This window comes from Nonomuraea sp. NPDC003201, from assembly GCF_053590415.1.
Genome location: NZ_JBSFTC010000043.1, coordinates 1 through 55,195, shown reverse-complemented (window position 1 = coordinate 55,195; position 55,195 = coordinate 1). Strand labels below are relative to the sequence as shown.

General features: G+C 71.6%; 57 protein-coding genes and 2 pseudogenes. 29 read left to right on the top strand and 30 right to left on the bottom strand.

Annotated elements, in window-relative coordinates; all coding sequences use genetic code 11:
- Nucleotides 1–113: 113 nt before the first annotated feature.
- From ACWDX9_RS18615 to ACWDX9_RS18590, 6 genes are read right to left on the bottom strand one after another with little or no spacing between them, the layout of a single operon-like run.
- The gene (locus ACWDX9_RS18615) at nt 114–713 is read right to left on the bottom strand and encodes an SIMPL domain-containing protein (protein WP_449955226.1); all 600 of its coding nucleotides are present in this window, start codon (nt 711–713) and stop codon (nt 114–116) included.
- 47 nt (nt 714–760) lie between these two features.
- Nucleotides 761–2,176 carry an alpha/beta fold hydrolase gene (locus ACWDX9_RS18610; RefSeq protein ID WP_449955223.1) on the bottom strand — a complete coding sequence of 472 codons (1,416 nt, stop codon included), beginning with the start codon at nt 2,174–2,176 and terminating at the stop codon, nt 761–763.
- A gap of 29 nt (nt 2,177–2,205) precedes the next feature.
- Nucleotides 2,206–2,766, bottom strand: coding sequence for a PspA-associated protein PspAB (gene pspAB, locus ACWDX9_RS18605; RefSeq protein ID WP_449955220.1), 561 nt, complete (start codon nt 2,764–2,766; stop codon nt 2,206–2,208).
- Nucleotides 2,767–2,774: 8 nt separating this feature from the next.
- On the bottom strand, nt 2,775–3,674 hold the full coding sequence (gene htpX / locus ACWDX9_RS18600; protein WP_449955216.1) for a zinc metalloprotease HtpX: 900 nt from the start codon (nt 3,672–3,674) through the stop codon (nt 2,775–2,777).
- Nucleotides 3,675–3,677: 3 nt separating this feature from the next.
- A complete protein-coding gene (pspAA, locus tag ACWDX9_RS18595; RefSeq protein WP_185072836.1) occupies nt 3,678–3,956 on the bottom strand; it encodes a PspA-associated protein PspAA in 279 nt (92 codons plus the stop codon).
- Entirely contained in the window at nt 3,953–4,771 is an 819-nt protein-coding gene (locus tag ACWDX9_RS18590) for a PspA/IM30 family protein (protein WP_363963402.1), read from the bottom strand. Before ACWDX9_RS18590 ends, pspAA begins: the two co-directional genes overlap by 4 nt.
- 125 nt (nt 4,772–4,896) lie before the next feature.
- Here ACWDX9_RS18590 and ACWDX9_RS18585 point away from each other — a divergent pair, with 125 nt between their 5' ends.
- Nucleotides 4,897–5,505: a DUF3043 domain-containing protein gene (locus ACWDX9_RS18585; RefSeq protein ID WP_364255836.1), complete on the top strand. Its 609-nt coding sequence runs from the start codon at nt 4,897–4,899 to the stop codon at nt 5,503–5,505.
- Between the two features lie 28 nt (nt 5,506–5,533).
- On the opposite strand, the gene ACWDX9_RS18580 is transcribed toward ACWDX9_RS18585, so the two are convergent.
- On the bottom strand, nt 5,534–6,520 hold the full coding sequence (locus ACWDX9_RS18580) for a hypothetical protein (protein WP_449955214.1): 987 nt from the start codon (nt 6,518–6,520) through the stop codon (nt 5,534–5,536).
- A 57-nt stretch (nt 6,521–6,577) separates the two neighbouring features.
- On the opposite strand from ACWDX9_RS18580, the gene ACWDX9_RS18575 reads away from it, so the two are divergent.
- Nucleotides 6,578–7,576, top strand: coding sequence for an aldo/keto reductase family protein (locus ACWDX9_RS18575; protein WP_449955212.1), 999 nt, complete (start codon nt 6,578–6,580; stop codon nt 7,574–7,576).
- A 69-nt stretch (nt 7,577–7,645) separates the two neighbouring features.
- Here the strand turns inward: ACWDX9_RS18575 and ACWDX9_RS18570 are convergent, their stop codons facing one another.
- A complete protein-coding gene (locus tag ACWDX9_RS18570; RefSeq protein WP_185072832.1) occupies nt 7,646–7,852 on the bottom strand; it encodes a hypothetical protein in 207 nt (68 codons plus the stop codon).
- An 82-nt stretch (nt 7,853–7,934) separates the two neighbouring features.
- Between ACWDX9_RS18570 and ACWDX9_RS18565 the strand changes: the two genes are divergently transcribed.
- Both ACWDX9_RS18565 and ACWDX9_RS18560 read left to right on the top strand, forming a co-directional pair.
- Complete coding sequence (locus ACWDX9_RS18565) at nt 7,935–8,579, top strand: SCO2322 family protein (RefSeq protein ID WP_449955209.1); 645 nt, start codon at nt 7,935–7,937, stop codon at nt 8,577–8,579.
- Between the two features lie 50 nt (nt 8,580–8,629).
- On the top strand, nt 8,630–9,661 hold the full coding sequence (locus tag ACWDX9_RS18560; RefSeq protein ID WP_449955206.1) for a bifunctional adenosylcobinamide kinase/adenosylcobinamide-phosphate guanylyltransferase: 1,032 nt from the start codon (nt 8,630–8,632) through the stop codon (nt 9,659–9,661).
- A 3-nt stretch (nt 9,662–9,664) separates the two neighbouring features.
- Here the strand turns inward: ACWDX9_RS18560 and ACWDX9_RS18555 are convergent, their stop codons facing one another.
- A complete protein-coding gene (locus ACWDX9_RS18555; protein ID WP_449955203.1) occupies nt 9,665–10,465 on the bottom strand; it encodes an ABC transporter ATP-binding protein in 801 nt (266 codons plus the stop codon).
- A gap of 33 nt (nt 10,466–10,498) precedes the next feature.
- Here ACWDX9_RS18555 and ACWDX9_RS18550 point away from each other — a divergent pair, with 33 nt between their 5' ends.
- Entirely contained in the window at nt 10,499–11,236 is a 738-nt protein-coding gene (locus ACWDX9_RS18550) for an adenosylcobinamide-GDP ribazoletransferase (protein ID WP_449955200.1), read from the top strand.
- Nucleotides 11,237–11,248: 12 nt separating this feature from the next.
- On the opposite strand, the gene ACWDX9_RS18545 is transcribed toward ACWDX9_RS18550, so the two are convergent.
- Genes ACWDX9_RS18545 through ACWDX9_RS18535 form a run of 3 tightly spaced genes read right to left on the bottom strand, consistent with a single transcriptional unit; the run spans nt 11,249 to nt 13,448 of the window.
- Nucleotides 11,249–12,145, bottom strand: a complete 897-nt coding sequence (locus ACWDX9_RS18545) for a CPBP family intramembrane glutamic endopeptidase (RefSeq protein WP_449955197.1) — start codon at nt 12,143–12,145, stop codon at nt 11,249–11,251.
- The gene (locus ACWDX9_RS18540) at nt 12,142–13,104 is read right to left on the bottom strand and encodes a hypothetical protein (RefSeq protein ID WP_449955194.1); all 963 of its coding nucleotides are present in this window, start codon (nt 13,102–13,104) and stop codon (nt 12,142–12,144) included. Before ACWDX9_RS18540 ends, ACWDX9_RS18545 begins: the two co-directional genes overlap by 4 nt.
- Nucleotides 13,101–13,448 (bottom strand): GntR family transcriptional regulator, encoded by a 348-nt coding sequence (locus tag ACWDX9_RS18535; RefSeq protein ID WP_185072825.1) that lies wholly within the window; start codon nt 13,446–13,448, stop codon nt 13,101–13,103. Before ACWDX9_RS18535 ends, ACWDX9_RS18540 begins: the two co-directional genes overlap by 4 nt.
- A gap of 97 nt (nt 13,449–13,545) precedes the next feature.
- Between ACWDX9_RS18535 and ACWDX9_RS18530 the strand changes: the two genes are divergently transcribed.
- The 15 genes from ACWDX9_RS18530 to ACWDX9_RS18460 all read left to right on the top strand — a co-directional run bounded on the left by ACWDX9_RS18530 (nt 13,546) and on the right by ACWDX9_RS18460 (nt 29,481).
- Nucleotides 13,546–15,015 (top strand): leucyl aminopeptidase, encoded by a 1,470-nt coding sequence (locus ACWDX9_RS18530; RefSeq protein WP_397365893.1) that lies wholly within the window; start codon nt 13,546–13,548, stop codon nt 15,013–15,015.
- A gap of 51 nt (nt 15,016–15,066) precedes the next feature.
- Nucleotides 15,067–16,431 (top strand): dihydrolipoyl dehydrogenase, encoded by a 1,365-nt coding sequence (gene lpdA, locus ACWDX9_RS18525; RefSeq protein ID WP_449955191.1) that lies wholly within the window; start codon nt 15,067–15,069, stop codon nt 16,429–16,431.
- A gap of 39 nt (nt 16,432–16,470) precedes the next feature.
- Nucleotides 16,471–17,928: a 2-oxoglutarate dehydrogenase, E2 component, dihydrolipoamide succinyltransferase gene (gene sucB / locus ACWDX9_RS18520; protein ID WP_449955188.1), complete on the top strand. Its 1,458-nt coding sequence runs from the start codon at nt 16,471–16,473 to the stop codon at nt 17,926–17,928.
- A 136-nt stretch (nt 17,929–18,064) separates the two neighbouring features.
- On the top strand, nt 18,065–18,958 hold the full coding sequence (locus ACWDX9_RS18515) for a TIGR01777 family oxidoreductase (RefSeq protein ID WP_449955185.1): 894 nt from the start codon (nt 18,065–18,067) through the stop codon (nt 18,956–18,958).
- A gap of 37 nt (nt 18,959–18,995) precedes the next feature.
- Nucleotides 18,996–19,733 (top strand): Type 1 glutamine amidotransferase-like domain-containing protein, encoded by a 738-nt coding sequence (locus tag ACWDX9_RS18510; protein ID WP_449955182.1) that lies wholly within the window; start codon nt 18,996–18,998, stop codon nt 19,731–19,733.
- Nucleotides 19,734–19,770: 37 nt separating this feature from the next.
- A complete protein-coding gene (lipB, locus tag ACWDX9_RS18505) occupies nt 19,771–20,463 on the top strand; it encodes a lipoyl(octanoyl) transferase LipB (RefSeq protein ID WP_449955180.1) in 693 nt (230 codons plus the stop codon).
- Between the two features lie 22 nt (nt 20,464–20,485).
- A complete protein-coding gene (locus ACWDX9_RS18500) occupies nt 20,486–21,466 on the top strand; it encodes a hypothetical protein (RefSeq protein WP_449955177.1) in 981 nt (326 codons plus the stop codon).
- Between the two features lie 43 nt (nt 21,467–21,509).
- Complete coding sequence (gene lipA / locus ACWDX9_RS18495) at nt 21,510–22,439, top strand: lipoyl synthase (RefSeq protein ID WP_350728831.1); 930 nt, start codon at nt 21,510–21,512, stop codon at nt 22,437–22,439.
- 90 nt (nt 22,440–22,529) lie between these two features.
- On the top strand, nt 22,530–23,135 hold the full coding sequence (locus tag ACWDX9_RS18490) for an alpha-ketoglutarate-dependent dioxygenase AlkB (RefSeq protein WP_449955174.1): 606 nt from the start codon (nt 22,530–22,532) through the stop codon (nt 23,133–23,135).
- A gap of 103 nt (nt 23,136–23,238) precedes the next feature.
- Nucleotides 23,239–24,195, top strand: coding sequence for an AraC-like ligand-binding domain-containing protein (locus ACWDX9_RS18485; RefSeq protein ID WP_449955171.1), 957 nt, complete (start codon nt 23,239–23,241; stop codon nt 24,193–24,195).
- 78 nt (nt 24,196–24,273) lie between these two features.
- On the top strand, nt 24,274–24,669 hold the full coding sequence (locus tag ACWDX9_RS18480; RefSeq protein ID WP_449955168.1) for a VOC family protein: 396 nt from the start codon (nt 24,274–24,276) through the stop codon (nt 24,667–24,669).
- On the top strand, nt 24,645–25,460 hold the full coding sequence (locus tag ACWDX9_RS18475) for an alpha/beta fold hydrolase (protein WP_449955165.1): 816 nt from the start codon (nt 24,645–24,647) through the stop codon (nt 25,458–25,460). The genes ACWDX9_RS18480 and ACWDX9_RS18475 overlap by 25 nt, the downstream gene beginning before the upstream one ends.
- A 133-nt stretch (nt 25,461–25,593) precedes the next feature.
- Nucleotides 25,594–27,972, top strand: a complete 2,379-nt coding sequence (locus ACWDX9_RS18470) for a glycoside hydrolase family 3 protein (protein ID WP_449955163.1) — start codon at nt 25,594–25,596, stop codon at nt 27,970–27,972.
- Nucleotides 27,973–28,036: 64 nt separating this feature from the next.
- A complete protein-coding gene (locus ACWDX9_RS18465; protein WP_350728818.1) occupies nt 28,037–28,717 on the top strand; it encodes a DUF4191 domain-containing protein in 681 nt (226 codons plus the stop codon).
- Entirely contained in the window at nt 28,717–29,481 is a 765-nt protein-coding gene (locus tag ACWDX9_RS18460; protein WP_449955160.1) for a class I SAM-dependent methyltransferase, read from the top strand. The genes ACWDX9_RS18465 and ACWDX9_RS18460 overlap by 1 nt, the downstream gene beginning before the upstream one ends.
- Here the strand turns inward: ACWDX9_RS18460 and ACWDX9_RS18455 are convergent.
- The 3 genes from ACWDX9_RS18455 to ACWDX9_RS18445 are packed head-to-tail and all read right to left on the bottom strand — an operon-like array spanning nt 29,462 to nt 31,533.
- The gene (locus tag ACWDX9_RS18455; RefSeq protein ID WP_449955157.1) at nt 29,462–30,400 is read right to left on the bottom strand and encodes a hypothetical protein; all 939 of its coding nucleotides are present in this window, start codon (nt 30,398–30,400) and stop codon (nt 29,462–29,464) included. The two genes, ACWDX9_RS18460 and ACWDX9_RS18455, sit on opposite strands and share 20 nt — an antisense overlap.
- Nucleotides 30,378–31,013, bottom strand: coding sequence for a TetR/AcrR family transcriptional regulator (locus ACWDX9_RS18450; protein WP_449955154.1), 636 nt, complete (start codon nt 31,011–31,013; stop codon nt 30,378–30,380). The genes ACWDX9_RS18455 and ACWDX9_RS18450 overlap by 23 nt, the downstream gene beginning before the upstream one ends.
- Nucleotides 31,014–31,071: 58 nt before the next feature.
- Nucleotides 31,072–31,533: an RDD family protein gene (locus ACWDX9_RS18445; RefSeq protein WP_449955151.1), complete on the bottom strand. Its 462-nt coding sequence runs from the start codon at nt 31,531–31,533 to the stop codon at nt 31,072–31,074.
- 77 nt (nt 31,534–31,610) lie between these two features.
- On the opposite strand from ACWDX9_RS18445, the gene ACWDX9_RS18440 reads away from it, so the two are divergent.
- Both ACWDX9_RS18440 and glnA (ACWDX9_RS18435) read left to right on the top strand, forming a co-directional pair.
- Nucleotides 31,611–32,699: a hypothetical protein gene (locus ACWDX9_RS18440; protein ID WP_449955148.1), complete on the top strand. Its 1,089-nt coding sequence runs from the start codon at nt 31,611–31,613 to the stop codon at nt 32,697–32,699.
- A gap of 93 nt (nt 32,700–32,792) precedes the next feature.
- Nucleotides 32,793–34,217, top strand: coding sequence for a type I glutamate--ammonia ligase (gene glnA, locus ACWDX9_RS18435; RefSeq protein WP_350728806.1), 1,425 nt, complete (start codon nt 32,793–32,795; stop codon nt 34,215–34,217).
- A gap of 57 nt (nt 34,218–34,274) precedes the next feature.
- Here glnA (ACWDX9_RS18435) and ACWDX9_RS18430 read toward each other — a convergent pair whose 3' ends face one another.
- From ACWDX9_RS18430 to ACWDX9_RS18390, 9 genes and pseudogenes are all read right to left on the bottom strand, one after another.
- Complete coding sequence (locus ACWDX9_RS18430; RefSeq protein ID WP_449955145.1) at nt 34,275–34,973, bottom strand: B3/B4 domain-containing protein; 699 nt, start codon at nt 34,971–34,973, stop codon at nt 34,275–34,277.
- A gap of 54 nt (nt 34,974–35,027) precedes the next feature.
- Nucleotides 35,028–35,648: pseudogene (locus ACWDX9_RS18425) on the bottom strand (MFS transporter); the annotation flags it as partial.
- Nucleotides 35,649–35,749: 101 nt separating this feature from the next.
- Nucleotides 35,750–36,941: pseudogene (locus tag ACWDX9_RS18420) on the bottom strand (RNA-guided endonuclease InsQ/TnpB family protein); the annotation flags it as partial.
- Between the two features lie 156 nt (nt 36,942–37,097).
- Nucleotides 37,098–37,619 carry a GNAT family N-acetyltransferase gene (locus tag ACWDX9_RS18415; RefSeq protein ID WP_449955142.1) on the bottom strand — a complete coding sequence of 174 codons (522 nt, stop codon included), beginning with the start codon at nt 37,617–37,619 and terminating at the stop codon, nt 37,098–37,100.
- Between the two features lie 88 nt (nt 37,620–37,707).
- Nucleotides 37,708–38,472 carry an amino acid ABC transporter ATP-binding protein gene (locus ACWDX9_RS18410; RefSeq protein WP_449955139.1) on the bottom strand — a complete coding sequence of 255 codons (765 nt, stop codon included), beginning with the start codon at nt 38,470–38,472 and terminating at the stop codon, nt 37,708–37,710.
- Complete coding sequence (locus ACWDX9_RS18405; RefSeq protein WP_449955136.1) at nt 38,469–39,380, bottom strand: amino acid ABC transporter permease; 912 nt, start codon at nt 39,378–39,380, stop codon at nt 38,469–38,471. The genes ACWDX9_RS18410 and ACWDX9_RS18405 overlap by 4 nt, the downstream gene beginning before the upstream one ends.
- A complete protein-coding gene (locus ACWDX9_RS18400) occupies nt 39,377–40,303 on the bottom strand; it encodes an ABC transporter substrate-binding protein (protein WP_449955133.1) in 927 nt (308 codons plus the stop codon). The genes ACWDX9_RS18405 and ACWDX9_RS18400 overlap by 4 nt, the downstream gene beginning before the upstream one ends.
- On the bottom strand, nt 40,296–41,096 hold the full coding sequence (locus tag ACWDX9_RS18395) for a deaminated glutathione amidase (RefSeq protein ID WP_357729342.1): 801 nt from the start codon (nt 41,094–41,096) through the stop codon (nt 40,296–40,298). The genes ACWDX9_RS18400 and ACWDX9_RS18395 overlap by 8 nt, the downstream gene beginning before the upstream one ends.
- On the bottom strand, nt 41,093–41,980 hold the full coding sequence (locus ACWDX9_RS18390; RefSeq protein ID WP_449955130.1) for a hypothetical protein: 888 nt from the start codon (nt 41,978–41,980) through the stop codon (nt 41,093–41,095). The genes ACWDX9_RS18395 and ACWDX9_RS18390 overlap by 4 nt, the downstream gene beginning before the upstream one ends.
- A gap of 151 nt (nt 41,981–42,131) precedes the next feature.
- Between ACWDX9_RS18390 and ACWDX9_RS18385 the strand changes: the two genes are divergently transcribed.
- Nucleotides 42,132–43,481: an aminotransferase-like domain-containing protein gene (locus ACWDX9_RS18385; protein WP_449955127.1), complete on the top strand. Its 1,350-nt coding sequence runs from the start codon at nt 42,132–42,134 to the stop codon at nt 43,479–43,481.
- Here ACWDX9_RS18385 and ACWDX9_RS18380 read toward each other — a convergent pair.
- On the bottom strand, nt 43,465–44,484 hold the full coding sequence (locus ACWDX9_RS18380; protein WP_449955125.1) for a hypothetical protein: 1,020 nt from the start codon (nt 44,482–44,484) through the stop codon (nt 43,465–43,467). The genes ACWDX9_RS18385 and ACWDX9_RS18380 overlap by 17 nt on opposite strands.
- Before the next feature lie 47 nt (nt 44,485–44,531).
- Nucleotides 44,532–47,477 carry a bifunctional [glutamine synthetase] adenylyltransferase/[glutamine synthetase]-adenylyl-L-tyrosine phosphorylase gene (locus ACWDX9_RS18375; protein ID WP_449955122.1) on the bottom strand — a complete coding sequence of 982 codons (2,946 nt, stop codon included), beginning with the start codon at nt 47,475–47,477 and terminating at the stop codon, nt 44,532–44,534.
- Nucleotides 47,478–47,518: 41 nt separating this feature from the next.
- Between ACWDX9_RS18375 and ACWDX9_RS18370 the strand changes: the two genes are divergently transcribed.
- The gene (locus ACWDX9_RS18370; protein ID WP_449955119.1) at nt 47,519–48,094 is read left to right on the top strand and encodes an HXXEE domain-containing protein; all 576 of its coding nucleotides are present in this window, start codon (nt 47,519–47,521) and stop codon (nt 48,092–48,094) included.
- Here the strand turns inward: ACWDX9_RS18370 and ACWDX9_RS18365 are convergent.
- Complete coding sequence (locus tag ACWDX9_RS18365; protein WP_449955115.1) at nt 48,072–48,755, bottom strand: type 1 glutamine amidotransferase; 684 nt, start codon at nt 48,753–48,755, stop codon at nt 48,072–48,074. The two genes, ACWDX9_RS18370 and ACWDX9_RS18365, sit on opposite strands and share 23 nt — an antisense overlap.
- Before the next feature lie 84 nt (nt 48,756–48,839).
- Between ACWDX9_RS18365 and ACWDX9_RS18360 the strand changes: the two genes are divergently transcribed.
- Complete coding sequence (locus tag ACWDX9_RS18360) at nt 48,840–49,700, top strand: alpha/beta hydrolase (protein WP_449955112.1); 861 nt, start codon at nt 48,840–48,842, stop codon at nt 49,698–49,700.
- Nucleotides 49,701–49,778: 78 nt separating this feature from the next.
- Here ACWDX9_RS18360 and ACWDX9_RS18355 read toward each other — a convergent pair whose 3' ends face one another.
- Nucleotides 49,779–50,492 (bottom strand): PaaI family thioesterase, encoded by a 714-nt coding sequence (locus ACWDX9_RS18355; protein WP_449955109.1) that lies wholly within the window; start codon nt 50,490–50,492, stop codon nt 49,779–49,781.
- Nucleotides 50,493–50,920: 428 nt separating this feature from the next.
- Between ACWDX9_RS18355 and ACWDX9_RS18350 the strand changes: the two genes are divergently transcribed.
- Together ACWDX9_RS18350 and ACWDX9_RS18345 are read left to right on the top strand one after the other, a co-directional pair.
- Complete coding sequence (locus ACWDX9_RS18350) at nt 50,921–51,466, top strand: AAA family ATPase (RefSeq protein WP_449955106.1); 546 nt, start codon at nt 50,921–50,923, stop codon at nt 51,464–51,466.
- 71 nt (nt 51,467–51,537) lie between these two features.
- Nucleotides 51,538–51,888: a YciI family protein gene (locus tag ACWDX9_RS18345; RefSeq protein WP_449955103.1), complete on the top strand. Its 351-nt coding sequence runs from the start codon at nt 51,538–51,540 to the stop codon at nt 51,886–51,888.
- On the opposite strand, the gene glnA (ACWDX9_RS18340) is transcribed toward ACWDX9_RS18345, so the two are convergent.
- Entirely contained in the window at nt 51,885–53,246 is a 1,362-nt protein-coding gene (gene glnA / locus ACWDX9_RS18340) for a type I glutamate--ammonia ligase (RefSeq protein ID WP_350728779.1), read from the bottom strand. The genes ACWDX9_RS18345 and glnA (ACWDX9_RS18340) overlap by 4 nt on opposite strands.
- Nucleotides 53,247–53,399: 153 nt before the next feature.
- Here glnA (ACWDX9_RS18340) and ACWDX9_RS18335 point away from each other — a divergent pair, with 153 nt between their 5' ends.
- Both ACWDX9_RS18335 and ACWDX9_RS18330 read left to right on the top strand, forming a co-directional pair.
- Nucleotides 53,400–53,945 (top strand): EF-hand domain-containing protein, encoded by a 546-nt coding sequence (locus tag ACWDX9_RS18335; RefSeq protein ID WP_449955101.1) that lies wholly within the window; start codon nt 53,400–53,402, stop codon nt 53,943–53,945.
- A 32-nt stretch (nt 53,946–53,977) separates the two neighbouring features.
- On the top strand, nt 53,978–54,976 hold the full coding sequence (locus tag ACWDX9_RS18330) for a terpene synthase family protein (RefSeq protein ID WP_449955098.1): 999 nt from the start codon (nt 53,978–53,980) through the stop codon (nt 54,974–54,976).
- Here ACWDX9_RS18330 and ACWDX9_RS18325 read toward each other — a convergent pair.
- The coding region (locus ACWDX9_RS18325; protein ID WP_449955095.1) for an ArsR/SmtB family transcription factor at nt 54,967–55,195 on the bottom strand (229 nt) is incomplete at its 5' end. The genes ACWDX9_RS18330 and ACWDX9_RS18325 overlap by 10 nt on opposite strands.

Below are 55,195 nucleotides of genomic sequence, written 5' to 3'. Positions count from 1 at the left end.
TGTCTCGGCGCCCCCCCCCACCTACCTCCCTGCCCCTAACACTGTGCTTACCCGCCGCTCCCCCGATCGGGCCCCCCACGTCTCATCCACCGCGCCGGCCTCAGGCACCCCGGTCACGCGAAGTCGTAGCCGAGCCGGACGGTCACGGTGAGGGACTGGCGGCCGGGACTGATGGAGGCGCTGGTCTCGGCCACCGCGGCCATGGTGACGGGCTGGGGGCCGCCGCCCCTGACGTCCTCGCTCACCGAGACCACCCGGCCCAGCGGGCGCCCGGCCAGCTCGGCGTAGTGGGCGGCCTTGGCGGCGGCGTCGCGGAAGGCCCGGGTACGCGCCTCCCTCAGGACGCCCGACGGGTCCGACACCTCGAACGCCAGGCCGTTCAGCCGGGCCTCCTCCCCCACCCCGGCGACCGTGTCGATGACGTGGTCGGCCCTGGACAGGTCGCGGACGATCACCTCCACCCCCTGGACCGCCCGGTAGGCGGCCACCTTCGGGTAGACCTCGTACTCCGGGCCCAGCGACAGCTCCACCGTGCGCACGTCCTGCGCGGCGATGCCCTCCCGGGCCAGGGCCTCGGCCAGCCGGGCGGCGGCGGCCCGGACGGCGGTGAAGGAATCCGCGGCGGAGGCCCGGCGGACCTCGACGCCCGCGTGCAGCCGGAGGATGTCGGGTGCGGCCAGGACGGCGCCCTCGCCGACGACGGTGATGTCCACGCCTACTCCCTCGAACGGGTCCCGCATCGATCCTAGAACGCTCGGCGTCATCCCGCCCGGCCGATGCCCGGCGCGTCCAGGACGGCCTCCGCGATCGCCCCGGGGTTCTCGAGCTGGATCTGGTGCCCGCATTCCGGCAGGCGTACGAGCGTGGCGGACAGGGCCCCGGCCAGCCGCCCGTGGCCCAGATCCCGCCCGCCGGCGCTGATCACGGTGACCGGCACGCCGGGGAACTGCGTCTCCTCCCGCACCCGCAGCAGGTCGGCGACCATGTCGCGGCGGGCCAGCCACTCCCCCACCGCCGCGGCGAGCACCTTGCCCGTGCGGTAGACGCCGTACGGGTCGGGCACGCCGACGAGCAGCCGGTGGGCGGCGGGCCCGGCGAGACGGGCCACGGCGGTCGCGCCCCATGTGCCGCCCAGGGCGGGCAGCCACTGGCCGGCGGTCCTGGCCGGCGCGGACGGCTTGCGCTCCGTGACCGGGGCCGGATCCACCAGGACGAGCTTGGCCACGCGCAGCGGGTGCAGCCTGGCGAACGCCTCCGCGTGCCAGCAGGCCACGCCGTGGGCGACGACGGTCACCTGCTCGGGATGGGACGGGGCCAGCGCTGCCAGGCGGGCCACCTCGGTGTACAGGGTGGGCGGGGCGGTCGCGTGCGGGCTGAGGCCGAGGCCGCAGCGGTCGAAGCGGATGACGTGACGGGTTCCGGCCAGCAGCCCGGCCACCGCGCCCCAGTGGAACCAGGCGCCCCCGAGCTCGGCGGTGATCAGCACGACGGGCCCGGCGCCCTGCTCGACCACGTGCGGCCCGGCGTACCCGCCGTCGTGATCGACCGCCTCCGCCGTGATCGGCGGGACGGGCGGGTCGTCGGTGATGAGCAGGTGGACGGCCACGTACACCAGCCAGACCGCGAACAGCGTGAGCTGCGCCCGGTGGGCGAGCCCCACCCCGTGCCGGTCGGCGAGCGCGGCGGCGGTGAGCAGCGTGGCCGCCAGCCCCAGCCACGTGAACAGCCACGACACCCACGACCGCCAGCGCGCGCTGAGCAGCACCATCGCGGCCAGCAGGGCGGCCGTGCCCAGCGCCCCGGCCAGTTGGTGCACGTGGTGCGCGGACGACACGACCCGCCGCCCGCAGTACGGGTCGCTCAGCGTGGCGCAGTCCAGCGGGAACAGCCCGGCCGCGAACGTGAACACCCCGAACGCCGCCAGCGCCAGCCAGGCCTGCCACTCGCGCGCCACTCGCGGCACGAGCGCCACACCTGCCGCGCAGGCCAGCCCCGCCAGCGCGTCGCTGGTGCGGAACAGCCGCGTCCACGGCTGGTCGCGGGCGGCCAGCTCGCTGACGTACCCGTCGGTCCTGTCGACCTCCGGCGTGGTGAACTGGCCGGTGATCCACGCACTGCCCAGCACGGCCGCCACGATGAACGCGGAAGCCGCGAGGACGTACAACCTTCGCTCCACGTGATCATTAGATCACCCAGAGTGTCGAGTCAGAGGCCGGGCGCGCCCCAGACCGGGAACCATCGGCTGAGATCCTTCTCCAGCGGCAACTCGCCCTCGAGAGCGCCCCTGACCTGCAGTTCGAGCGCGTTGTCCCGCCTCTGGGCGGCGAGCGGGGCGAACGGGTAGAAGGTCCCGCGTTTGTAGAGGTACACGAGGGCCAGCCGGCGGCCGTCGCCTTCGGACCGGAACGACACCAGCGAGCACAGCAGCGACGGCCCGAACCCGGCCGACTCCAGCGACGAGTTGACGGCGTGCAACTCGGTGACCAGGTCGCCGAGCGCGTCGGGCTCGCGGCGCACCAGGAGCCAGGTGTAGCCGTAGGAGTCGCGCGACTCCTCGACGCGCTCGCCGAGCAGCTCCTTGACGTCGCGTTCCAGCGTGGCGAACGCGCCGCCCTCCGCGGCCCTGAAGGCCACCGAGCCGAGGCCCGTGGGCACCAGCCCGGTCGCGGCCTGCAGCGTCACGGCCGCCGACGGCAGCGCGAACAGCGCGTCGAGGTTGGGCTTGACCGGCTTCGACCGGCCGAGCAGGGCGTCCAGCCAGCCCATGCCGAGGTTCAGCCCCTTCCGAGCTGCCGGGAGATGTCCGACAGCTGTGCCAGCCGCCGTTCGAGCGGCGGGTGGGTGGAGAACAGGTTCGCCAGCGTCTGGCCCGGGGCCGCCGCCGGGGCGAAGTAGAAGGCGTTGAACGGCGCCGCCTCGCGCAGGTCCTGGGTCGGGATCCTGGCCATGTCGCCGGTGATCTTGACCAGCGCGCTCGCCAGGGCCGAAGGGCGCTGGGTGAGCAGAGCCCCGGCGCGGTCGGCCGCCAGCTCGCGGTAGCGCGACAGGGCCCGGGTGAGCAGGAAGCTGATCGCGTACACGATGACGGAGACGAGCAGGATGATCAGCCCGACGGGCAGCCCGCCCTGGTTGCCGTTGCGACGGCCGCCCAGCCCCGCGTAGAGGGCGAACCTGGTCATGAGCCCCGCCACGATACCCAGGAACGAGGCGATCGTCATGACGGCGACGTCGCGGTGGGCGACGTGCGACAACTCGTGCGAGAGAACCCCTTCGAGCTCCTGGGGCTCCAGGCGGCGCAGAATGCCGGTCGTCACGCAGACGACAGCCTTCTTCTGGTTGCGGCCGGTGGCGAACGCGTTGGGGACGTCGGAATCCGCGATCGCCACCCGCGGCTTGGGCATGTCCGCGAGCGCGCAGAGCCGGTCGATCATGCCGTGCAGCTCGGGAGCCTCCTGTGGCGAGACCTCCCGCCCGTGCATCGCGAACAGCGCGATGCGGTCGGACAGGAAGTACTGCACGAACAGCAGGCCCCCGGCTATCACCAGCACGCTCAGCGCCCGTACGCCCAGGGCGATCAGGACGCCGATGAACACGACATAGAGCAACCCGAGCAGGAACATCGTCACGACCATGCGGGTGGTCAGCCCGCGGTCGGACGCGAACCGCGTACTCACGGCTCAGCCCGGGATGAGGCCCTGGTCGCCCAGCATCTCCCGGACCTCCTCGATCGAGGCGTCCGCGGGGGGAAGGATCAGCTCTGACGGCTCAAGGCTGTCGTCGGGAAGCGCCTTGCCCACCTGGCGCACCTTGTCGAGCAACGCGTGCAGCTTCGTACGGAAGATCGGCTCGTCGCCGACCTCGATGGCCGCCTCGAGCTCGGTGTCGAGCTCGTTGAGCACCGCGATGTCGTCGGCGGAGATCTGTACCTGGCCTTCGCCCATGATCCTGACAATCATGCCGGCTCCCCAGGCTGACGGAGCTGCTGGGTCCCGCCGTGCTGCTGCGGCTGCGCCTGGGGCTGGGCCTGCTGCTGCGGCTGGCCCTGCTCGATGGCGCTCTTGGGCGCGGGGCCCTGGCCCAGCTCGGCCTTCATCCTGGCCAGCTCCAGCTCGACGTCCATGCCGCCGCCCATGCGGTCGAGCTCGGCCTGGATGTCGTCGCCGCGGCTGCCGGTGTAGTCGTCGAGCGCGCCACTGGCCAGCAGCTCGTCGATCGCGCCGGCGCGGGCCTGCATCTGCGCCGTCTTGTCCTCGGCGCGCTGGATCGCCAGGCCGACGTCGCCCATCTCCTCGGAGATGCCGGAGAAGGCCTCGTTGATCCGGGTCTGCGCCTCGGCGGCGGTGTAGGTGGCCTTGATCGTCTCCTTCTTCGTACGGAAGGCGTCGACCTTGGCCTGCAGCCGCTGGGAAGCCGTGGTGAGCTTCTCCTCCTCGGCCTGCAGGTTGTCGTGCTGCAGCTTCAGGTCGGCCATCTGCGTCTGCAGATTGGAGCGACGCTGCAGCGCCTCGCGGGCGAGGTCCTCGCGCCCGACGGACAGCGCCTTGCGGCCCTGCTCCTCAAGGCGCTGGGCCTGCTTCTCGAGGCCGGTTACCTGGAGCTCGACCCGCTTACGCGACGTGGCGACGTCGGCCACACCCCGGCGCACCTTCTGCAGCAGCTCGAGCTGCCGCTGATAGGAGTAGTCAAGGGTCTCGCGCGGATCCTCCATCTTGTCCAAGGCCTTGTTGGCCTTGGACTTGAAGATCATCGAAAGTCTCTTCATCACGCTCATGCGCGTCGGCCGTCCCCTTCTAGGTCGTGCTGGTGTTCACCCAATGCAGCGCAGCCGCCTTGGGATTACCCTACGCATAACGCACGAGGGCGTCACTAAGTTGCAGTCCAGGTAGGGTTGACGTCGTGTTGCGACGCCGTTCCCAAACCTCCGTGGACGACACCCCCGTCCCCGATGACGATCCTAAGCCCCAGGGTAAAGGTCGTCCCACTCCCAAGCGCCGTGATCAGGAGAGCAAACGGCGCCAGCCGGTCCATGCACCGAAAGACCGCAAAGAGGCCTATCGGCAGATGCGGACCAAGCAGGCCGCCGAGCGAGACCGGGCCCGCCAGGGCATGCTCGCAGGTGACGAGCGGTATTTTCCTGCTCGTGACAAGGGCGCAGCGCGCAAGTTCGCGCGTGAGTGGGTCGATTCCCGGCGGCTGCCGAGCCAGTATTTCCTGCCGTTCTCGCTACTGATCCTGCTGGCGACGTGGATCCCGTGGCCCATGTCGATCCGCACCGCGGTGCTGGGATACACGGTCACCATCGGCTGGCCGATCATGATGATCGGCGTGCTGTTCACCTCCGTCTACGTGGCGTGGAAGGTGAAGCGCCTGGTGGCGGAGAAGCTGCCCCAGGAGAGCACCCGGGGCGTGGGCTTCTACGCGGCCATGCGGGCGCTGCAGATCCGCAAGCTGCGCTTCCCGCCGCCCGCGGTGCTGCCGGGCGGCAAGCCGGTGCCCAAGAAGTAGCCGCCCCCGGTTTCCGGGGACGGCTCGCTCACGGAGCGCCGGACCAGCGGAGCAGGCCGCCCTTGACCGTGGCCCGCGCCCCGAACATGGGGCGGCCCTTCTCCAGCGCGTCCGCCATGTCACGCAGCATCGCGTGGTACGAGGGCCAGATCGGTTCCGGCCGCACCATCGACGCCACCACGTGACCGGTGTCCGCGTCGACCTCGATCAGGGTGCCGACGCGGATCAGCCGGCCGATCGGGTCGCCCCTGCCGACCCGCGAGGCGCAGCTCTCCCGCCACTGGTCGCGGATCTCGCGCACGCCGAGCACCTGCTCCTCGCCGAAGCTGAAGCGGGCTCCGGGCGGGCCGGACATGCCGTTGTGGCGCAGCAGCGAGGCCCTCAGGTCGTCGGGGAACTCCAGGCCCGTCTGGGCCTCGGCGAGCGCGACGGTGCCGGCCCTGCCGGGTGCGCCCAGCGAGGCGTACGTCCGGGGCGCGTGCTCCCGCAGCCACCGCTCGATGCGCCGCCACTGCCGGTTCACCGCCGCCCGCACGCGGGGGCTGATCGGGCGTACGGCCGCCTGACCGCTCAACATGCACGCGGCCGGGATGCCCGGAGGCGGCGTCGAGGCCGTGGCGGTCGGCGTGAGCGCGACGGGCGCCGGTGTCGGTGTCGGTGTCGGTGTCGGCATGACGGGCGCCGATGTGGGCGTGACGGGCGTCGGTGCGGGCGTGGGCGCCGGGCTCTGTCCGTCGGCGTCCATCGTCACGCCCATGACCGACTGCTCAGCCTGGGAGACGGCCCACCGCACCTCGGACGCCGCCTGCGGCCCCGTGGGGATGAGGGCGGCGCCCAGTGCCAGCGCCACCACCCCCGCGATGGCGACCCACGCCAGGCCCATCCGCGTGCGCGCGACCGCCTGCGGGGCCGGGGGCGCGGGCGGCTTGACGGGCATCCGGGCGCGGCGGCGCAGCCGTACCCCGATCGCGGTCAGGATGGCCGCCGTCAGCGCCAGCCGTACGAGCTTCAGCACGTCGCGCACCCTATCCCGAAACCAATCACCCCATGGACCGGGATTAAGGTCGGACCTATGGAATTCCGACACCTCGGTCGTAGCGGTCTCAAAGTCAGCGAGATCAGCTACGGAAACTGGCTCACCCACGGCTCCCAGGTCGAGGAGGACGCCGCCAAGCAGTGCGTGCAGGCGGCTCTCGACGAGGGCATCACCACGTTCGACACCGCGGACGTCTACGCGGCGACGAAGGCCGAGGAGGTGCTCGGCCGCGCGCTGAAGGGCGTGCGAAGGGAGTCGCTGGAGATCTTCACCAAGGTCTACTGGCCGACCGGCCCCGGCCAGAACGACCGCGGCCTGTCACGCAAGCACATCACCGAGTCCATCAACGGCTCGCTGCGCCGCCTGCAGACCGACTACGTCGACCTGTACCAGGCGCACCGGTTCGACTACGAGACGCCGCTGGAGGAGACGCTCAAGACGTTCGACGACCTCGTACGCCAGGGCAAGGTCCTCTACATCGGCGTCAGCGAGTGGAGCGCCGACCAGATCGCCCAGGCGCTGAAGATCGCCGACGAGATGGGCTTCGACCGGATCGTCTCGAACCAGCCCCAGTACTCGATGCTGTGGCGGATCATCGAGAGCGAGATCGTGCCGCTGAGCGAGAAGGAGGGCATCGGCCAGATCGTCTGGTCGCCCATCGGCCAGGGCGTCCTCACGGGCAAGTACCTGCCCGGGCAGCAGCCGCCGGAGGGCTCCCGGGCCACCGACGGCAGCGGCAGCGCCATGATCGCCCGGTTCATGAACGACGACGTGCTGACCCGCGTCCAGGAGCTCAAGCCGATCGCCGCCGACCTCGGGCTGAGCATGGCGCAGCTGGCCGTCGCGTGGGTGCTGCAGAACCCGAACGTCTCCAGCGCCATCGTCGGGGCCAGCCGCCCCGAGCAGGTGCGTGACAACGTCAAGGCCGCGGGCGTGAAGCTGGACGCCGACGTGCTCAAGCGCATCGACGACGTGCTGGACCCGGTCGTGGAGCGCGACCCGGCCAAGACGCAGAGCCCGCGCACCCGCCCGTAACCCCATCCCACCCGAGAAACAGCCCCTTGAGCCACAATGGCGCTCAAGGGGCTTTTCATTTACCGCAGATCACTCCTGGCGCAATGACAAACCCGTGTACTCCACGCGGTCCTCTTCGAGCAAGGCCACCTGCTCAACTCCCGATTCGAGCAGGTCACGCCAGTTCTCGCCAAGCCAGGACTCCGCGTCCGCCTGGCTCGGAAAAACTTCTCGCGGCAAAGGGCGATCCGTTACCTCACCACCATTTGCATTTTCATAACGCCACCGCCATGTCATGCCATACGCTCCTTTTCCGCGGGTTCGCCGGCGCACCCTCCGCAGGCACTGGAACCCTACTCCCGAGCTTGGAGGTCAATCGATGCTGCGCGCGTATCGTGTTGCGGCCGGGGTCGCCCTCGGGGCGGCCGCCTTCCTCTCGCTCCCCTCCTCCGCTCTCGCCGACCCCGCGGTCCCGCGGACGTGGAGCGCGTGGCAGAGCGACGGGACGGCCTGGCTGGCCGTGACGGCCGACGCCGCCCCGCCGGACGGCTCCGTCATCGGATGGCGCTTCTCCGTGGCCCCGGACGGGGCCAGGGGCGAGTCGCCCGGCGGGGACCTGCCGTCGTTCCAGGCGGTGTGCGGCCGGGACGCGTCCGGGTCCGGACACAAGCGCGTGGTGGTCGCGGTGGACTTCGGCGACGGGGAGGCCGACGCCTACCCCGGCGAGCGGACTCCCGGGCAGAGCGCGCCGAAGTGCGTCGTGGCCGCCGAGGACGCCACCGCCGCCCAGCTCCTCGCCTCCACCGCCAAGGTCCGGGTGAACGCCCAGGGAGCCGTCGTGGCGGTCGCGGACTATCCGTTCAGGGAGAGGGGCGGCACCGACCTGGCTGCCGCCGCCGCGTCCGCCGCCCCGTCCGGGAGCGGCCTGCCGATCACGCTGATCGCGGCCGGTGCGGGCGGGATCGCCCTGCTGGCGGGCGGCGCCGTGGCGGCCACCCGCCGCCGCTCCAGGACCCGCGTCTGACCTGGAACGTTCCATCCGCCCGGCCGGCCCAGGACGCTACGCTCGGCGCGGTGAAAATCCTTGTCTCCGGTACGGCGGGCGGCGCGGGATGGCCGGAACCCGGCTGCCGGTGCACCTCGTGCGCCGGGCTCCCGTCCGGCCACCGACGCCCGTTCGAGCTGGTCGTGGACGGCGTGGCCCGCTTCCCCTTCGACGATCCGCCGAGCGGCTACCGGGCCTGCGCGGGCGGGCTGGGGCTGGCCGACCCCGACGGCTCCCGGCTGCTCTGCCTCCCACGGGACCGGCCGGTGCCGGTGGACGGGCCCGCCAGGTACGACGTGGTGCTGATCGACCTGCTCGACCGGCCCGAGCGGCTCGGGGAGCTGCGGCGGGCGGGGCTGGCGGACGACCGGACCGCGGTGGTGGCCGTCGGGCTGGACCACCGGATCCGCTCGGAGGAGGAGCTGGCCAGGCGCCTGCGGCTGTGGGGCGCGTCGGCCGTTCCCGACGGGACGGTGCTGGAGACCGGCCTGGTGCTCCCCGGGACGGCCATCGGGATGCGACCCGGCGACGGTGGCGTGACGGCGCCGTGGCGGACGTTGCTGCTGGGCGGGTCGCGGTCGGGGAAGTCGGCCGAGGCCGAGCTGCGGCTGGCGGCCGAGCCGTACGTCACCTATGTGGCCACCGGCCCGAGCGGCGCGGGGGACGGCGAGTGGGCGGCCCGCGTGCGGGCGCACCGGGAGCGGCGGCCCGCGCACTGGGCCACGGTCGAGACCGCCGACCTCGTCTCGGCCATCGGGCAGGCCACCGCGCCGCTGCTGATCGACGGGCTCGGGACGTGGCTGACGGCGGTGTTCGACGAGCACGGGGCCTGGGAGGGCGACCGCGCGCCCGTCCGCGAACGCTGCGACGAGCTCGTGGCGGCCTGGCGGCAGACGCCCGTGCGCCTCGTGGCGGTCTCCGACGAGGTGGGGATGGGTGTGGTGCCCGCCACGCCCAGCGGGCGGGCCTTCCGGGACGCGCTCGGCCGTCTCAACGAACGCCTCGCCGCCGAGTCCGAGTACGTGGCCCTGGTGGTGGCGGGGCGCCTGCTGGAGCTGTGACCGCTACGGGCGGACGGCGCGGGCGTACCAGCGTCCGTCGAGCCGGTCCACGTGGAGGGGGCGGCCGAAGCACTCCGAGAGGTTGTCCGGGGTGAGCACCTCCTCCACCGGCCCCGCGGCCAGCACCCGGGCGTCGCGCATGAGCATCGCGTGGGAGGTCGTCGCCGGCACCTCCTCCAGGTGGTGCGTCACCGTCACGGTGGTCAGGACGGGCCGGGTCGTGGCCAGGTCCTCGACGGCGGTGATGAGGTCCTCCCTGGCCGGCAGGTCGAGCCCCGCGAACGGCTCGTCGAGCAGCAGCACCGCCGGGTCCCCCATGAGCGCCCTGGCCACCCTGATCCTGGCCCGCTCCCCCTGCGAGCACACGCGGAACGGCCGGTCCGCCAGGTCCTTGCACCCCAGGTCGGCCAGCAGCCGGTGGGCCCGGTCGCGCTCGCCTTCGCCGTACTTGTCCCACAGAGGAACGCTCGTCCCCGTGTGCCCGGTGAGCACCACGGTGTGCGCGGTCGCGCCCTCCTCCTCCATCAGCTCCTCGTCGATCAGCCGCTGGCTGGCCGCGACCAGGCCGATGTGGCGGCGCAGCTCCCGCACGTCCACCCGGCCGAGCTTGTGGCCGAGCACCTTGACCGCGCCCTCGCTGGGATGCCGGACGGCGCCCGCCAGGGAGAGCAGCGTCGTCTTGCCCGCGCCGTTGGGGCCGAGGATCACCCAGTGATCGCCGTAGTCCACCTGCCAATCGACGCCGTCCAGCAGCGCCTTGCCGACAACTCGGACACCTACGCCTTCGAGTTCAACCACGTGCATCCCGCCACACTAGTGGGCCTACGATCGTCCGATATGCGCCTTCCGCATGGCCTGTCATTGGCGATCGGCACTCTCAGCGTCTTCCCGGTACGGGTCGAGCGGGTGGACCGGGAGGTCGCGGGGCGGGCGATGACGCTGGCCCCGGTGGTCGGGCTCGCGCTCGGGCTGGTCGCCGGGCTGCCGTTGTTCCTGCCCGGGCCGCCGCTGCTGGGGGCGGCGCTGGCGGTCGGGCTGCTGGCCGTGCTGAGCCGGGGGCTGCACCTGGACGGGCTCGCCGACCTGGCGGACGGGCTGGGCAGCGGCAAGCCGGCCGCTCAGGCACTCGACATCATGAAAAAGTCGGACATCGGGCCGTTCGGCGTGATGACGCTGGTGCTGACGCTGCTCGTCCAGGTCGCCGCCGCGGCCGGGGCCGGGTACGCGGCGCTGGTGACGGCCTGCGTGGCCGGGCGGCTGGCGCTGACCTGGGCCTGCCGGGAGGGTGTCCCCGCCGCCAGACCCGACGGGCTCGGCGCGATGGTCGCGGGCACGGTACGCCGCCCCGCCTCCTTGCTCGTCACCCTGGCCGCCCTCCTCGGCACCGCCGCCGTCTGCCTGGGCCTGGCCGGGGAGCCCGTGTTGCCGCTCGGCCTGGTCGCCGGGCTCGGCGCCGCCCTGCTGCTGCTCGGGCACGCGCGGCGGCGCCTCGGCGGGATCACCGGTGACGTGCTGGGGGCGCTGGTCGAGACGGCCACGGCCACCACGTTGGCGGTGTGCGCGATCCTCGGCTGAGCGCCCCCGAGATCAGGCGGGTGAGGAGACCGGCTGCGGCACGCGTACCGGATAGAAGCGGAGCAGGGCCGCGCCGACGATCGCCATGAGGGCCCAGCCCACCAGGCCGGTCAGGCCGACCAGGACCTCGTTGGGCGGCGCGGCGGCGTCGCCGAGCAGCAGGACGGACTGGGCGACGGCGTTCAGCGAGCCGTGGGCCACGACGGCCGGCCACACGCTGCCCGTGCGCAGCCGCAGCCACCCGATCAGCACCCCGAACAGGACGCAGAACCCCACGAAGAACAGCGCCGCCCAGGAGCTGAGCCGCGCGTAGTTGTAGCCCAGGAGGGTGAGGGGGGCGTGCCAGAGGCCCCAGATGACGCCGGTGTAGACCAGCCCGAGGAGCATGCCGTTGGTGGAGACGAGCCGGGGCAGCAGCCAGCCCCGCCAGCCCCACTCCTCCCCCAGCGCGGGGATCGCGTTCAGCACGGGCCCGGCGACCACAGCGATCACGATCTGGAGCACGACCGCCGTGGTGAGGCTCTCGGGCACGCCCACGCCCTGGGCCCGCAGCGCCGCCCTGAACAGGCTGAACTGGTCGAGATCCAGCGAGAACAGCCCGACGGCGGCGCTCAGGACCGCCGCCAGGAGCAGCAGCAGCGGCACCCCGAGCCAGGCGGTCAGGATGAGGACGCCGGTGCGCCCCTTGCGCTCGCCCAGCGTGAGCCCGGTCTGCCTGGCCCACTCGCGGAACGGCGTGCGCGTGACCGCCCAGACGCCGAGCACCCCCACCGACGGGGTGAACATCATCAGCGTGGCCAGCGGCCGCAGCAGTGGCGAGCCGATCCCGCCGGCGAACCAGAGGGGCAGCGCCGCCGCCCACGACAGCCCGAAGGCCAGGACGATGAAGATGAGGAGAGGTCGTTTCATTGTTCCACTCGCTCTGCGATGAGGGCGTTGATGAGGGATGCGCCGCGTTCGGCGTCGTCGATGCTGATCGCGAGCCGGCCGCCGGAGCGGTAGCGGATGACCAGGCACTCGCCGCCACGCAGCATGATGGTCGAACTGCCGGGCAGCCCGCGGATGCCCCAGCCCCCGACCTGGGCCGGATGGCGCGTCTCCGACCAGGCCGACTCGATTCGCGACAGAGGGATCCTGCGCGCCGGCCAGCCGAGCGGCCCGAACCGGACGGCCACCCGGCCGTCGCCGACCTGCACGGACACGGACGAGGTCAGCACTCCGGCCGCCAGCACGAGGACGAGCCCGGGCAGGACCGACGTCGCCTGCCCGCCGGGCACCAGACCGGTGACGTAGAGCAGGCCCAGCACCAGGACGGCGGCCAGGGCGGCGACCGGGAGCAGCGCCAGCCACCGGTTGGCGGCGTGGCCGACCCACACGGTGCGCCGGCCGGACCTGAGCCGCAGGAGGGGCGGGGTCCGGTGGGCGGAATCCTGGTCGGCCGTGCCCCTGCGCAGATAACCCACGAGGACGGCGACGCCGGTCCCGGCCGCGATGACCGCGAGGACGTGCCAGCCGGGCAGCCGGGCCGCGGCCCAGTCGGGCGCGTCGAGGTTGGCGAGCACGGTCGTGACGTTGACGCCGAGCGCGAGCGCGCCCAGCCCGAACAGCCCGCCCCACCACACCGTCCGGCTCGGCCTGCTGGCCGTGGCCCGCTCGGCCGCGGCCAGCGCGACCAGCCAGAGCACCGCCCAGAGCAGGAACGTGACCACGATGTACGTGGTCAAGGACATCGAGCGGGAGGCCAGGCCGCCCAGGCCCCAGCGGGTGGCCAGGGGGTCGGGCAGCCGGTCGCGCAGCGCCAGCGGCAGCCCGATCTGCGCGGCGAGGACGAACAGCCCCCATATGACGGCGGTGATTCGGGGATTCACGGCAGGTCCTCCAGTATGGCAATGAGGTCGTCGCGGCCGTAGCCGTACTTGCGGGCCTCGTCCAGCAGCTCGCGCGCCCGCTGCGCGAGCAGGGCGCGACCGTCGGCGCGCCCCGCGACGCTGACCCCCCGGCCCCGCCTGAACTCCAGCAGCCCCTCGTCCCGCAGGTCGCGCAGCGCGCGCAGCACGGTGTTGGGGTTGATGCCGAGCACCTGGGCCAGGTCGCGGGCCGGCGGCAGGCGGTCGCCGGGCCGGTAGGAGCCCTCTCCGATCGCGCGGCGGATGGCGCCCGCCACCTGCTCGTGCAGGGGCCGGGCGTCGTTGAGATCGAGCGTCAGCAGCATGATGCTAATGACACTAGCACCATTCCGCATGACTCGCGATTGGTAGGATGAACCCCTGTTTGTGAGTACGCAGAAGACCTGGATAGCATCGGTTTACGTGACCACTGTGCGGCTGAACTCAGCAGATCCAGTCTCCATCGCCACCGACGCCTTGATCGTCGGCTTCAGGTCAGGACAGGACGGCCCGCGCGCCGCCACGGGCGCCGAGTCGCTCGAGGCCGCCTTCGGCGGCAAGCTCGCCGACTCCCTCCGCGCCGTCGCCTTCACCGGCAAGGCCGGCGAGGTGGCCAAGCTTCCCACGTTCGGCGCCATCGCCGCCCCGCTGCTGGTCGCGGTGGGTCTGGGCGACTCGCCCGACGCCGAAGGCCTGCGCCGCGCCGCCGGCGCCGCCGTACGGTCGCTCGCCGGCACCTCCAGGGCCGCGCTCGCCCTGCCCACCGGCACGCCCGAGGAGACCGAGGCCGTCGCGCTCGGCGGCCTGCTCGGCGCGTACGCCTTCGCCCGTTACCGCACGAACGGCGAGCAGAAGGCCCCGGTCGCCGAGCTCACCGTGGTCTCGGGCCAGCCCGACGGCGTCGCCGAGCGCGCGGGCGTGCTGGCCGACTCGGTCGCCCTGGTCCGCGACCTGGTCAACACGCCTCCGTCCGACCTGTGGCCGGCCAAGTTCGCCGAGATCGCCGAGCAGGAGGGCAACAAGGCCGGGCTGAGCGTCGAGGTGCTCGACGACAAGCAGCTCAAGGACGGCGGCTACGGCGGCCTCATCGGCGTCGGCCAGGGCTCGGCCAACCCGCCGCGCCTGGTCCGCCTCTCCTACACCCACCCCGAGGCCGGCAAGCGGCTGGCGTTCGTGGGCAAGGGCATCACGTTCGACTCCGGCGGCCTGTCGCTCAAGCCGTCGGCCTCGATGGACTGGATGAAGTCCGACATGGGCGGCGCGGGCGCGGTGCTCGGCGCCATGATCGGCATCGCCCGGCTCGGCCTGCCGGTCAACGCCGTCGGCTACCTCTGCCTGGCCGAGAACCTGCCGAGCGGCACCGCCCAGCGCCCCTCCGACGTCATCCACAGCTACAGCGGCAAGACCGTCGAGGTGCTCGACACCGACGCCGAGGGCCGCCTGGTGCTCATGGACGGCATCGCCAGGGCCGCGCAGGACGAGCCCGACCTGATCGTCGACGTGGCCACGCTCACCGGCGCGCAGATCGTCGCGCTCGGCTGGCGCACGGCCGGCGTCATGGCCAACGACGACGCCGCCAGGGAGCTGGTCGTCGAGGCCGCGAAGGCGGCGGGCGAGGGCGCGTGGGGCATGCCGCTCCCGGAGGAGCTGCGCAAGGGCCTCGACTCGCCGATCGCCGACATCGCCAACCTCCAGCCGGAGCGATGGGGCAGCATGCTGGCGGCGGGCATCTTCCTGAAGGAATTCGTGCCCGACGGCGTGCGCTGGGCCCACATCGACATGGCCGGCCCCGCCTTCAACAAGGGCGAGCCGTACGGTTACACCCCGAAGGGCGGCACGGGTGCCATCACCCGTACCCTCATCGGACTCGCAGAGCGGCACGCGAGCATCTGAAACAAATGAAAAGATGACGGCATCACGAACACCCCGACAAGGAGCCTTCCTGTGGCCTATGACATCGTCGTCCTAGGTGGCGGCAGCGGCGGTTACGCCTGCGCGCTTCGGGCGGCTGAGCTGGGCAAGTCGGTCGCGCTGATCGAAAAGGACAAGATCGGCGGCACCTGCCTCCACAGGGGATGCATCCCCACGAAGGCCCTGCTGCACTCCGCCGAGGTCGCCGACGAGACCCGCGAGAGCGAGTCCTACGGCGTCAAGGCGCGCTTCGACGGCATCGACGTGCAGGGCGTGCACGCGTTCAAGGACAAGATCGTGACGCGGGCCTGGAAGGGCGTGCAGGGCCTGCTGAAGTCCGCGGGCGTGACGATCGTCGAGGGCGAGGGCCGCCTGGTCGGCCCCAACCGGATCCAGGTGGGCTCGGAGGTCGTCGAGGGCCGCAACCTCGTCCTGGCCACCGGCTCGGCGCCCAAGTCGCTGCCGGGCCTGGAGATCGACGGCGAGCGCGTCATCACCAGCGAGCACACCCTGAAGATGGGCCGCGTGCCCACGTCCGTCATCGTGCTGGGCGGCGGCGTGATCGGCGTCGAGCTGGCGAGCGTCTACCGCTCGTTCGGGGCCGAGGTCACGATCGTCGAGGCGCTGCCGCACCTGCTGCCGACCGAGGAGGAGTCCAGCTCCAAGCTGCTGGAGCGGGCCTTCCGCCGCCGCGGCATCAAGTACGAGCTGGGCGTCTTCTTCGACACCGCCAAGACCACCGAGACGGGTGTGGTCGTCACGCTGGCCAACGGCAAGACCCTCGACGCCGAGCTGCTGCTCGTCGCGGTCGGCCGCGGCGCGGTGTCGGCAGGCATGGGCTTCGAGGAGCAGGGCATCGCCATCGAGCGCGGCGCGGTCGTGGTCGACGAGCACTGCCGGACCACCGTGCCCGGCGTCTACGCCATCGGCGACCTCATCCCGACCCTGCAGCTCGCCCACGCCGGGTTCGCGGAGGGGATCATGGTGGCCGAGCACATCGCCGGCCTCAACCCGCCGCCCATCGACTACGCGGGCGTGCCGCGCATCACCTACTCCGACCCCGAGGTGGCCTCGGTGGGGATCACGTCGGCGCAGGCGGCCGAGCGCGGTATCGAGATCGTCGAGCAGGTCTACGACCTCGCGGGAAACCCCAAGAGCCAGATCCTCGGCACCTCGGGCGCCGTGAAGGTCATCGCCCAGAAGGACGGCCCGGTCGTCGGTGTCCACATGGTGGGCCGGCGCATCGGCGAGCTCGTCACGGAGGGGCAGCTGATCTACAACTGGGAGGCGCTGCCCGCAGAGGTCGCCCAGCTCATCCACGCACACCCGACCCAGTCCGAGGCCATGGGTGAGGCGATGCTGGCCCTGGCCGGCAAGCCGCTGCACGTACACAACTAGTCCAAGCCCTCGAGATCAGAACGCGAGAGAAGAATAACGATGCCGGTCTCCGTACAAATGCCCCAGCTCGGCGAGAGCGTGACCGAGGGCACCGTAACCCGTTGGCTGAAGAAGGAGGGCGAGCGCGTCGAGGCCGACGAGCCGCTCCTCGAAGTGTCGACCGACAAGGTCGACACCGAGATCCCGTCGCCGGCCGCGGGTGTCCTCACGAAGATCGTCGTGGCTGAGGACGAGACGGTCGAGGTCGGGGCCGAGCTCGCCGTCATCGACGAGAAGGGCCAGGCGGCCGCCGCCGCCCCGGCGCCCGAGGCGGCGGCGCCCCCCGCGCCGGCTCCGCAGCCCGAGCCCGAGCCCGCCCCGGCTCCGCCGGTCTCCTCGATCCCGCAGCCGGCTCCCCCGCAGCCCGCTCCGGCCCCGGCTCCGGCGCCCGCCCCGGTCGCGGCCCCCGCTCCCGTCGCGCAGGCCGCTCCCCCGGTCGCGGAGGCCGCGCCGCTGCCGTCGGGTGAGAGCCCGTACGTGACGCCGCTGGTGCGCAAGCTGGCCAACGAGCACGGTGTCAACCTCGACGCGATCAACGGCACCGGCGTCGGCGGCCGCATCCGCAAGCAGGACGTGCTCGAGGCCGCCAAGGCCCAGCGCGAGAAGGCCGCCGCGGCCCAGGCCGCCCCCGTCGCGGCCCCGGCTCCGGCCGCCGCCCAGGCGGCGCCCGCCGCCGCTCCCGCCGCGCAGGCGCCGATCCCCGCGGGTCCCGAGCCCGTGGAGGTCGACACGACGCTGCGGGGCCGCACGGAGAAGATGACGCGGCTGCGCCAGACGATGTCGAAGCGGCTGGTCGAGTCGCTGCAGACGGCCGCGCAGCTCACCACGGTGGTCGAGGTCGACGTCACCAAGATCGCGCGGCTGCGCGACCAGGCGAAGGCCGACTTCCTGCGCCGCGAGGGCGTGAAGCTGTCGTTCATGCCGTTCTTCGAGCTGGCCGCCATCGAGGCGCTCAAGCAGCACCCGAAGCTCAACGCGACGATCAACAACGAGACCATGGAGGTCACGTACTTCGACGTCGAGCACCTGGGCATCGCGGTCGACACCGAGCGCGGGCTGATCGCGGCGGTCATCAAGAACGCCGGCGACCTCAACCTCGCCGGGCTGGCCCGCAAGACGGCCGACCTGGCCGATCGCACGCGCGCCAACAAGGTGACGCCGGACGAGATCACCGGCGGCACCTTCACGCTGACCAACACCGGCAGCCGTGGGGCCCTGTTCGACACGCCGATCCTCAACCAGCCGCAGGTCGGCATGCTGGGCACCGGCGCCGTCGTCAAGCGGCCCGTCGTGATCGACACGCCTGAGGGCGAGGTCATCGCGGTCCGGTCGATGGTCTACCTGGCGCTGACGTACGACCACCGCCTGGTGGACGGCGCGGACGCGGCCCGCTTCCTCACGACGGTCAAGCGCCGTCTCGAGGAGGGCCGCTTCGAGGCCCAGCTCGGCCTCGCCTGATCCTGGGCCTGATCCTGGGCCTGATCCTGGCGTTCGCGGCCGGGCGGCTCCCTTCCGGGGCCGCCCGGCCGTTCGCGTGCCCCGGGCCTGGCGCGGCTGGCGCGTCCGTGACGTGGGGCGGGCGTACTGTGGGGCTATGGCGATCATCGTGACGGGGGCGTCGGGGTTGCTCGGTTCGGCGCTGGTGCCGGCGTTGCGGGCCGAGGGGTGGGAGGTCGTCCGGCTCGTACGGCGCCGCCCGCGCGAAGCCGACGAGGCCTTCTGGGACCCGGCCGAGCAGGAGATCGACCAGGCCGCGCTCGAAGGGGCGCAGGCGGTCGTGCACCTGGCGGGCGCGTCCGTGGGCGACCGGCGGTGGACCCCGGCGTACAAGCGGGAGCTCGTCGCCAGCCGGGTCCAGGGCACGAGGGTGCTCGTGGACGCGATCGGCGCGCTGTCCGGCAAGCCCGAGGTGCTCCTGTCCGCCTCCGGGATCGACTTCTACGGCGACACCGGCGACCGAGTGATCGACGAGAGCCAGGGGAAGGGCAGCGGCTTCCTGGCGGATCTGTGCGGGCGCTGGGAGGGCGAGGCCAGACGGGCGGGCGAGGCCGGGGTCAGGACCGCGCAGATGCGGACCGGGCTGGTGCTCAGCGAGAAGGGCGGGGCGCTCGGCCGGATGCTGCCGATCTTCAGGATCGGGCTGGGGGCGCCGCTCGGGTCGGGGAAGCAGTACTGGTCGTGGATCGCCGTGGACGACTGGGTCGGGGCCGCGGTGCATGTCTTGAAAAATCGTGACATTACAGGACCAGTCAATTTCACCTCTCCCTCGCCCGTGACCAACGCCGAATTCACCCGCACCCTCGGAAAAGCCCTGCGCAGGGGCACGGTGCCGATCCCGGTGCCCGGCTTCGCGCTGTCCGCGGGGCTCGGCGAGTTCGCCCGCGAGGCGCTGCTGCCCGGCCACCGCGTCGAGCCGAGGAAGCTGCTCGACAGCGGCTATGTGTTCGCCCATACCCGCCTCGACGAGGCGCTGAGCGCCGTACTGTAGTGAACCGTCCGTCTTCAACAGGTGGGAGAATCTTGACATGAGCCGGTCAGGACAGTCACACATCCTCGCCATCGGGGGCGGGTCCTTCCGCCCGAGCAGGCGCTACAGCTTCCTCGAGGCCAGCGCGCTGCTGCGGTACGGCCTCGACCTGACCGGGCAGGACCGGCCGAAGCTGGGCCTGGTCGCCACCGCGGTGGGCGACTCGGACGACTGGATCCTGAAGATGTACGGCGCCTTCGCCGGGTGGGACGTCGAGTTGAGCCATCTCACCGTGTTCCCGATGCCCAATGTCGAGGATCCCGGGGCGTGGATGCTCGAACAGGACATGATCTACGTGAGCGGCGGCAGTGTGGCCAACCTGATGGCCCTGTGGCGGTTGCACGGCCTTGACGAGGCGTTCGAGGAGGCGTGGCGGGCCGGGGTGGTGCTTTCCGGCCAGAGCGCGGGCGCGCTGTGCTGGCACGTCGGCGGCAACACCGACTCCTTCGGACCCGACCTGCGCGTGTGGGCCGAGGGGATGGCGCTGCTCCCCTACTCGTGCGGCGTCCACTACGACTCCGACCCGCAGCGCCGGCCGCTGCTGCAGGAGTCGGTGGCCAGTGGCGAGCTGCCGTCCGGATACGCCGCCGACGAGGGTGTGGGGCTCCACTACGTCGGCACGGAGTTCATCCAGGCGGTGACCGTCGAGCCGGGCGGCTACGCGTACCGGGTGGAGAGCGACGGGGCCGGCGGGGTCAAGGAGTTCAGGATCGAGCCTCGACTCCTTACCCCCTGATTACCCTTCGCGGGGGCGGGACCGGCACAATAGGCTCATGCGCCCCATCGACGGGGACGATCCCCACGCACTCGCCATCGTCCGTCTCGGCGTCGACGTCCCCTACGAGCAGGCCTGGTCGCTGCAGCGCTGGGTGCACGGCAAGCGGGTCGCCGGAGAGCTGGGCGACACCGTCCTGTTCCTGGAGCACGCGCCCGTCTACACCGCGGGCAAGCGCACCGCCCCGGACGAGCGTCCGGCCGACGGGACCCCGGTCGTCGACGTCGACCGGGGCGGCCGGTTGACCTGGCACGGGCCCGGGCAGCTGGTGGCCTACCCGATCGTCGGCGTCACCGACGTCAACGCGTACGCCTGCCGCCTCGCGGAGGCCATGATCCAGATCTGCGCCGACTTCGGCGTCACGGCGAGACAGGTGCGGGGGCGCGGGGGCGTCTGGGCGGTCGGCGATCCCAGCCTGGGCCTGCCCGACCGCCAGCTCGGCGCGGTCGGGCTGCGCGTCGCCCGCGGCGTCACCATGCACGGCTTCTCGCTCAACTGCGCCAACGACCCCCGCTGGTTCAACCGCATCGCGCCGTGCGGCATCCCCGACGTCGGCGTCTCCTCGCTGTCGGCGGAGACCGGCCGCCGCATCGTGGTGGAGGAGGTCATGCCGATCGCGGAGAAGCGGCTGGCGGAGGCCCTCGGCATGGAGTCGTACGATCTCCACGAAGAGGACCTTCTCCGCAGATGACCCACGGCCTACGATCGGCCGTGTGAAGCGCGTCCTGGCTCTCTTACTCGCCCTTCTGGTCCACCTGCTGACGCTCGGCTTCGTCGCGCTGGGCGCGTGGGTGATCCTGGGGTACCCCGCCTCCCTGCTCGCGTGGCTGTTCGGCGGCGCGAGCCTGGCCATCGGGTGGGCGCTGCGGCCGCGCCTGGGCGGCCTGCCCGCCGACGCCGAGCTGCTCGACCGCTCGTCGGCCTCCGAGCTGTACGGCGCCGCGGAGCGCGTGGCCGACCGGGTCGGCGTCCGGCGGCCGCGCAAGGTCGCCGTCATGGACCTGGACCCCGACACGCGCTTCGACCGCGTGGGCCCGCTGCGTACCCCCATCTTGATGATCGGGCTGCCGCTGTGGCTGGCGCTGCCGCCCAGGCAGCGCGTCGCCCTGCTGGCCACGGCGTACGCGCGGGTGCCGACCGGCGACGAGCTCGTCGTGAGCGGGGCGCTGTTCACCCTGGAGGCGTGGCGGGACGCGCTGCTGGGGGCCGAGCCGCTGCGGATCAGGGAGGAGGCCCAGACCAAGATCGCGGCCTCCTCGCTGGGCGCGGTGGACCACCCGGGGACCACGTACGAGGTGGCGGGGATGTTCGGCCGCCTGCTCGGGCGGGTGCTCGGCGGGCCCGTGCTCCTGGTCCGGTACGCGCTGACCCGGCTGGCCCGCGCCGGCGAGAGCCGTACCCTGGCCCGGCAGCGGCAGCTGGCCCGGCGGGCGGCCTCCGAACAGGACCTCGCCGAGCTCGACGGGCTGGCCCGCGGCGGCTACCTGGCGCCGATGCAGGCGGCGGCGCTGCGCGGCGAGAGCGTGGCGGCCATCAGGCAGGGCGCGCTGGCCCGCTCCAGGCTCACCGACGACGGGGTGCTCACCACTCCCCCGCACTCGGAGCTGCTCGGCACGCGTGAGTCCGAACGCGTCGACGACGAGTTGCTCGCCCACTACACGCGCGCGATCCGCGGCTTCGGCCTCATCTCCTGACCCCCGGCCGGGCTGCTTTTCCAGGAGACGTAAGCTGGGGAACGTGACCGTTGCCCCTGAAGGCCGAAAGCTCCTCCGCCTGGAGGTGCGTAACGCCGAAACCCCTATCGAGCGCAAGCCCCCGTGGATCAAGACCAAGCTGAAGACGGGCCCCGAATACACCGAGCTGAAATCGCTCGTGCGCCGGGAGGGCCTGCACACGGTCTGTGAAGAGGCGGGCTGTCCCAATATCTACGAGTGCTGGGAAGACCGCGAGGCGACCTTCCTCATCGGCGGCGACCAGTGCACGCGCCGCTGCGACTTCTGCCAGATCGACACGGGCAAGCCGAAGGAGTACGACCGCGACGAGCCGCGCCGCGTGGCCGAGTCCGTGCAGCAGATGGGCCTGAAGTACGCGACCGTGACCGGCGTCGCCCGCGACGACCTGCCCGACGGCGGCGCCTGGCTCTACGCCGAGACGGCCCGCCAGATCCACGGGCTGCTGCCCGGGTGCGGCGTCGAGCTGCTGGTGCCCGACTTCAACGGCAACCGCGACCAGCTGGAGGAGGTCTTCTCCAGCCGGCCCGAGGTGTTCGCGCACAACGTCGAGACGGTGCCGCGGATCTTCAAGCGGATCCGTCCCGCGTTCCGCTACGAGCGGTCGCTCGCGGTGATCACGACGGCCCGCGAGGCCGGGCTGGTCACCAAGTCCAACCTGATCCTGGGCATGGGCGAGACGCGCGAGGAGGTCGTCGAGGCCATGCGCGACCTGCACGCGGCCGGCACCGACCTGCTGACCATCACCCAGTACCTGCGGCCCACGCCCCGGCACCATCCGGTGGAGCGGTGGGTGAAGCCCGAGGAGTTCGTGGAGCTGCAGGCGGAGGCCGAGGCCATCGGGTTCGCCGGTGTGCTGTCGGGGCCGCTCGTGCGCTCGTCGTACCGGGCGGGCCGCCTCTACAAGCAGGCCATCGAGGCTCGCCAGACGGCCTGACCTCCCAACCTCCGGCCCCGGGACCCGTGCGGTCCCGGGGCTGCTTCATCATCGTTGGAAGTCCTTTGACGGCTGGCTACTGTTTTCGGCATGCCGGAGTCTTTCGATCAACTGTCCTTTGACGGCCTCCCGCCGGGATTGCGCTACATCGCCGGCTGGCTTGCTCCCGACGCCTGCGCGTCGTTGCTCTCGTCCCTCGACGCCGCCGAGTGGTCGACACAACTGCGCCGGCGAGTGCAGCACTACGGCCACCGCTACGACTACGGCCGCCGAAGTGTGGCGAGGGATCCCCTGGTCGCCGCCGCTCCACCGATCCCGGGATGGGCACGAGAGCACGCCGTGCGCCTGGTCCGCGAAGGAGTCATGGACAGCGAGGCGAACCAGGTGATCATCAACGAGTACCAGCCGGGTCAGGGCATCAGCCCACACGTCGACTGCGTGCCCTGTTTCGGCCCGGTCGTCGCGGCGATCTCCCTGGGCTCCGCCTGCGTCATGGACTTCACCCATCCCGCCGACGGTACGAAGGCGGCGATATCGCTCGCCCCCGGCAGCCTGTGCGTCATGTCAGGACCTGCCCGATACACCTGGCGCCACAGCATCGCCGCACGCAAGAGCGACCCCACCACGGCAGGCCGCGTCCCGCGCACGCGGCGCGTCTCAGTGACCTTCCGCACCGTCAACGACCCGGCACCGTGACCGGCACCGTGACCGGCACCGTGACCGGCACCGTGACCGGACTCTCGGCTGCTGCTTGATGCGGCGCGTTAGCATGGCGGGCAGCCGACCCCCGGGAGCGGACATGGCGGTTCTGATCCGCACGAGCGACCTGCCCGCCAAGCGACGTCACGACGCCTGGCGGAGCATCGTGTGTGACACGCTCGGCCCGCTCGACTGCAGGATCGCCCCCGGCGCCCCGCTGCGGGGCGAGATCGTGACCGGCGGGCTGGGCTCGGTCACCGTCGGCCGGATCCGCACGTCCACGCCCCACAGCGTGCACCGCACCCCGGGCATGATCGACAGCGGCAGCCCCGAGATGTACCGCGTCGTGCTGGCCCTGGAGGGCAGCCCGCGGCTCTCCCAGGACGGGCGGGACGCGCAGCTCGGCCGGGGCGACTTCGCGATCTACGACTTCACCAGGCCCTACGAGCTGGCCTACGACTCGGCGGTGCGGCTCGCGCTGTTCAGCTTCCCGCGCGACCTGCTCGCGCTGCCGTCCGGCGCCGTGGACGCGCTCGCCGCCGTCCCCATCACCGCCGAGACCGGCGCCGCCGCGCTGGCCGTGCCACTGCTGCGCCGGGTGGCCGAGGACATCGAGACGTACCGGCCGGGCAGCGCCGCCAGGCTGTCGGGCATCGTGACCGACCTGGTCAGCACCGCCGTCGCCGAACACGTCGAGCTGACGCGGGCGTTACCGGAGGACTCCCGGCAGCGCGTGCTGCTGATGGAGATCCACGCCTTCATCGAGCAGCGGCTGGGCGACATCGGCCTCGACCCGGCCACGGTCGCCGCCGCGCACCACATCTCCGTGCGCTACCTGCACCGCCTGTTCGAGGCGGAGCACACCACGGTGGCCGCCTGGATCCGGCAGCGGCGGCTGGAGCGGTGCCGCGCGGAGCTGGCCTCGGGCGGCACCCGGTCCGTGAGCGAGATCGGGGCCCGGTGGGGGCTGCCGGACTCGGCCCACTTCAGCAGGCTCTTCAAGAGCGCGTACGGGACGCCGCCCGCCGAATACCGGCGCCTGAACACCGTGCGCTGAACGTCAATCCGCCTGGCGCCCAGATCCAAGACCGGCACCCCCTTCGATCGGCAGACTGAAGGCACATCGAAGGAAGGGATGAGGAAAATGCAGCTGTTCGTCAATCTGCCGGTCAAGGATCTCGAGCGGTCGAAGAAGTTCTTCGCCGAGCTCGGCTTCAACCTGTTCGGCATGGCCGAGGGCATGGCGTCGGTGATCATCAGTGAGCAGGCCCAGGTCATGCTGCTGACCGAGCCGACGTTCGGCTCGTACATCACCAAGGAGATCGCCGCCGCCGACACGGCCACGGAGGCGATCCTGGTGCTGGGCATGGAGAACCCGGCCCAGGTGGACGAGCTGGTCGACAAGGCGCTGGCGCTCGGCGCCACCCCGGCGGGCGTGAAGCAGGAGGACGGCATCCGCTACCAGCGCGGCTTCGCCGACCTCGACGGACACCACTGGGAGGCGCTGTGCCTGGCGCAGCCGGCCGCCTGAGCGGCAAGGCGATCTCGCCGGACGGGACCGCCATCGCCTTCGACAGCTACGGCGAGGGGCCCGCGGTCGTCCTGGTCCACGGCGCGTTCGGGGTGCGGGGCCACGTCACGCTGGCCGGCGTGGCGGCCGCCCTGGCGCCGTGGTTCACGGTGTACGACTACGACCGCCGGGGGCGCGGCGACAGCGGGGACACCCAGCCGTACGCGGTCGAGCGCGAGATCGAGGATCTGGCGGCGGTCATCGAGGCGGCGGGCGGGTCGGCCATGGTGTTCGGGGGCTCGTCGGGGGCCGCGCTGGCGCTGGAGGCCGCGGTGCGGAATCCGGCCGTCACGAAGCTGGCCCTGTGGGAGCCGCCGTACCACGTGGACGACAGCGCGCCCCCGCTCCCGGACGACTTCGCCGCGCGGCTGGAGGCGCTGGTGAGGGCGGGCAGGCGGGGCGAGGCCGTCGAGCGGTTCATGGTGGAGGCGGCCGAGGCGCCGCCGGAGGCGGTGGCCGCGATGCGCGCGCAGCCGTCCTGGGCGCAGATCGAGGCGCTGGCCCACACCCTCGCCTACGAGGCCGCCGTGCTGGGGCCGGGCAACGCGCTGCCCACCGCGCGGCTGGCCGCCGTCAGGCAGCCGACGCTGGTGCTGAACGGCGAGGACAGCCCCGGGTGGATGTCGAACGCGGGGCTGGCGGTCGCGGCGGCCGTGCCGGGCGCGGTACGGCGGGTCCTGGAGGGCCAGGCGCACAACGTGGCCCCGCAGGCGCTGGTGCCCGAGCTCCTGGAGTTCTTCGCCACCGCCTGAGCCCTCCGCCTGAGCCCTCCGCCTGAGCCCTCATGAAGCCCTGCCCGAGCCACCGCCTGAGCCCCCCTGAGCCCCCCTGAGCCCCAGCCCGAGCCTCATATGAGCCCCGCGCGAGCTGGTGGAGACTGGGCTCGTGGACTTCGACGAACTCATCGCCCGGCTCGACCTCCGCGCCAAGGTCCGCCTGCTCACCGGGGCCGGCATGTGGTCGCTCCCGCCGCTGCCCGAGATCGGCCTCGATCGGCTCGTCATGAGCGACGGCCCGATCGGCGTGCGCGGCGAGCAGTGGAGCGCGGTCGATCCCTCGATCGCGCTGCCCAGTCCGACCGCGCTGGCCGCCACCTGGGACGTGGACCTGGTCCGCCGGGTGGGCCGGCTGCTGGCCCAGGAGGCCCGGCTCAAGGGCGTGCACGTGCTCCTCGCCCCCACGATCAACCTGCACCGCTCCCCGCTCGGAGGCCGGCATTTCGAGTGCTTCTCCGAGGACGCGTACCTGACGGGCGAGATCGGCGCCGCGTACGTCGAGGGCGTCCAGGAGGGCGGGGTGGCCACCACCCCGAAGCACTTCGTGGCCAACGACTTCGAGACCGACCGCTTCACCGCGGACGTCCGGGTGAGCGAGAAGGCGCTGCGCGAGGTCTATCTGCGGCCGTTCGAGCGGGTGGTGCGGGCCGGGGCGTGGGGCCTCATGACCGCCTGCAACTCGGTCAACGGCACGACCATGACCGAGCACGCCGAGCTGGTGAACGGGGTGCTGAAGGGCGAGTGGGGGTTCGACGGGTTCGTGGTGTCGGACTGGACGGCGGTGCGGACGACCGAGGCCGCGGCGCTGGGCGGCACCGACGTGGCGATGCCGGGCCCGCACGGGCCGTGGGGAGAGAGGCTGGAGGCCGCCGTGCGGGAGGGGCGGGTGCCCGAGCCGGTCGTGGACGATCGGGTACGCCGCATCCTGCGCCTGGCCCACCGCGTCGGAGCCCTGCACGGCTCGAAGCCGCCTCCCGCCGAGGAGCGAGCCGCCACCGACGCCGCGGAAACGCCGGCCGCCGATGAGCGACCCGCCGTCGACGGGGTGGCGCTGGCGCGTGAGGTGGCCACGCGCGGCTTCACGCTGCTCACCAACGACGGCATCCTGCCGTTCCGGCAGGTCAGGACCATCGCCCTGATCGGGGCGGCCGCCGCGGAGGCGCGCGTCATGGGCGGCGGGAGCGCGCAGGTCTTCCCGGGCCGGATCGTCTCGCCGCTGCAGGGGCTCGGCGAGCGGGCCGAGGTCCGGTACGCGCTCGGCACCGGCCCCCGGATCCGCCTGTCCCCGCTCCCCGGCCCGGCCATGGCCGCCTTCCTGGACGCCGATGGCGCGGTGCTGTCGGAGCAGCCGCTGGCCACGGCCGAGGCACGGTGGATCGGCCAGTTGCCGCCGGGCGTGGACGGCGACCGGCTGGCGGCGGTCCGGCTGCGTACCACGTACACACCGGATGTTTCGGGCGAGCACCAGCTGTCGGTCGCGGGCGTGGGCGCCTTCACCGTCGCCGTCGACGGCGAGAGCGTCTTCGACGGGAGCATCGGCCCGGCCGGCGACGACCCCGCCATGGCGTTCCTGTCGCCGCCCGAGCGGCGGATCAGCCTGCCCATGGCCGCCGGGCAGGCGTACGAGGTGGTCGTGACGCATCCGGCCGGGGCGTTCGGCGGGATGGCGTTCGTGTCCTTCACGGCCGGCCACGCGAACCCCGGCCCCGGCGAGGACGAGCTCATGGCCGAGGCCGCGCGGGTGGCGGCGGAGTGCGACGTGGCGGTGGTCGTGGCCGCGACCACGCCCGAGGTGGAGAGCGAGGGCTTCGACCGCGCGGACCTCAGGCTGCCGGGGCGGCAGGACGAGCTGATCCACGCGGTGGCCGCGGCCAACCCGCGCACCGTCGTGGTGGTCAACGCGGGTTCGCCGGTCGAGCTGCCGTGGGCGGAGGAGGTGGCGGCCGTGCTGCTCACCTGGTTCCCGGGGCAGGAGGCGGGGGCGGCGCTGGCGGACGTGCTGTTCGGGGACGCCGAGCCGGGCGGGCGGCTGCCCACGACGTGGCCGCGGCGGCTGGCGGACGCTCCTGTGGTCGACGTGACGCCGGTGGACGGTGTGGTGGCCTATGAGGAGGGGACCTCGATCGGCTACCGGGCGTGGGAGCGTACGGGCCGCGCGCCGGCGTTCTGGTTCGGGCACGGGCTGGGCTACACGACCTGGTCGTACGACTCGATCGCGGCCGAGGGCACGAGCGTGACGGTGGCGGTCACCAACACCGGCGACCGCCCGGGCCGCGAGGTCGTGCAGGTGTACGCCGACAGGGCGCTGGCCGGGTTCGACGTGGTCGAGGCGGCGCCCGGGGAGACCGTGATCACGACCGTGTTCCTGCCCGAGCGGGCCTTCCAGGTCTGGGAGGAGGGCGGCTGGCGGACCGTCGAGGGCGTTCACACGGTCGAGGCGGGCCGCCACGCGGCCGATCCGCGCCTGTCCGCGACCGTGAAGATCTAGCCGTGCGCGAAATGGCGGGGTCACGTTTTCCATACCGCACCTGTTGGTTTGTATCCTTCAGAGCATGGCAAAGTCCGAGGATCCAGAGAAGCCGGGGCGCATCAAGCAGCTCCGCATGATCGCGCAGATCATCAAGCAGGCCAACCCCAAGGGGTTGCCCATCGTCTTTCTCTCGGCGGTGGGCACGCTGGCTGTGGTCGTCGTGATCGGCCTGGTCACGGACTACTTGTGGTATTCGGTGTTCATCGGTGTGCTGGCCGCGCTCACGGTTGGTCTGGTGGTCTTCGGGCAGCTCGCCCAGAAGGCCCAATATTCGATCCTGCACGGCCAGACGGGTGCCGCGGCGGCGGTGCTGCAGGGCATGCGCGGCAACTGGCAGGTCACCCCTGCCATCGCGGTCAACCGCGACCAGGACCTCATCCATCTCGTGGTCGGCTATCCGGGCGTCGTGCTGGTGTCCGAGGGGCCGGGCAACCGGGTGGCGAAGATGCTGGCGGCCGAGAAGAAGCGGGTCGCGCGGGTGGTCCTGGGCATCGAGATCTACGACATCCAGTGCGGTGACGGCGAGGGGCAGGTGCCGCTCGGCAAGCTGCAGCGCCACCTGATGAAGCTGCCGCGCAACCTCAAGAAGCCCGCGGTCAACGAGGTGAAGGACCGGCTGCGCTCGCTGCCGAAGAACATGCCGCTGCCCAAGGGCCCCATGCCCAAGGGCGCGCGCATGCCGCGCGGCCCCAAGATGCGCTAGTGCTGTCCTCCTCCGCACGGGCCAACCGCTGGTGGTGGGACGGCAACGCCGACGACTACCAGCTCGAACACGGCGAGTTCCTGCGGGACACCGGGTTCGTGTGGTGTCCCGAGGGAGTCGACGAGGCCGACGCGCACCTCCTCGGCGAGGTGCGCGGACGGCGCGTGCTCGAGATCGGCTGCGGGGCGGCGCAGTGCGCCCGCTGGCTGGTGACGCAGGGCGCGCAGGTGGCCGCCTTCGACGTCTCCCACCGGCAGCTGCGCCACTCCCGGCGCATCGACCTCGACACGGGGCTGCGCGTGCCCGTGGTCCAGGCCGACGCCGAGTCGCTGCCGTTCGCCGCGGCCGCCTTCGACCTGGCCTGCTCGGCGTTCGGCGCGCTGCCGTTCGTGGCCGACCCGCTCGCCGTCTTCCGCGAGGTGCGGCGGGTGCTCAGGCCGGGCGGCCGGTTCGTGTTCTCGGTGAGCCATCCGATCCGGTGGGCGTTCCCGGACGATCCGGGGCCGCGCGGGCTGACGTCCGACCGGTCCTACTTCGACCGTTCCCCTTACGAGGAGCACGACGAACGGGGCACGGTCACGTACGCCGAGCACCACCGCACCATGGGCGACTGGGTGAATCTGCTGGTCGCCTCCGGGCTGACCGTCACGGGGCTGATGGAGCCCGAGTGGCCGGAGGGGCACGAGCGGGTGTGGGGCGGCTGGAGCCCGCTGCGCGGCCGTCACCTCCCGGGCACGGCCATTTTCAGCTGCGCGCGTACCTAGCGGCCATGGCGTGGAAGACCTCCTTGGGCTCCCAGCGCCGCTCGTCGAGCATCCTGACCACGCCGTAGGAGCCCAGGTCGGCCTCGCCGGGCCGGTTGAAGGCGGCGAACGTGAACCACAGCGCGGTCTCCACCCCCTCCTCCTCGAAGACGTCCATCAGCTCGGTGAAGTAACGCACCTGCTCGCCCTCGTCGCGCACCGCGCCGTCGGGCACCACCCAGGCCGAGCCGCCCTGTTCGCCCGCGCCGCGGTACGCGCAGGTGCCGAACTCCGTCACGGCGACCGGTTTGCCGTGCTTGAACTGGGCGCGTAGCTCGTCCGCGAAGTCCTGGGCGTTGTAGGCGGCGCGGTAGGCGTCCACGCCCGCCACGTCGAACGGGGCCCAGTCGACCGGCTCCCACGGCGCCGAGGCGTAGCTCAGCCGGCCGCCGAACAGCGGCCGCACGGTCTCGGCCACCTTCGCCAGGTAGGCGTTGAAGCGCGGCATGACCTGCATGAGGGACGTCCACCACTCCATGTCGCCGGCCATCATGGCGCCGAGCCGGTCGCCGTACCCGTCGCCGTCGATGAAGCCGTGGCCGAAGGCGGTGATCTCGCAGCCGGTGACCAGCACGACCTCGGCCCCGTCGCGGCGCACCGACTCGGCGCGCCGGGCCGCGTCCGCGAAGACCTCCAGCATCGCGTCCTGCGTGAGGTCCACGGGGAACGGGGTGAACCAGATCTCCAGCCCGGCCGCCGCGGCCTCCCTGGCGGCCGCCTCGACGCGCTCGGGGTCGCGGCCGGAGATGCGTACCGACGCGCAGTGCAGGTCTTCCGCGATCGTCCGCATGTCGCGCCGGACGTCCTCGAGGTGGAACGACCTGCGGCTCAGGCTGTCGCCCGGCAGAAACCCGACATCATAGTTGATCCCCTTTTTCATGATTTATCCCCTTTTTTACGTATGTGAGGCCGTGCTCCAGGAGGTCGAAGGCCAGCTCCACGTCACCCGCCAGGCGCCGGCCCGCCTCCTCCAGCGGCTCGCCCGTCGCGATGCGATGGAAGAAGGCCTCCTGGATGGTGGTGACGGCGGCGGTGATCTGCCCGGCCATGAGCCGCGCGGTCAGATCGTCGCCGGGGTAGGCCTCCCCGAGGGCCTCGGCCAGCTCGTAGCGCTCGCTCATGTGCATCGCGTGCAGCGCGCCCATCAGGGCCGGACTCGACCCGATCACCCGCACCCTGGCCAGCAGCGCCTCGACGTCCACCGCTCCCGCGCCTTGGGCGGCCATCGAGCGGTAGTGCTCGCGCAGCGCCTGAAGGGGCGAGCGCTCCTCCCCCCGCCCGGCCACGATCGCCGCCAGGTCCTCCTTGACCCCTTCGGTGACGAGGCAGTCCTTGGTCGGGAAGTAGTTGAACAGCGTCACCTTGGCGACCCCGGCCGCCTCGGCGATCTCGTTGACGGTCACCACGTCGTAGCCGCGCTCGTCGAACAGCCGCAGCGCCGCCTCGGCGATCCGCCGCCGCATCTGCTCCTTCTTCCGCTCCCTCAACCCCATGAGGGCAGCATAAACCGTACCGAGTACATTTTTGAACCCGGTACGGCTTTTTACTCGGCTACATGCGGACGACCATCGTGTTGGAGACGCGGTCGTGCACCCCGCGGTGGTCGCGGTCCCAGATCAGGGCGGGCACGGCCAGGCACAGGAGCGCCGAACGCACCAGCACGGGCAGCCAGCGCGGGTCGCCGCCGTCCAGCGCGGCCACCCGGATGCCCGCCAGCCGGTGGCCGAACGTCTGCCCCATGAACCCGACCAGGATCAGGTATTGAACGGCGAAGACGGCCGCGGGCGCCCACGGCTGCTCGGCCGGGTTGATCCTGAGCAGCAGCTGCACGACGACCCACGTGCAGATCATCCAGTCGATGACCAGCGCGGCGATCCTGCGCCCCCAGCCGGCGATCGACCCGCTGCCCTCCTCGGGCAGCCCCAGGCGCTCCCCCGGGTATCCGAGATCTACCCCGGCGGACCTGACCCCGCCCAGCCAGGTCTGCGTCCACCGAGGCTCCTTGCTGCTCATGCCCTCAACGGTATCCGCCCGGTAGGCCGGTCGGCTTTGTGACCCAACCGCGTCGCAGAACGGCCATCATGTACGCCATGCCACACGGGGATGACCTTGACGCGCGCTTCAACGAGCTGGTCGCGCAGATAGACGAGGAGCAACAGCGCCGGATGCGCGCCGCGGCCGTCAAAGGCGCGAAAGAACAGCGGCGTACCGACCGCTTAGCCAGGCGCGAGAGCAGGTCGGCGCGCTTATCCGGAGAATCCGGGGGATACGGGTCCGAGCCGCGGCGGCGGATCGGGCGGGCCTGGATCGCGATGGCCGTGATCACCTCGCTGATCACGGCCGCGGGTGTGATCGTGACCTTCCGCCCCGACCTGCTCACCTCGGGCGTCGTCGTGGACGACCCGCCGGCGCCGATCGCCGAGCCGGCCGTCGAACCCGCCGCCAATCCGGCGGACGAAGCCGCCGAGGAGCCGACGGAGGGGGCGAGCGAGGAGCCGACGAGCCCGTTCGCCGGATCCCCCGCCGAGAAGTACGCCGAGGGGGCCTCCGGCTTCGCGATGCCGGAGGCGAAGGCGCTGGGCGGGCTGTCGAAGAAGGACGTCGCGAAGGGCCTGAAGCTGACCCGCGAGCTGATGGCGGCGGCCTTCCTCGACAAGAAGGCGGTCCTGGGCGGCAAGCCGTCGGCGTTCACCAAGCTCCTGAGCCCCGACCAGCGTGACTGGTTCCTCCGGGACATGAAGAAGCACAAGGGCTCGGCGGCCTTCGTCATCCAGTTCGCCAAGGGCACGGCCGAGTTCTCCACCGATGTGATCAAGGTGCGCGGCCGCGTCAAGCTGGGCACGTTCAAGGACCGCTGGCGGCGCGGCGTCGAGCTCAAGCTGAACCACATCGTCGTCTACGCCGTGCACCGCCCGGGCCGGCCGGACACCACGATCCGGGTCGTCGCCCATCCCAAGGGCCGCGTGTGGCTGTACCGCGAGGAGGGGCGGCTGGTCGCGTGGCTGCTGCGTTGGGGGGCGAGCAGCACCCCGGCGCGCTGCGACACGCGCGACGGCTTCATCCATCCCGTGTACGAGGATTCACCTCGGGGTACGGTGGCGCCGACCGGCGCGCCCGTGGATCCGTACGAACTGGAAGAGGACGATTCCGAGGGATGCGCCGCTTCGCAGGGCACCTGACCTGCGTAACATGTGCGAAACAATCGAGACACCACACGGAAACGGCCACGCCCTAGCGTCGATATGATGGCCAGTCCCCAGGGAGGTTCGAGAGTGTTCAACTCCGCCGACGACGTCCTGAAGTTCATCAGTGACGAAGGGGTGCAATTCGTCGATGTCAGGTTCACCGACCTGCCGGGGACGACGCACCACTTCACCTTCCCGGTAGAAAACTTCAGCGCGAGCGTCTTCACCGACGGACTCATGTTCGACGGCTCGTCGATCCGCGGTTTCCAGGCGATCCACGAGTCCGACATGCTTCTGCTGCCCGACCCGTCCAGCGCCGTGGTGGATCCGTTCCGCCAGCACAAGACGCTCAACCTGAACTTCTTCGTGCACGACCCGCTGACCGGCGAGGCCTACAGCCGCGACCCGCGTAACGTCGCGCGCAAGGCCGAGGAGTTCCTCCGGGGCACGGGCATCGCCGACACGGTCTACTTCGGCCCTGAGGCCGAGTTCTACATCTTCGACGACGTGCGCTTCGAGACGAAGCAGAACGCCGGCTACTACTACATCGACTCCATCGAGGGCGCCTGGAACACCGGCAAGGCCACCGAGGGCGGCAACCTCGGTTACAAGCCGCGCTACAAGGGCGGCTACTTCCCGGTCCCGCCGATGGACCACTTCACCGACCTGCGCTCCGAGATGGTGCGTAACCTCATCGAGTGCGGCATCGACGTCGAGATGCAGCACCACGAGGTCGGCACGGCGGGCCAGGCGGAGATCGACTTCAAGTTCGGCACGCTGCTCAAGACCGCCGACAACCTGATGCTGTACAAGTACATCATCAAGAGCACGGCGCTCGAGTACGGCCACACGGTCACGTTCATGCCCAAGCCGATCTTCGGTGACAACGGCTCCGGCATGCACTGCCACCAGTCGCTGTGGAAGGACGGCTCGCCGCTCTTCTACGACGAGGTCGGCTACGCGGGCCTGTCCGACACGGCCCGCTACTACATCGGCGGCCTGCTCAAGCACGCGCCGTCGCTGCTGGCCTTCACCAACCCGACGGTCAACTCCTACCACCGTCTGGTCCCCGGCTACGAGGCCCCGGTCAACCTGGTCTACTCCCAGCGCAACCGTTCGGCCTGCGTCCGGATCCCGATCACGGGCTCCAACCCGAAGGCCAAGCGCATCGAGTTCCGGGTGCCCGACCCGTCCTGCAACCCGTACTTCGCCTTCGCGGCGATGCTGATGGCGGGCATCGACGGCATCCGCAACAAGATCGAGCCGCCGGAGCCGGTCGACAAGGACCTCTACGAGCTGCCGCCGGAGGAGGCCCGCAACATCCCGCAGGTGCCCGGCTCGCTCACCGACGTGCTCAACGCGCTGGAGGAGGACCACGACTACCTGCTCGAGGGCGGCGTCTTCACGCCTGACCTGATCGAGACGTGGGTCGCGTACAAGCGGGAGAACGAGGTCGACCCGATCCGCCTGCGCCCGCACCCGCACGAGTTCGAGCTGTACTACGACGTGTAGTCCGGCCCGCACACGGCGAACGGCCCGGGACCGATCACGGTCCCGGGCCGCGTCATGTCACGCCGGGAACTCGAACCGGGGCTCGGACGGGCCGAGGATCGCGGATTCCGGCGTCACGGGCCAGACGGCGGACAGCTCGTCCGTGAGCGTGGCCAGGAGGGAGTCGACGTCCTTCCCGGCCGTGTCGTGCAGCGCCTCGGCGACGATCAGGACGTCGGTGGTCGTGTCGCGGACGGCCGAGAGGCCGCTCTGGCGGTTGGTCCAGCGGCGGGCGTGCGCCCTGCCCTCCGCGTCGGCGAAGATCACCTCGCCGGGCGGCGGGTGCTCGGTCTCGCCGGAGAAGGTCAGGTACGTCTCGTCGCCCGCCGCGTACCTGACCTCCACGTACTGCGAGATCTTGGAGACGTCGAACACTGCCACCGGGATCGCGTACGCGATGGAGACCGCGTTGCAGAGGTCGATCAGCGGGTGCAGGCGCGGCAGCGCGCCTTCCTTCCGGAAGCGGCGCAGCAGGGACTCCGAGGCGCAGCGGTACTGGGTCGGCTTGAGGCCCATCTTCGAGAACGCCCGCCGCCACGCCTGGATCTCCGGCAGCTCGCCCTCCGAGGAGGTCTCGAGCCGCGTCGCGGCGAGCTCGCCGAGTTCGAGGAGCTGGTCGTCGACGGAGACGTCCGCCGAGACGCCCGACGCGACGAGCACGCCGGGAACGAGCTCCGGAAAGTCCCGCCAGATGTCACTCGAATGCTGGAAACGCACAGCCCACCTCGCCATCCCCGGACAAACCACCAGCCGATCACGATACCCGCCTCGTCAGGTCAGGGCGGCCGTGCGGGCGCGCCAGGCCCCCGCCGCGTAGCACAGGCAGGTCAGGGCCGTCAGGACGGCCGCCGCCAGCAGGGGCCGGCCGACCACGCCCATGACCGCCACGCCGAGGGTCGCGCCGGCCTGGCGGAACGCGTTCAGGACGCCGCCCGCCGTGCCCGCCGTCCCCGGCGGAGCGCTGTTGACCATGCCCGCCATCAGCGCGGGCAGCACGAACGACAGCCCGAACCCCATCACCACCAGCCACAACGCCAGCGCGTCCGTGAGGGCGACCCCCGCCAGGCCGGTCGCGAGCAGGGTGAGGCCGCACAGGATCGGCGGGCGCGGGCCGTAGCGGGCCACCAGGCGGCCGGTGAGCAGCGGGTTCACGGTCATGGGGAGGGTGAGCGGCAGGAAGGCCAGCCCGGCGGCCAGCGGGTCCAGGTGGCGGGTGTCCTGCAGCAGGAGCGTGAGGACGAACAGGGCGCCGGAGAAGGCGAAGTTGGCAGGTGCCGCGTAGGGAGCTGACCAGCATCGCCACCGCCCGCGAAAGGAGGCAAGCAGGGGCTTGGCAGCGCGCTGCCGCCGGACTGCGCGCTGGAGCCGGACCTGGCCTGGGGCGCGCTGGTGCGGCTCGGCTTCGAGACGCCCGCGCTGGCGCTTGGGGCTGGTCCGGCTACGCGGCCGCGAGCCTTGACATCCTCCCTCTCGTAAACGAGGGGGATTCCAACCGTTACCGGTTGGCCTTCCTGCTTCACTGCCGGTCGCCCGCCCGAGAGGCTCTCGTTGAGGTCTTACACCAGCTCCACAGGCGTTTCAGCTCTCCGCCAGCCCGGCGGCGAGCATGTTCTTGGCCGCGTTCACGTCCCTGTCGTGGACCGTCCCGCAGGCGCAGGTCCACTCCCGGACGTTGAGCGGCATCTGGTCTTGCAGGGCACCGCACGCAGAGCACAGTTTGCTGGACGGAAACCAGCGGTCCACCGCCACCAGCGTGCGCCCATACCAGGCTGCTTTGTACTCCAGCATCGACCGCAACTCCCGCCAGGACGCATCCGAGATGGCGCGGGCCAGCGGGCGGTTCTTGACCATGTTGCGGACGGTCAGGTCTTCCACGGCGATCACTTGGTTCTCGCGAACAAGCCGTGTGGTGACCTTGTGCAGGTGGTCGCGTCTGCGGTCGGCGATACGGGCGTACACCCGAGCTACCCTGAGCCGGGCCTTGGCCCGGTTGTTCGAGCCCTTCTCCTTGCGAGCGAGCGCCCGCTGGGCTTTGGCCAGCTTGCGCCGATCGCGGCGCTCGTGCTCGGGATTGACGATCTTCTCGCCGGTGGAGAGCGTGGCCAGGGCGGTGATGCCCGCGTCCACGCCTACGTTCTGCTCGACCGGTGCCAGCGGCGCGATCTTCTCCTCGACCAGGATGGAGGCGAACCACCGCCCGGCCGCGTCCTTGGACACGGTCACTGTGGAGGGCTCCGCGCCCGGGGGAAGGGGACGCGACCACACGATCGCCAGCGGCGCGTCCATCTTCGCCAGGGTCAACTGTCCGTCGCGCCAGCGGAACGCCGAGCGGGTGTACTCCGCCGACAGCCGCGACTTCTTGCGCGACTTGAACGTGGGGTACTTGGCGCGTTTGGCGAAGAAGTTCGCAAACGCCGCCTGCAGATGCCGCAGCGCCTGCTGCAACGGCACCGACGACACCTCGGACAGGAAGTCGTACTCGCCACCGCGCTTCCACGCCGTCAGTGCGGCCGACGACTCCACGTAGGAGACGCGACGCCCTTCCAGCACGTAAGCGCGGGTGCGCTCTTCCAGCGCCTTGTTGTAGACCAAGCGCACGCAGCCGAACGTCCGGGCAAGCTCTTCGGCCTGCTGGGGAGTCGGGTGGAAGCGGTACTTGTAGGCCCGCTTCACGGTCTGCGCCACGCCTCACATTCTACCGCGCGATCAGGTAAGCCTCGTGCAGATGTTCGATACGGTGGTCCCATGGCGGCCAATCGCCCAAGCCTGCCCTGCTCCGCATGAGTCCAATTCCTCCCCACCTGAAGGCGTGGTCTCCTTGGAGGTACCCGATGAGCGCTCCTACGGGCGCTTGATGTGGTACGCCACGTGCGGGAACAGGGGGTGGTCCGGCGCCAGCCGCGAGTGGCCGAAATCGGTCAGGTGGGTCATGCCCAGGCGCTTCATCACGGCCTGGGAGCGGGTGTTGCTCTTGGCCGTCATGGAGACGATCTCGTCCAGCCCGGCCTGCTCGAACGCGTGCCCGAGCACCTCCCTGGCCGCCTCGGTGGCGTACCCGTGGCCCCAGGCGGGGCGTGCCAGCCGCCATCCGATCTCCCACGCGGGCAGGAACGGCGCGTCGAACGTCTGCCAGATCAGGCCGGCGAAGCCGATGAACTCGCCGCTCCCGCGCACCTCCAGCGCCCACAGCCCGTAGCCGTGCTTGTCGAACTCCTCCTCGATCCTGTCGACGAAGTGGTCGCTCTCCGGGCGGGTGAGCGGGGCGGGGAAGTGCTCCATCACCTCGAGGTCGGCGTTCATCGCGGCGAATGGTTCCCGGTCTTCTTCGCGCCATCTGCGCATGATCAAACGCTGCGTCTCCATCCCACCCACGATAGGCCCGCCGCGCCTTTCCCACCGACGTCCCTTCTGTCTTCGGTCCGAGGGGGGACGGTCGTGGCGGTGTGTGGGTCTACAGGACGCGGCTGAGGAAGGCCTTGGTGCGGGGGCTGGTGGGGTTGTCGAGGACCTCCTTCGGCGTGCCCGACTCGACCACGACGCCGCCGTCCATGAACACCACCCGATCGGCCACCTCCCGCGCGAACCCGATCTCGTGGGTCACCACGATCATGGTCAGCCCGTCCTCCGCGAGGCTCTTCATGGTGGCCAGCACCTCACCCACCAGCTCAGGGTCCAGCGCGCTGGTCGGCTCGTCGAACAGCATCAGCTTGGGCCGCATCGCCAGCGCCCTGGCGATCGCCACCCGCTGCTGCTGCCCGCCGGACAGCTGCCTGGGATAGCTGCCCGCCTTGTCCTCCAGCCCCACGCGGCGCAGCAGGCCGAACGCCCGTTCCCTGGCCTGCTCGCGAGACTCGCGGCGGACGCCGACCGGCGCCTCCATGACGTTCTGCAACACCGTGAAGTGCGGGAACAGGTTGAACTGCTGGAAGACCATGCCGATCTCCCGCCGCTGGCGGGTGATCTCGCGCTTGCGCAGGTGCCGCACCTTGCCGCCGGACGCCTGGAACCCGATCAGCTCCCCGTCCACGAAGATGGAGCCGCCGTCGATGGTCTCCAGGTGGTTCACGCAGCGCAGGAACGTCGACTTGCCCGACCCGGAGGGGCCGAGGATCACCACGACCTCCCCCGCCTGGACGTCCAGGTCGATCCCCTTGAGGACCTCGAGGTGGCCGAAGTGCTTGCGTACGGCGTGGGCGTGGACCATGGGGACGGTCATGACGTCACCTCCGAGGGACGGCGCCGGCGGAAGGTCAGGAAGGCCCAGAAGCTCTGCGGCGCGTGCCTGGTGGCCCCGCGGGCGTAGTGCCGCTCGATGAACGACTGGCCGACGTACAGGATCGAGGTGATGACCAGGTACCAGACGCAGGCGACGATCAGCAGCGGGATGGTCTGGAAGGTGCGGTTGTAGATCGACTGCACCGTGTACAGCAGGTCGGCCAGGGCGATGACGCTCACCAGCGACGTGGCCTTCAGCATGCTGATCACCTGGCTGCCGGTGGGCGGGATGATGAACCGCATGGCCTGCGGCAGCACGATCCTGCGGAAGGTGCGCGCGTCGCTCATGCCGAGCGCCGAGGCGGCCTCGGTCTGCCCGGGGTCCACCGACATGAGGCCGCCGCGGATGATCTCCGCCATGTACGCGCCCTCGTTCAGCCCGAGCCCGAGGATGGCCGCGAGCAGCGGGGTGATGACCAGGTTCGTGTCGGCGCTGATGAACTCCGGCCCGAACGGGACGCCGAGGGAGATCTTGGGCAGCAGGTACGACAGGTTGTACCAGAGCACGAGCTGCACCAGCACCGGCGTGCCGCGGAAGAACCACACGTAGAGCCCGCAGGCCGCCCGCGCGACGGGGTTCTCGGAGAGCCGGCCGATGGCCAGCAGCACCCCGAGCACCACGCCCACGAACATCGCGATCACGGTGAGCAGCAGCGTGGTGAAGACGCCCTGGCCGATGACCTGCGCGTTGACGTACTTGAAGACCACGTCCCACTGGAAGTTGGGGTTGGTGACCAGCAGGCTCACGAGCTGGGCGGCCAGCACCAGCAGGATGATCGAGGCCACCCAGCGCAGCGGATGGCGCGTGCGGGACGCGCCCGCGACGTCGACGTCCGGCAGTCCGCTCATGACCCCGCCAGGTTGACGCCGGCCTTGTCCAGCTTGTTGTCGGAGGTGCCCCACTTGTCCATGATCTTGGCGTAGGCGCCGTTGTCGATCAGCTTCTGGATGCCGTCCTTGACCACGTCACGCAGCGGCGAGTCCTTGCCGACGACGGCCCCCTGGAAGAGGTCGTCGAAGCCGTTGCTCTGCCCCTTGCCCGCCAGCTCCAGCTTGCCGCCGGACTGCGACACGAAGTACGTGAGCGGCGCCTGCGAGGAGAAGAACGCGTCGGCCCGGCCCGAGCTGACCGCCAGCACCGAGGTGGGCTGGTCCTTGTACGACTGTACGGTGATCTTCGGCTTGCCGTCCTTGGCGCAGGTCTCGGACTGGTTCTTGATCACGGCTTCGGCGGAGCCGCCGGCCATGACCGAGATCTTCAGCCCGCACGTGTCGGCCACCGAGTTGATCTTCTTGGGGTTCCCCTTCGGCACGGCGAAGACCACGAACTCCTTGACCCAGTCCACGAAGTCGTTGGACTTCTGCCGGTCGGGGAAGTCGCCCACCGGGCCGATGGCCAGGTCGTAGCGGCCCGACGCGATACCGGTGAGCTGGCTGGGCAGGCCGTCCACGGTGACGTGCTCGATCTTGACGCCGAGCAGCTGGCCGAGGGCCTCCGACAGGTCGGCCGCGGCGCCGGTCATGGACTTGCCGTCCGCGCCGGCGATCTCGTACGGCGGGAACGAGCCGTTGTTCACCGAGACCAGCTTGCCGGCGGTCTTCACCTTGTCGGGCAGCCGGTCGTACAGGGCCTGGTCCTTGCCCTGGGCGGCCACGGTGCCGGAGGGGGCGGACTGGGAGCTCAGCGCGCCCTGGGCCTCCTCCGGGTTGGCACCGCAGCCGGCCAGCAGGAGGGCGGCGCCGAGCAGGGCAGCCGTCGCGTACTTAGACATGTCGCTCCAATCGGGGGTCGACGGCGAAGCGCCGGTTCTCGAGGACGGGGAGGCTGAGGCGGGCTCGCTCGAGCTCTTCCATGGAGGCGTCGGCCCAGAGCAGGCCCGGCGCGTCGCCGAGGCGGGCCCGGGTGATGCCGAGCGGGTCGACGACCATGCTGGCGCCGATGTTGCGGCGGCCGCACTCGCCGGAGGCGGCCAGGTACACGGTGTTCTCCAGGGCGCGGGCGGTCACCATGACCTCCCAGTGCCATTCCTTGGCCGGGCCGCGCACCCACGCGGTGGGCAGCGCGATCACCTGGGCGCCCTGGTCGGCCAGGAGCCTGGCCAGCTCGGGGAAGCGCACGTCGTAGCAGGTCATCATGCCGACCTTCCAGCCGGCCACGTCGATCACCACGGGCGCGTTCGTGCCGGGCACGACGTTGTCGGACTCGCGCCGGCCGAAGGCGTCGTACAGGTGCAGCTTGGTGTACGTCCCGACGATCTCGCCGTCCCTGGCGGCCACCAGGACGTTGAACACGCGGCCGTCGCCCGACGGGGTGTGCACGCCGACGATCACGGTGGTGGACGAGCCGCGCGTGCGCTCGACCAGCCCGCTGACGAACGGCCCGTCCAGCGGCTGGGCGGCCTCGCGGATGCGCGTCGGCTCGTCGACGAACAGGGCCATCGCGCCCTCGGGCAGGACCAGCAGGTCGGCGCCGCCCTCGGTGGCCCGGTCGATCAGGTCCTGGCAGGTCTTGAGGTTGTCCGTCCAGTCCTCCGAGGACGCGAACTGTCCAACGGCGATTCTCATATGTCGAAGACCTCCTCGGGTCGGATGCGGCGGTTCGAGATGCCCTGGGCGTGCAGTTCCTCGCAGAAGGCGGCGATCATGGCGGCGTTGGGCCCGACGCCGTAGGGCATCCAGTCGGGGCCGAAGGTCCGCGCCGTCTCCGTCAGGTCGGCGAGCAGCCAGGGCGTGGTGTCGGTGAGCAGCCGCCGCCGGGCCAGCCAGTGCCGCTTGGAGCGTTCGAGCAGGTCCTGAACGGCCCGCGGCAGCCCCGGGTCGCGCTCGACGGCCTCGCGCTTCAGCGTGACGAGGTGGATGCCGGGCACGAAGCCGGTCTCCCGGTAGTAGGCCAGCTCGGCGGCGCGGTGGTCGGCGAGCAGGTGGCGGAAGCGGCTGTCCGGGGTGAAGAACTCGTCGGGCATGAACGGGGTCATGATCGCGTCATAACGGCCCTCGGCGAGCCCTTCGGCGAGGCCGTCGCCGGTCAGCGAGACGTTGTCGGGGAACGGTACGGGGCCGACGCGGTCCTTGCCGGTCTCCCCGGCGACCAGCGGGCCGACCGTCCACTCGATGCCCCTGATGTCCACGCCGGCGGCCCTGAGCAGGGCGCGCGTCCAGGTGTTGCCGGAGTCCGGCCAGCCGGTCAGGCCGATGCGGGCGCCCTTGAGCTCCTCCAGCGACGTCAGCTCGCTGTCACGGCGGACCAGGACGCACCGGTGCCGGAAGCCCCGCATCACGAACACCGGCAGGCCCACCAGGCGGTAGTCGCCCGCGGCGCGGCCGAGCACGTATCTGCTGAAGGACGTCTCACCGCCGTCCAGGCCCGGCTCGCTCAGGACGTCCGGGGTGACGGCGCGGGACTCGAGCTCCAGCTCGAACCCCTCGGGCCGCACCTCCCCCGTCGCCACCGGTACGAGATGGTCCCAATCCCGCAGACCCAACCGAATATGCACAAACACCCCAAAGTTCCCTTGCTTTGAATTGCTGGAAACCTTATGTTCAGGCAACGCCCCACACAAGAAGATCTTTGTTGCTGAACAAAGATTTACAGGAGGTCATGTGGAATCCGCCTGGCTGGCGCAGCGCATCGGCGAGCCGACCGCACGCGGGATCGCCGCCGCCCTGACCGACCTGATCAGGCAGGGCACGGTCACCGCGCAGACGCGCCTGCCGACCGTGCGCAGCCTGGCCAGGGAGCTGGGCGTCAGCTCGGGGACCGTCGCGGAGGCCTGGTCGGAGCTGCGGCGGCACGGGGTGATCCACACCGATCGCCGCCGCGGCACGGTGGTGCTCGGGCCGCCCGACGTGCCCCGTCCCATCCGTTACGAGCGCATCGGCCACTGGGGCGACCGGCTGGCGATCGACCTGGCCATCGCCTCCCCCGACCCGGCGCTGCTGCCGCCGCTGGAGGCCGCGCTGATCGCCGCGGCCGGCGCGGAGGGGCTCAACGACTACGCCCGCGAGACGATCACGCCGCGGCTGCGCGCCGCCGTGGAGCCGGACTGGCCGTTCCCCGCGCAGGGCTGGCTCGCGGTCGGCGGCGGGTACGAGGGGGTGCAGCTGCTCTGCCAGACGACCGCGCTGCCCGGCGACCGGATCGCGATCGAGGAGCCGACCGCCGCCCGGCTGCTGGACATCCTGGAGACGATCGGCGTCCAGATCGTGCCGGTGGCCTGCGACGAGCAGGGGCCCATCCCCGAGTCGCTGGCCAAGGCGCTGCGGGCCAGGCCGGTGGCGTTCGTGTACCAGCCGCGCGGCCAGTCGCCCTGCGGCCACGCCGTGACCGCCGAGCGTTCGGCCGAGCTGGCCGCGCTGCTGGAGCCGACCTCGACGCTCATCGTGGAGGACGACGGGATCGGCGAGCTGTCGGTCTCGCCGATGGTGAGCATGGGGACGCGCTTCCCCGACCGCACGGTGCTGGTGCGCTCGTACTCCAAGTCGCACGGCCCCGACCTGCGCATCGCGATCATCGGCGGGGCGGCGGACGCGGTCGAACGGGTGCGCGTGCTGCGGAGCTTCGGCATCGGCTGGACCAGCAGGATCCTGCAGGACACGCTGGCCCACCTGCTCGGGGACGAGGAGGTGCGCGAGCGCGTGGCGCACGCCCGCACGGTCTACGCCGGGCGGCGGGCGCGGCTGAAGTCGGAGCTGGCCGAGCGCGGCGTGCCCACCGGCGGCGGCGACGGGCTGGTCCTGTGGGTGCCGGTGCGCGAGGAGTCGGCGGCGCTGGTCACCCTGGCCGCACACGGCATCTCCGTGGCGGCCGGCAGCCGGTACGTGATCGGCCCCGCGACCACGCACCACCTGCGCCTGGCCACGGCCCGGCTCACCGACGACCCCGGCGAGCTGGCGGCCCTGGCCGACGTGATCACCCTGGCGGCCAGGGGCGGGCTCAGCGGCGGCTCTTGATCCCGGTCAGGCGGCGCAGCACGTCCCACCAGAACGACGCCCCGAACAGCAGCGCCACGTACGTCAGCAGGAAGCCGGGCCAGTGGCTGGGCGTGGTGATCCGCTGCCACCACAGGCCGCCGTTCCAGTGCACGGACGGGTCGCCCTCCGCCGGGATCGACACGCTGACCAGCGCATGGTCGAGCATCTTGACCAGCGCGGGCTGGCTGAGCGTCTCGGTGACGCACGGCACCGGGTCGCCGCCCGTACAGCGTGCCTTGAGCTCGTTGTACGCGTCCGTCCCCGACCCCGCCACGGCCGTCACCGAGGCGCGGAAGGCGTTGTCGCGCAACAGCGTCTTGGCGTACTCCAGCCCGTCCATCGTGAACACCAGCGTCACGACCACGCCGAGCACGGCCACGACCCACTTGACGTAGCGCTTGTAGAGCATGGACAGCCGCTGCATCTCGCCGTCGAACCAGCTCTCCACCCCCTGCCGGAACCGGTCGAGGTCGCGCTGCGCGGTCTCCCACACACCTTTGAGGTGGCCGTAGAGCGGGCTGCGCATGGCCTTGAGCTTCTCCAGGAACCCCTCGACCCCGTCCGGGTCCCCCGCGGCCAGCTCCATCATGGCCACCGCGAAGCGCGCCGGCGGGATGTTGGAGATGCTGGTACGGCCCTTCTTCGGATGGTCGATCTCCTGGACCCGCTGGTAGAGCAGGTTGACCATGGCGTCCTCGGCCTTGGTCTCCTGCGCCGGCAGCTCCCCCGGCTCGGGGGGCGAGGGCTGGTCGCTGTGTTTGGGACGGGGGTCGCGCACGAAGGGCAGCGCCGCGAAGACGTCACGCACCTTGGCGGGCAGCCACGACCTGCCCTGCGCGTCGGAACCGTCCATGGTGTCCCTGAGGTAGGCCCACAGGAACTTGCTGCGGATGGCGAGCATCCGCACGAACGCCTCGTTGAGCCCGCTCACCAGCAGCGACAGCAGCAGGAACGACACCGCCAGGCCCAGGGCCAAATCCACGTAAACGGATAACACGCGGGCTTTGATACACCCGTACGCGCCGCCGATCAAGCCCCGTAGAAAACTCGGTCCATCACGTGTCGTGCGCGGCGGGTCACGCGGCGGTAGTCGTCGAGGAAGTCCTCCGAGCCGTCCGGCGGGTAGCCGAGCGTCTGGGCGATCAGCTTCCGCTCGCCCGAGTCGCGCGGGACGCTGTCGCCCGGGCGGCCCTTGACCAGCATGATCGCGTCGCGGATGCGGGAGGCGAAGCGCCACGCCTCGGCCAGCACGGCCTCGTCAGCCGGGGCGAGCAGGCCCTCGGCCACGGCCGCGCGCAGGGCGTCGAGCGTGCGGGTGGTGCGCAGCGACCCCAGCGTGCCCGCGTACCGCAGTTGCAGGAGCTGAGCCACCCACTCCACGTCGGACAGCCCGCCGGGGCCCAGCTTGGTGTGCAGGCCGGGGTCGGCGCCGCGCGGCAGGCGCTCGGCCTCCATGCGGGCCTTGAGCCGCCTGATCTCCCTGACCGCGTCGTCGTGCAGGCCGCCCTTCGGGTAGCGCAGCTCGTCGACCATCGAGGTGAACTCCCGCCCCAGCTCCGCGTCGCCCGCCGAGAACCTGGCCCGCAGCAGCGCCTGCGACTCCCACGGCGACGACCAGCGCGCGTAATAGGCGCGGTAGGAGGCCATCGTCCGCACCAGGGGCCCCTGACGCCCCTCGGGACGCAGGTCGGGGTCGATGATCAGGGGCGGGTCGGGGGCGGGCAGCGAGAGCAGCCGGCGCACCTCGTTGGCCACGGCGAAGGCGGCGTCGGTGGCCTCGCGCTCCGCCACGCCCGGCAGCGGCGAGTGCACGAACATGACGTCGGCGTCGCTCGCGTAGGAGCTCTCCATGCCGCCGAGCCGGCCCATCGCGATGATGGCGAACCTCGTGACGCGGGGGACCTTGGCGAGGGCGACGTCGAGGGTGGCCTGGAGGGTCACGTCGGTCAGGGACGACAGGGCGCCGCCGACCGTCTCGATGTCGATGAGCCGGAAGATGTCGGCCACGGCCGTCCGGAACAGCTCTTTTCTCCGCAGCGCCCGCACGGCCGCGACGGCCGGCTCGGGGTCGCCCTGGTGCCTGGAGACCGCCGCCGAGGCCTCGCCGGCCAGCGACTCCCGGGAGCGTACGGCGAGCTCGTCGTCCGAGCCCAGCATCGCGACCGCCTCGGGCGCGTTCATGATCAGGCCGGTCGCGTAGCGGCTCGTGCCGAGCACGCGCGACATCCTGGAGGCCACCGCGGTCTCGTCGCGCAGCAGCCGCAGATACCAGGGAGTGCTGCCCAGCTTGTCGCTGACCTGCCGGAACCCGAGCAGCGCCGCGTCCGGGTCGGGCGTGTCGGCGAACCACCCCAGCATGACGGGCAGCAGCGTGCGCTGGATGGCCGCCCGCCTGGACACGCCCGCGCTGAGGGCGGCGATGTGGTGCAGCGCGCCGGTGGGATCGACGTAGCCGAGCGCTTCGAGCCTGGCCTTGGCCGCCGTGGTCGACAGCCGCGCCTCCGACTCCTGCAGCCGCGACACCGCCTGGAGCAGCGGCCGGTAGAACAGCTTCTCGTGCAGCCGCCGCGCCTCCATGGCGTGCCGCCGCCACCGCGCCGTGAACTCCCCCACCGGGTCGGTCTGCATGCCGAGCGCGCGGCCCAGCCTGCGCAGGTCGGACTCGTCCGTGGGCACGATGTGGGTGCGCCGCAGCCGGTGGAGCTGCAGGAGGTGCTCGATCTGGCGCAGGTACGAGTACGCCTCCGCCAGCCCGCGCGAGTCGTCGCGGCCGACGTAGCCGCCCCGGGACAGCGCCGCCAGCGCGGGCAGCGTGGCCCTGCGGCGCAGCAGCGGATCGAGCCTGCCGTGGACGAGCTGGAGCAGCTGCACCGCGAACTCGATGTCGCGCAGCCCGCCCGGCCCCAGCTTGAGCTGGCGGTCGCCCTCGGCGCGCACGTGGGCCTCGACCCGGCGCCGCATGGCCTGCACGTCCTCGACGAAGTGCTCGCGCGTGGCCGCCGTCCACACGAGGTCGTTGACCGCCTCGACGTAGGCCGAGCCGAGCTCCATGTCGCCCGCGACCGGCCGGGCCTTGAGCAGCGCCTGGAACTCCCACGTCTTGGCCCAGCGCCGGTAGTAGGCCAGGTGGCTGCCGAGCGTGCGCACCAGCGGGCCCGACCTGCCCTCCGGCCGCAGGCCCGCGTCCACCTCCCACAGGGAGCCCTCGGACGTGGTGGCGGAGCAGGCCCGCATCATGGCCTGGGCCAGCCGGGTCGCGGTGCGCAGTGCCTTGGTCTCGTCGGCGCCCTCGCGCGGCTCGGCCACGAAGATCACGTCGACGTCGCTGATGTAGTTGAGCTCCCTGGCGCCGCACTTGCCCATGCCGATGACCGCCAGGCGTACCTCGCCGTCGTCGACCTCGGCCCGGGCGATGGCCAGCGCGGCCTCCAGCGCGGCGCCCGCGAGTTCGGACAGCTCCGCCATGACCTCGGCCAGCGTGGCCTCTCCGGTGAGGTCGCGGGCGGCCAGGTGCAGCAGCCGGCCCCGGTAGGCCACGCGCAGCGCCTCCAGCGGGCGCTCGGCGGTGGCGGCCTCCCCCGGCCGCGCGCCGACCGCCTTGAGCAGCTCAGCCCGCGCGTCGCCCGGCAGCGGCGCGGCCAGGAGCGCGACCTGGCCGGGGTGGCGCACCAGATGGTCGCCGAGCGCGGCGCTGACGCCCAGGACGGCCAGCAGCCTCGTACGCAGCCCCTCGTCGCGGCGCAGGACGTCGAGCACGGCGGGATCGCGCTCGGCCAGGCGGGTCAGCGAGACCAGCGCCTCGTCGGGGTCGGCCACGTCCACCAGGAACTCCAGGAGGTCGTCCACTTCTGCTCCGGCCTGCCGGACGAGCTGGGCGGCCCTGGCGCCGTCGGCGAAGCCGAGCCTCGCCAGCCGCGCGGCGGTGGATTCGATCCTGGGCACCCCTCCATCTTGACAGGACTTCGGCCGTAGCATAGAAACGCAACGTTGCGTTGCATTTTGGGAGGCGATCGGCGATGGTTCCCTCTGCCGTCACGTGGGGCCTGCTGGCCGCGTGGGCGGTGCACGACGTGGAGGAGCTGGCGACCATGGCGGGCTGGACGCGTTCGGCCCGGCCCCGGCTGGAGGAGCGGCTGCCGTGGGTGCCGTGGGAGCGGCTGGAGGTCTCGCAGCGGCACGTGAACGTGGCCATCGGCCTCATGGGCGGGGTGATGGCGGGGGCCTCGGCGCTGGGGGCGCGTACGGGCGGGCGGAGCCCGGCGTTCCAGGCGGCGCTGCTGGGGTTCGGGGCGCACGGGGTGATGCACCTGGCGCAGGCTGCGGTGACGCGGGGGTACACGCCGGGGGCGGTGACCGCGCCCGTGGTGGTCATCCCGTTCTCGGTGTGGGCCTGGCGGCGGCTGCGGGCCGAAGGGGTGCCGGTACGGACGGGGGCGTCGGGCTGGGCGGGCCTGGCCGCGCTCCCCGTCGTGCTGGCCGGCGTGCACGCCGCGGCCCACGCCCTGACCCGGCCCCGCCCGGATGGGGCCGTCTGCTCGGACACGGCCGGGGCCGGGCGGACGCGGTGGTTCAGGCGCGGCCGCCGGTCCTGACCACCTCCGCGAACGCCTCCGCCACCGGCCGCCAGGTGGCCACGAGCGCGCTCTCGGCGGTCTTGACCGCGGCGTTGAGCTCCTCGGCCGCGTCCAGCCCCGACCCGTCGGTCCAGGACATGAAGATCTCCGGCGTGGCCTCGGGGTGGAACTGGATCGCCCACGCGGCCTCCCCCAGCCGGTAGGCCTGGTTCGGGTACTGCGCCCCGGCCATCAGCGGCACCGCGCCGTCGGGCAGCCGCGTCATCACGTCCTGGTGGTACTGGACGGCCACCGCCGTCCCGACCCCGGCCAGCAGCCGGTCATCGGCGGCCGCGGGCAGCGCGACCACCTCGCAGGCGCCCACTTCGAGCCCGTTCGTCCCCCGCTCGACGGTGCCGCCGCAGGCCAGGGTCAATAACTGCGCCCCCAGGCAGATGGCCAGCGTGGGCGTGCCCTCCTCCACGGCCCGGCGCAGCAGGTCGCGGGTGGCGGGCTGCCAGGGACTCCGCTCGTCCTCCCAGGCGGCCGCCGCGCCGCCGAGCACGATCAACCCGTCCGCCGGGCGCGCGGGGATCTCCTCGCCGAGGTACGGCCGGACGACGTCACAGGGCAGCCCCAGCCAGTCACCGAGGTATCCGAGCCCGGCCTCGTCCTCGTGCTGAACAACGGTGATACGCATATCAGGGCATTATCCGGAATATCACTACAATTCCCCACACCGCCCCCCTGCCCGCCCGATCACCCGGATGCCTAAGCTCCGACCATGAGCTTCGAGTTGGACGACGTCGGCGGTCTGCGGATCGCCAGGTTCGGCACGGGACCGCGCACGATCATCGCGGTCCACGGGATCACGGCCTCCCTGATGGCCTGGGGCGCGGTGGCGCGGCGGCTGCCCGGGGAGTGGTCGATGGTCGCCATGGACCTGCGCGGTCGCGGGCACAGCGCCTCGCTGCCCGGGCCGTACGGGCTGCCGAGGCACGCCGAGGACGTGCTGCGCGTCGCCGACCACGTGGGGGCGGGCCCGGACGCGGTGCTGACGGGGCACTCGATGGGCGCGTACGTGGCCGCCCTGGCCGCCGCGGAGCGGGACTTCGCGCGGGTCGTGCTGGTGGACGGCGGCCTGCCCTTCCCCCCGCTGCCCGAGGGGGTGGACGCCGACGAGGCGATGGAGGCCACGCTCGGTCCGGCGCTCGCCCGGCTGCGCCAGACGTTCCCCACCGCGGACGCCTACGTCGACTTCTTCAAGGCGCATCCGGCCTTCGCCGGCCACTGGAACACCGACGTGGAGGCGTACGTCCGCTATGACCTGACGGGCCCGGACGGGGCGCTCCGGTCGCGGGTGGCCCCGGAGGCGGTGCTGCAGGACGGACGCTGGCTGCGCCTGGAGTCGGAGGCCATCGCCACCGCCCTGACCGCCATCACGTCACCGCTGTCCCTGCTCAGGGCGCCGCGCGGCCTGCTCAACCAGGACGTCGGCATGCTGCCCGACGAACTGGCCCGCCCCTGGTCCGCCCGCCTCCCGGGGCTGCGGGACGAGGTGATCCCGGACTGCAACCACTACACGATCCTGTTCGACGACCGCTGCGTCTCGTCCGTCGTCACCCACCTCACCGGCTCCTCCTGACAAGGCGCCGGCCGTGGACGCGGAACGGCCCCCGAGCGGTGCTCAGGGGCCGTTCTCCGAGTTCGCCGGGACCGCAGGTCAGCGTGGAGCGATCCAGGTGGCGCGGGCGGCGGCGACCAGCGTGCCGTCCGCCTCGTAGATGGCGCTCTGGCCGTACATCTTGCGGCCCTCGCGGCCGGTCGGGCGGGCCACGACGGAGTAGCGGCCGCCGGGGTGGACCGGGCGGTGGATCTGCACGGCCAGGCGGCCGAGCAGCGCGCTCTCGCCCGGGCCGAAGTGGGCCCAGCCGGTGATGCAGTCGAGCACGGCGCCCACGATCGAGGCGGGCACGCCGTCCTCGCCCGTCACCGTGAACGGCACCCGCCAGCCGGCCGCCACCAGGTCCGTGCCCTCCACCGGGCCGGGGAAGATGCGCAGGCCGTCACCGGGCTCGCGCAGCCCGCAGGCGAAGCACTCGGCGAACGGGTGCGCCTTCAGGCCCACGAACCCCGCCTCGGCGCGGGCCGCGTCGTTGAACGGCACGAACCCCGGGCCCTCCAGGTCCTCGGCCACGGGGATGGCCTCGACCAGCAGCTTGTCGCCGTCATAGAGGGAGACGGAGTTGGCGACGTGCTCCAGGCGCAACTCGGTTCGCAAAGGGGTCGGCGCATGCAACGTGACCTCGACCGCTGATCGGCCCCCGTTCAGCGCCTCCGCCATGGTGCCCGCGATCCAGCCGCCGTTGGCGACTCCCGCCGGGCCCCGGAAGCGCTCCGGAACCGTCAGCACTGTCTGCAGGGCAGACGTCGTCATGCCACACCCTCCAATATCGCCACATACGGCGACAAGTCCAGAAATGTCAATAGAAGCAGGCCGATTTTACTGGACGCCCGGTTTCACCAGATCTCGGGGGTCCTGAGGCTGATCGACACCACCACATAACGCCTCGAAGGGGCCCGAAACTTCCCACCCACCGACACGCTATGCGCCACACATCGCCGGGATGTGACCTGGAGGTTAGAAGCAACGAAAATCGGCCCCACTCCGGGCTTCCCCGATGTGAGGCCGATCAAGGCGTTCCCTTTACCCTATCCCGGGTTTCCCTTGGCCCGTGACAAAACCGCCGATCCCAAGTGCGCGTCCGGGGCCAACCTCGGAGAAGCTGTAAGCAACACGACAGAAGCGGGGGTGGGTCTGTGCAGGCGGCGAGGTTGCGGTTTCCGCCGGGGTCGCTGGTCATCTTGACGGGGTTGCCGGGCGCGGGGAAGACCACGCTGCTGCGGCGCCTGTACGGACTGCACGGCGCGGAGAGCCTGCCCGTCACCGTCGGCGCGGTCGTGGTGATCGACACCTACCAGTCCAAGCGGCACTGGCACGAGCGGCTCGGCTGGGCCCCCGGTCCGTTACGACGCGCCGTGGTCTTCGTCACCCACCTGAGCCGCATCCGCCGCGCCCTGGTCCTGGGGCACTCGATCATCGCCCACAACCGGGGCTGCGCGCCGTACGTGCTGCGGGGTTTCGCCTGGCTGGCCCGCAGACACCGGGCGAGCTTCCACCTGCTCCTGCTCGACGCGCCGCCGGAGGAGGCGCTGGCGGGGCAGGCGGCCAGGGGCCGGTTGGTCGCGCCCAGGACGTTCGCGCGCCATCAGCGCAGGTGGGAGAGCCTGTCGGCCAGGGTGAAGTCCGGCGACCCCGGGCCCGCCACCGGCGCGTTCATCGTCGACCGGGTCCAGGCCGGGCTGCTCCAGGAGATCGTGTTCGACCGGACGCCGACACGCACGCGATGAGATTTCCGCGCGCCGGATGTCGATACGGCCGCACCGCGTTCGTGTGAGAGGTGACGGAAAGGAAAAGTCACATGAAGCAGTACGTGCTCAGCATGCAGCAGCCGGACGGGCCCCCGCCTCCGCCCGAGGTCCTGGACCCGATCATGCGCGACATCGGCGCCGTCGAACAGGAGATGCGGGACGCGGGCGTCTGGGTCTTCTCGGGCGCGCTCCAGCCACCCTCCAGCGCCCGCGTGGTGCGGATCAGCGACGGCGAGCCGCTCACCACCGACGGCCCTTACGTGGAGGGCAAGGAGCACATCGGCGGATTCACGATCATCAAGGCGCCCGACATGGACGCGGCCCTGGAATGGGCCCGCAAGCTGGCGGGGGCCGTGGCCCTGCTGCCCATCGAGGTCCGCGAGTTTCAGGGAGCCGTCTAGAGCACCGGCAGGTAGCGGCCGAGCTCGAACTCGGTGACGTGCCGCCGGTATTCGCGCCACTCCGCGCGCTTGTTGCGCAGGAAGAAGTCGAAGACGTGCTCCCCGAGTGTCTCGGCCACCAGCTCGCTCTGCTCCATCACCGCGATCGCGTCGTTGAGGGAGCCGGGCAGCGGCTGGATGCCGAGGGCCCGCCGCTCGGCGCTGGTCAGCGTCCACACGTTGTCCTCGGCGGCGGCGGGCAGCTCGTAGCTCTCCTCGATGCCCTTCAGGCCCGCGGCCAGGATCAGCGCGAAGGCGAGGTACGGGTTGCACGCCGAGTCGAGCGACCTGAACTCGATGCGCGTCGAGCCGCCCTTGTGCGGCTTGTACATCGGCACCCGGACCAGCGCGGAGCGGTTGTTGTGGCCCCAGCACACGTAGGAGGGCGCCTCGCCGCCCTGACCCGCGATGGCCTCGGCGCCGCCCCAGAGCCGCTTGTAGGAGTTGACCCACTGGTTGGTGATGGCGGTGATCTCGGCGGCGTGCTTGAGCAGCCCGGCGATGAACGAGCGGCCGATCTTGGACAGCCGGTATTCGGATCCGGCCTCGTAGAAGGCGTTGCGGTCGCCCTCGAACAGCGACATGTGGGTGTGCATGCCGGAGCCGGGGTGCTCGGTGAACGGCTTGGGCATGAAGGAGGCCCAGATGCCCTGCTCCAGGGCGACCTCCTTCATGACCAGGCGGAAGGTCATGATGTTGTCGGCCGTGGTCAGCGCGTCGGCGTAGCGCAGGTCGATCTCCTGCTGGCCGGGGGCGCCCTCGTGGTGGCTGAACTCCACCGAGATGCCCATCGACTCCAGCATCAGCACCGCCTGGCGCCTGAAGTCGTGGCCCGCGCTGTGCGGCGTGTGGTCGAAGTAGCCGCCGGAGTCGATCGGCTCGGGCCGCTCGCTGCCCTCCGGGCGGTTCTTCAGCAGGAAGAACTCGATCTCCGGGTGGGTGTAGAAGGTGAAGCCCATGTCGGCGCACTTGGCGAGCGTGCGCTTGAGCACCCAGCGCGGGTCGGCGTGCGACGGCGAGCCGTCCGGCATCAGGATGTCGCAGAAGATGCGGCCCGCGCCCGGCGTCTCGCTGCGCCAGGGCAGGATCTGGAACGTGGCCGGGTCAGGCTTGGCGAGCATGTCGGACTCGTAGACACGCGCGAAACCCTCGATGGCCGAGCCGTCGAAACCTATGCCCTCGGCGAACGCGCCTTCCAGCTCGGCCGGGGCGATGGCCACTGACTTGAGGAAACCGAGCACGTCAGTGAACCACAGCCGGATGAACCGGATGTCGCGTTCCTCGAGCGTGCGGAGCACGAACTCCTGCTGGCGGTCCACGGCGTCCCCTCTATCTGTCCGTACAGGTCCAGCTACCAGCATGCCGCGCCCGTGTTTCGCACACGTTACGGGGGGTGCCGGTGCGAGCCTCGCTGACAAAGGCCCCGCCCCGAGCTTACTGTGATCACGCAGTCAGTCTCGGGGGAGGCATTGGTGGCCATCGACCTGCTCAATCACAAGCTAGATCGGGCATTCGACCACATAGACGCGAGTGGCAACGGCGTCGTCGAGCGGGAGGACCTGCTGGGTCTGGGCGCCCGCATCCTGGTGGGCTTCGGGGAGTCCCCCACCTCGGTCACCGGGGCCAGCCTCGTCGACGGCTTCGACGAGATCTGGTCGGCGCTGTCGAAGGCGCTCGAACGCGACATCGACTTCGGGATCGCGCGCCCGGACTTCCGGGCCGGGATGGTGGCGGCGTTCGTCACGGGCGACCAGTACGACGCGGTGTTCAGGCCCGCGACGGTGGCGGTCGCCGAACTGTGCGACGGCGACGGCGACGGGGAGATCGGCCCGGGCGACTTCCGCACGATGCTGAGCGCGTTCGGCGTGGCGTACGACGACGTCGACGCGGCCTTCGACCGCCTCGACCGCGCGGGCAGGGGCACGCTCACCGTGGACGAGCTGGTCCTGGCCGCCTCCGACTACTACCGCGGCGCCGACCCCAATGCCGCCGGCAACTGGCTCTTCGGCCCGCTGTGAGGGCGGGCGTGAAGACCACTGTGAAGACCACTGTGAAGAGCACTGAGAACACCACCGCGGGCACCACCGTGTTCGCGACGGTGCGTACCGCGCTGCGTTCGGCCCTGACCTCGGTGCTGCCGCTGCCGCGCAGGGGCGGCTCGGCCGCGATGGCGCTGCTGCCGCTCACCGAGCGGGTGCCCGCGATGGCGGCCCCGTGCCGGATGCACCCGGCCGTGTACGCGATCGAGGCCGCGGTCATCGACTGGGCCAGGAGGACCGGGCTGCGGGCCGCCCCGGGCGTGGGCTACCACCGGATGGCGGGCCGGGCGTTCGCCGAGTTCGACGCTGCCGCGGCGGCGCTGTTCGCGCAGTGGCTGACGTGGCTGTTCCACCTGGACGACGAGCTGGACGAGGGCTCCTGCCCGCTGGACATCTTCGACGGCATGCTCAGGGGCGCGGCCCGGCATCCGCTGGAGGCGGCGTTCGCGGACCTGTGGCGGGTGACGAGCGCGCGGATGAGCGACCGGTGGCGGGCCAGGTTCGCGGTCGGGTTGCGGCGCCAGCACGACGCGTGCCGTACCGAGGCCGACAACCGGGCGGCGGGCCGGATGCCGACGCTGGAGGAATATCCGGCACTGCGCAGGGGCACCGTGGGGCCGTACCTCTATGACCTGGTCGAGCCGTGCCTGCGGGTCGAGGTGCCCGTCTGGGTGCACGAGTGCGAGCCGTGGCAGCAGCTGGTGAGCGCGTGCAGCGACGTCACGGCGTGGTGCAACGACGTGGCCTCCAGGCCGAAGGAGCGCGGCGACGTGCACAACTTCGTGGTGCTCGCGATGCGCCAGCTCGGGCTGGGCGAGCGGGAGGCGACGGCCTGGGTGCTCGACCGGATCGCCGCGCGCTGCCAGGACATGCACAAGGCCGCCAGGCGGCTGCCGCTGGATGATCTGGCGCCGAAGGAGGCGAGGGACGTCAGCAAGGTCGCCTGCGCGTACCTGGCGGCGCCGCGCGCCCACCTCGACTGGCTGCTGGAGTCCAAGCGCTACGCGTGACCCGCCAGCGTGTCGCCGGTGGGGGTGCGGCGGTAGACGACCTGTTTGCCGACCCGCATCCCCACCGTGAGCCCGCCGCCGCTGAGCACCCCGAGGTGCTGGCTGACCGCGCCGGGCGTGAGCGCCATGCGCGCGGCCAGGGCCGAGGTCGTGGCGGGCTCGGCGAGGGCGAGCAGGATCTGCGCCCGGCTCCTGCCGATCAGCGCGGCGAGCGCGCCG

Coding starts and splice junctions, on each gene's coding strand:
- ACWDX9_RS18455 (WP_449955157.1), bottom strand. CDS start 30,400: ATGAAAAAGGGGATCAACTATGATGTCGGGTTTCTGCCGGGCGACAGC.
- ACWDX9_RS18370 (WP_449955119.1), top strand. CDS start 47,519: ATGGTTCCCTCTGCCGTCACGTGGGGCCTGCTGGCCGCGTGGGCGGTG.
- ACWDX9_RS18445 (WP_449955151.1), bottom strand. CDS start 31,533: ATGAGCAGCAAGGAGCCTCGGTGGACGCAGACCTGGCTGGGCGGGGTC.
- ACWDX9_RS18485 (WP_449955171.1), top strand. CDS start 23,239: ATGGCGGTTCTGATCCGCACGAGCGACCTGCCCGCCAAGCGACGTCAC.
- ACWDX9_RS18345 (WP_449955103.1), top strand. CDS start 51,538: ATGAAGCAGTACGTGCTCAGCATGCAGCAGCCGGACGGGCCCCCGCCT.
- lipB (WP_449955180.1), top strand. CDS start 19,771: ATGCGCCCCATCGACGGGGACGATCCCCACGCACTCGCCATCGTCCGT.
- ACWDX9_RS18535 (WP_185072825.1), bottom strand. CDS start 13,448: ATGCTGCTGACGCTCGATCTCAACGACGCCCGGCCCCTGCACGAGCAG.
- ACWDX9_RS18465 (WP_350728818.1), top strand. CDS start 28,037: ATGGCAAAGTCCGAGGATCCAGAGAAGCCGGGGCGCATCAAGCAGCTC.
- ACWDX9_RS18590 (WP_363963402.1), bottom strand. CDS start 4,771: ATGAGCGTGATGAAGAGACTTTCGATGATCTTCAAGTCCAAGGCCAAC.
- ACWDX9_RS18405 (WP_449955136.1), bottom strand. CDS start 39,380: ATGAGCGGACTGCCGGACGTCGACGTCGCGGGCGCGTCCCGCACGCGC.
- ACWDX9_RS18395 (WP_357729342.1), bottom strand. CDS start 41,096: ATGAGAATCGCCGTTGGACAGTTCGCGTCCTCGGAGGACTGGACGGAC.
- pspAA (WP_185072836.1), bottom strand. CDS start 3,956: ATGATTGTCAGGATCATGGGCGAAGGCCAGGTACAGATCTCCGCCGAC.
- ACWDX9_RS18375 (WP_449955122.1), bottom strand. CDS start 47,477: ATGCTACGGCCGAAGTCCTGTCAAGATGGAGGGGTGCCCAGGATCGAA.
- ACWDX9_RS18570 (WP_185072832.1), bottom strand. CDS start 7,852: ATGACATGGCGGTGGCGTTATGAAAATGCAAATGGTGGTGAGGTAACG.
- ACWDX9_RS18355 (WP_449955109.1), bottom strand. CDS start 50,492: ATGACGACGTCTGCCCTGCAGACAGTGCTGACGGTTCCGGAGCGCTTC.
- ACWDX9_RS18565 (WP_449955209.1), top strand. CDS start 7,935: ATGCTGCGCGCGTATCGTGTTGCGGCCGGGGTCGCCCTCGGGGCGGCC.
- ACWDX9_RS18510 (WP_449955182.1), top strand. CDS start 18,996: ATGAGCCGGTCAGGACAGTCACACATCCTCGCCATCGGGGGCGGGTCC.
- ACWDX9_RS18555 (WP_449955203.1), bottom strand. CDS start 10,465: ATGCACGTGGTTGAACTCGAAGGCGTAGGTGTCCGAGTTGTCGGCAAG.
- ACWDX9_RS18415 (WP_449955142.1), bottom strand. CDS start 37,619: ATGGAGACGCAGCGTTTGATCATGCGCAGATGGCGCGAAGAAGACCGG.
- ACWDX9_RS18575 (WP_449955212.1), top strand. CDS start 6,578: ATGGAATTCCGACACCTCGGTCGTAGCGGTCTCAAAGTCAGCGAGATC.
- ACWDX9_RS18360 (WP_449955112.1), top strand. CDS start 48,840: ATGAGCTTCGAGTTGGACGACGTCGGCGGTCTGCGGATCGCCAGGTTC.
- ACWDX9_RS18365 (WP_449955115.1), bottom strand. CDS start 48,755: ATGCGTATCACCGTTGTTCAGCACGAGGACGAGGCCGGGCTCGGATAC.
- ACWDX9_RS18480 (WP_449955168.1), top strand. CDS start 24,274: ATGAGGAAAATGCAGCTGTTCGTCAATCTGCCGGTCAAGGATCTCGAG.
- ACWDX9_RS18545 (WP_449955197.1), bottom strand. CDS start 12,145: ATGAAACGACCTCTCCTCATCTTCATCGTCCTGGCCTTCGGGCTGTCG.
- ACWDX9_RS18410 (WP_449955139.1), bottom strand. CDS start 38,472: ATGACCGTCCCCATGGTCCACGCCCACGCCGTACGCAAGCACTTCGGC.
- ACWDX9_RS18440 (WP_449955148.1), top strand. CDS start 31,611: ATGCCACACGGGGATGACCTTGACGCGCGCTTCAACGAGCTGGTCGCG.
- pspAB (WP_449955220.1), bottom strand. CDS start 2,766: ATGGGCTGGCTGGACGCCCTGCTCGGCCGGTCGAAGCCGGTCAAGCCC.
- ACWDX9_RS18550 (WP_449955200.1), top strand. CDS start 10,499: ATGCGCCTTCCGCATGGCCTGTCATTGGCGATCGGCACTCTCAGCGTC.
- ACWDX9_RS18450 (WP_449955154.1), bottom strand. CDS start 31,013: ATGGGGTTGAGGGAGCGGAAGAAGGAGCAGATGCGGCGGCGGATCGCC.
- sucB (WP_449955188.1), top strand. CDS start 16,471: ATGCCGGTCTCCGTACAAATGCCCCAGCTCGGCGAGAGCGTGACCGAG.
- ACWDX9_RS18400 (WP_449955133.1), bottom strand. CDS start 40,303: ATGTCTAAGTACGCGACGGCTGCCCTGCTCGGCGCCGCCCTCCTGCTG.
- ACWDX9_RS18490 (WP_449955174.1), top strand. CDS start 22,530: ATGCCGGAGTCTTTCGATCAACTGTCCTTTGACGGCCTCCCGCCGGGA.
- ACWDX9_RS18515 (WP_449955185.1), top strand. CDS start 18,065: ATGGCGATCATCGTGACGGGGGCGTCGGGGTTGCTCGGTTCGGCGCTG.